This window comes from Clostridium sp. SGI.024 (assembly GCF_050315195.1).
Lineage (GTDB): Bacteria > Bacillota > Clostridia > Clostridiales > Clostridiaceae > Clostridium.
Map to the genome: position 1 here is coordinate 1 of NZ_JBNPON010000018.1, position 51,730 is coordinate 51,730.

The 51,730-nt window shown below is 26.0% G+C and carries 45 protein-coding genes; 32 read left to right on the top strand and 13 right to left on the bottom strand.

What is annotated here, in order from left to right; translation table 11 throughout:
- Positions 1 to 85: 85 nt before the first annotated feature.
- From ACQRD5_RS07205 to ACQRD5_RS07265, 13 genes are all read left to right on the top strand, one after another.
- Positions 86 to 436: a hypothetical protein gene (locus ACQRD5_RS07205; protein ID WP_427746653.1), complete on the top strand. Its 351-nt coding sequence runs from the start codon at positions 86 to 88 to the stop codon at positions 434 to 436.
- 119 nt (positions 437 to 555) lie between these two features.
- Positions 556 to 1,617, top strand: a complete 1,062-nt coding sequence (locus ACQRD5_RS07210; protein ID WP_291626921.1) for an efflux RND transporter periplasmic adaptor subunit — start codon at positions 556 to 558, stop codon at positions 1,615 to 1,617.
- A 1-nt stretch (position 1,618) separates the two neighbouring features.
- Entirely contained in the window at positions 1,619 to 2,299 is a 681-nt protein-coding gene (locus ACQRD5_RS07215; RefSeq protein WP_291626923.1) for an ABC transporter ATP-binding protein, read from the top strand.
- Positions 2,289 to 3,497 carry an ABC transporter permease gene (locus ACQRD5_RS07220; protein WP_291626926.1) on the top strand — a complete coding sequence of 403 codons (1,209 nt, stop codon included), beginning with the start codon at positions 2,289 to 2,291 and terminating at the stop codon, positions 3,495 to 3,497. Before ACQRD5_RS07215 ends, ACQRD5_RS07220 begins: the two co-directional genes overlap by 11 nt.
- Before the next feature lie 468 nt (positions 3,498 to 3,965).
- Positions 3,966 to 5,486 carry an InlB B-repeat-containing protein gene (locus ACQRD5_RS07225; RefSeq protein ID WP_291626928.1) on the top strand — a complete coding sequence of 507 codons (1,521 nt, stop codon included), beginning with the start codon at positions 3,966 to 3,968 and terminating at the stop codon, positions 5,484 to 5,486.
- A gap of 342 nt (positions 5,487 to 5,828) precedes the next feature.
- Positions 5,829 to 8,252, top strand: coding sequence for a hypothetical protein (locus ACQRD5_RS07230; RefSeq protein ID WP_291626930.1), 2,424 nt, complete (start codon positions 5,829 to 5,831; stop codon positions 8,250 to 8,252).
- A complete protein-coding gene (locus tag ACQRD5_RS07235; protein WP_291626931.1) occupies positions 8,252 to 9,175 on the top strand; it encodes an ABC transporter ATP-binding protein in 924 nt (307 codons plus the stop codon). Before ACQRD5_RS07230 ends, ACQRD5_RS07235 begins: the two co-directional genes overlap by 1 nt.
- Positions 9,176 to 9,191: 16 nt before the next feature.
- Positions 9,192 to 10,085 carry an ABC transporter permease gene (locus tag ACQRD5_RS07240; RefSeq protein WP_291626933.1) on the top strand — a complete coding sequence of 298 codons (894 nt, stop codon included), beginning with the start codon at positions 9,192 to 9,194 and terminating at the stop codon, positions 10,083 to 10,085.
- A 4-nt stretch (positions 10,086 to 10,089) separates the two neighbouring features.
- Positions 10,090 to 11,658, top strand: a complete 1,569-nt coding sequence (locus ACQRD5_RS07245) for a pectinesterase (RefSeq protein ID WP_291626935.1) — start codon at positions 10,090 to 10,092, stop codon at positions 11,656 to 11,658.
- A gap of 12 nt (positions 11,659 to 11,670) precedes the next feature.
- Positions 11,671 to 12,654, top strand: a complete 984-nt coding sequence (locus ACQRD5_RS07250; protein ID WP_291626938.1) for an AAA family ATPase — start codon at positions 11,671 to 11,673, stop codon at positions 12,652 to 12,654.
- 3 nt (positions 12,655 to 12,657) lie between these two features.
- On the top strand, positions 12,658 to 13,542 hold the full coding sequence (locus ACQRD5_RS07255) for a DUF58 domain-containing protein (RefSeq protein WP_291626940.1): 885 nt from the start codon (positions 12,658 to 12,660) through the stop codon (positions 13,540 to 13,542).
- 12 nt (positions 13,543 to 13,554) lie between these two features.
- Positions 13,555 to 15,342 carry a vWA domain-containing protein gene (locus ACQRD5_RS07260; protein WP_291626941.1) on the top strand — a complete coding sequence of 596 codons (1,788 nt, stop codon included), beginning with the start codon at positions 13,555 to 13,557 and terminating at the stop codon, positions 15,340 to 15,342.
- 12 nt (positions 15,343 to 15,354) lie between these two features.
- Positions 15,355 to 18,225, top strand: a complete 2,871-nt coding sequence (locus ACQRD5_RS07265) for a VWA domain-containing protein (protein ID WP_291626943.1) — start codon at positions 15,355 to 15,357, stop codon at positions 18,223 to 18,225.
- A gap of 170 nt (positions 18,226 to 18,395) precedes the next feature.
- Here ACQRD5_RS07265 and ACQRD5_RS07270 read toward each other — a convergent pair whose 3' ends face one another.
- Positions 18,396 to 18,743, bottom strand: a complete 348-nt coding sequence (locus tag ACQRD5_RS07270; RefSeq protein WP_291626945.1) for a four helix bundle protein — start codon at positions 18,741 to 18,743, stop codon at positions 18,396 to 18,398.
- Positions 18,744 to 18,967: 224 nt separating this feature from the next.
- Between ACQRD5_RS07270 and ACQRD5_RS07275 the strand changes: the two genes are divergently transcribed.
- The 9 genes from ACQRD5_RS07275 to ACQRD5_RS07315 all read left to right on the top strand — a co-directional run bounded on the left by ACQRD5_RS07275 (position 18,968) and on the right by ACQRD5_RS07315 (position 30,611).
- Positions 18,968 to 19,690, top strand: a complete 723-nt coding sequence (locus ACQRD5_RS07275) for a hypothetical protein (protein ID WP_291626947.1) — start codon at positions 18,968 to 18,970, stop codon at positions 19,688 to 19,690.
- 292 nt (positions 19,691 to 19,982) lie between these two features.
- Positions 19,983 to 21,368, top strand: a complete 1,386-nt coding sequence (locus ACQRD5_RS07280) for an MATE family efflux transporter (protein WP_374044433.1) — start codon at positions 19,983 to 19,985, stop codon at positions 21,366 to 21,368.
- Positions 21,369 to 21,447: 79 nt separating this feature from the next.
- Positions 21,448 to 21,897 (top strand): DUF3791 domain-containing protein, encoded by a 450-nt coding sequence (locus ACQRD5_RS07285; protein ID WP_291626949.1) that lies wholly within the window; start codon positions 21,448 to 21,450, stop codon positions 21,895 to 21,897.
- A gap of 222 nt (positions 21,898 to 22,119) precedes the next feature.
- On the top strand, positions 22,120 to 23,139 hold the full coding sequence (locus tag ACQRD5_RS07290) for a Wadjet anti-phage system protein JetD domain-containing protein (protein WP_291626951.1): 1,020 nt from the start codon (positions 22,120 to 22,122) through the stop codon (positions 23,137 to 23,139).
- Entirely contained in the window at positions 23,136 to 24,761 is a 1,626-nt protein-coding gene (locus ACQRD5_RS07295; RefSeq protein WP_291626953.1) for a hypothetical protein, read from the top strand. The genes ACQRD5_RS07290 and ACQRD5_RS07295 overlap by 4 nt, the downstream gene beginning before the upstream one ends.
- Positions 24,762 to 25,475 carry a DUF6063 family protein gene (locus tag ACQRD5_RS07300; RefSeq protein ID WP_291626955.1) on the top strand — a complete coding sequence of 238 codons (714 nt, stop codon included), beginning with the start codon at positions 24,762 to 24,764 and terminating at the stop codon, positions 25,473 to 25,475.
- Positions 25,468 to 29,853: a hypothetical protein gene (locus ACQRD5_RS07305; RefSeq protein WP_291626957.1), complete on the top strand. Its 4,386-nt coding sequence runs from the start codon at positions 25,468 to 25,470 to the stop codon at positions 29,851 to 29,853. The genes ACQRD5_RS07300 and ACQRD5_RS07305 overlap by 8 nt, the downstream gene beginning before the upstream one ends.
- Positions 29,854 to 29,947: 94 nt before the next feature.
- Positions 29,948 to 30,190, top strand: a complete 243-nt coding sequence (locus tag ACQRD5_RS07310) for a rhodanese-like domain-containing protein (protein WP_366781960.1) — start codon at positions 29,948 to 29,950, stop codon at positions 30,188 to 30,190.
- A 160-nt stretch (positions 30,191 to 30,350) separates the two neighbouring features.
- A complete protein-coding gene (locus tag ACQRD5_RS07315; protein ID WP_291626959.1) occupies positions 30,351 to 30,611 on the top strand; it encodes a hypothetical protein in 261 nt (86 codons plus the stop codon).
- 202 nt (positions 30,612 to 30,813) lie between these two features.
- Here ACQRD5_RS07315 and ACQRD5_RS07320 read toward each other — a convergent pair whose 3' ends face one another.
- Both ACQRD5_RS07320 and ACQRD5_RS07325 read right to left on the bottom strand, forming a co-directional pair.
- The gene (locus ACQRD5_RS07320; RefSeq protein WP_291626960.1) at positions 30,814 to 30,969 is read right to left on the bottom strand and encodes a hypothetical protein; all 156 of its coding nucleotides are present in this window, start codon (positions 30,967 to 30,969) and stop codon (positions 30,814 to 30,816) included.
- A gap of 97 nt (positions 30,970 to 31,066) precedes the next feature.
- Complete coding sequence (locus ACQRD5_RS07325) at positions 31,067 to 33,253, bottom strand: LPXTG cell wall anchor domain-containing protein (protein ID WP_291626961.1); 2,187 nt, start codon at positions 33,251 to 33,253, stop codon at positions 31,067 to 31,069.
- 332 nt (positions 33,254 to 33,585) lie between these two features.
- Here ACQRD5_RS07325 and ACQRD5_RS07330 point away from each other — a divergent pair, with 332 nt between their 5' ends.
- The 7 genes from ACQRD5_RS07330 to ACQRD5_RS07360 all read left to right on the top strand — a co-directional run bounded on the left by ACQRD5_RS07330 (position 33,586) and on the right by ACQRD5_RS07360 (position 41,330).
- Positions 33,586 to 34,254, top strand: coding sequence for a response regulator transcription factor (locus ACQRD5_RS07330; protein WP_291626963.1), 669 nt, complete (start codon positions 33,586 to 33,588; stop codon positions 34,252 to 34,254).
- Positions 34,254 to 35,825, top strand: coding sequence for a HAMP domain-containing sensor histidine kinase (locus ACQRD5_RS07335; RefSeq protein ID WP_291626965.1), 1,572 nt, complete (start codon positions 34,254 to 34,256; stop codon positions 35,823 to 35,825). The genes ACQRD5_RS07330 and ACQRD5_RS07335 overlap by 1 nt, the downstream gene beginning before the upstream one ends.
- Before the next feature lie 57 nt (positions 35,826 to 35,882).
- Entirely contained in the window at positions 35,883 to 36,782 is a 900-nt protein-coding gene (locus tag ACQRD5_RS07340; RefSeq protein ID WP_291626967.1) for an ATP-binding cassette domain-containing protein, read from the top strand.
- On the top strand, positions 36,754 to 37,557 hold the full coding sequence (locus ACQRD5_RS07345; protein ID WP_291626968.1) for an ABC transporter permease: 804 nt from the start codon (positions 36,754 to 36,756) through the stop codon (positions 37,555 to 37,557). The genes ACQRD5_RS07340 and ACQRD5_RS07345 overlap by 29 nt, the downstream gene beginning before the upstream one ends.
- A gap of 90 nt (positions 37,558 to 37,647) precedes the next feature.
- Positions 37,648 to 38,289 (top strand): Type 1 glutamine amidotransferase-like domain-containing protein, encoded by a 642-nt coding sequence (locus ACQRD5_RS07350; protein WP_291626970.1) that lies wholly within the window; start codon positions 37,648 to 37,650, stop codon positions 38,287 to 38,289.
- Positions 38,290 to 38,475: 186 nt separating this feature from the next.
- Positions 38,476 to 40,494 (top strand): YgiQ family radical SAM protein, encoded by a 2,019-nt coding sequence (locus ACQRD5_RS07355; RefSeq protein WP_291626973.1) that lies wholly within the window; start codon positions 38,476 to 38,478, stop codon positions 40,492 to 40,494.
- A 44-nt stretch (positions 40,495 to 40,538) separates the two neighbouring features.
- Positions 40,539 to 41,330: a RelA/SpoT domain-containing protein gene (locus tag ACQRD5_RS07360; RefSeq protein WP_291626975.1), complete on the top strand. Its 792-nt coding sequence runs from the start codon at positions 40,539 to 40,541 to the stop codon at positions 41,328 to 41,330.
- Positions 41,331 to 41,459: 129 nt separating this feature from the next.
- Here the strand turns inward: ACQRD5_RS07360 and ACQRD5_RS07365 are convergent, their stop codons facing one another.
- The 5 genes from ACQRD5_RS07365 to ACQRD5_RS07385 all read right to left on the bottom strand — a co-directional run bounded on the left by ACQRD5_RS07365 (position 41,460) and on the right by ACQRD5_RS07385 (position 43,139).
- Complete coding sequence (locus tag ACQRD5_RS07365; RefSeq protein ID WP_291626977.1) at positions 41,460 to 42,125, bottom strand: CPBP family intramembrane glutamic endopeptidase; 666 nt, start codon at positions 42,123 to 42,125, stop codon at positions 41,460 to 41,462.
- A gap of 71 nt (positions 42,126 to 42,196) precedes the next feature.
- Positions 42,197 to 42,367, bottom strand: a complete 171-nt coding sequence (locus ACQRD5_RS07370; RefSeq protein WP_291626979.1) for a bacteriocin — start codon at positions 42,365 to 42,367, stop codon at positions 42,197 to 42,199.
- A gap of 49 nt (positions 42,368 to 42,416) precedes the next feature.
- Entirely contained in the window at positions 42,417 to 42,596 is a 180-nt protein-coding gene (locus ACQRD5_RS07375; protein ID WP_291626981.1) for a hypothetical protein, read from the bottom strand.
- Between the two features lie 114 nt (positions 42,597 to 42,710).
- Positions 42,711 to 42,905, bottom strand: a complete 195-nt coding sequence (locus tag ACQRD5_RS07380; RefSeq protein WP_291626983.1) for a hypothetical protein — start codon at positions 42,903 to 42,905, stop codon at positions 42,711 to 42,713.
- Between the two features lie 15 nt (positions 42,906 to 42,920).
- Positions 42,921 to 43,139, bottom strand: a complete 219-nt coding sequence (locus ACQRD5_RS07385; protein ID WP_291626985.1) for a hypothetical protein — start codon at positions 43,137 to 43,139, stop codon at positions 42,921 to 42,923.
- 144 nt (positions 43,140 to 43,283) lie between these two features.
- On the opposite strand from ACQRD5_RS07385, the gene ACQRD5_RS07390 reads away from it, so the two are divergent.
- Both ACQRD5_RS07390 and ACQRD5_RS07395 read left to right on the top strand, forming a co-directional pair.
- The gene (locus ACQRD5_RS07390) at positions 43,284 to 45,440 is read left to right on the top strand and encodes a peptidase domain-containing ABC transporter (RefSeq protein ID WP_291626986.1); all 2,157 of its coding nucleotides are present in this window, start codon (positions 43,284 to 43,286) and stop codon (positions 45,438 to 45,440) included.
- Between the two features lie 86 nt (positions 45,441 to 45,526).
- Positions 45,527 to 46,993, top strand: a complete 1,467-nt coding sequence (locus ACQRD5_RS07395; RefSeq protein WP_291626988.1) for a biotin/lipoyl-binding protein — start codon at positions 45,527 to 45,529, stop codon at positions 46,991 to 46,993.
- 176 nt (positions 46,994 to 47,169) lie between these two features.
- On the opposite strand, the gene ACQRD5_RS07400 is transcribed toward ACQRD5_RS07395, so the two are convergent.
- The 5 genes from ACQRD5_RS07400 to ACQRD5_RS07420 all read right to left on the bottom strand — a co-directional run bounded on the left by ACQRD5_RS07400 (position 47,170) and on the right by ACQRD5_RS07420 (position 50,249).
- The gene (locus ACQRD5_RS07400; RefSeq protein ID WP_291626991.1) at positions 47,170 to 47,943 is read right to left on the bottom strand and encodes a carbon-nitrogen hydrolase family protein; all 774 of its coding nucleotides are present in this window, start codon (positions 47,941 to 47,943) and stop codon (positions 47,170 to 47,172) included.
- A 130-nt stretch (positions 47,944 to 48,073) separates the two neighbouring features.
- A complete protein-coding gene (locus ACQRD5_RS07405) occupies positions 48,074 to 48,274 on the bottom strand; it encodes a hypothetical protein (protein ID WP_291626993.1) in 201 nt (66 codons plus the stop codon).
- Positions 48,275 to 48,303: 29 nt separating this feature from the next.
- Positions 48,304 to 48,618, bottom strand: a complete 315-nt coding sequence (locus ACQRD5_RS07410; RefSeq protein ID WP_291626995.1) for a hypothetical protein — start codon at positions 48,616 to 48,618, stop codon at positions 48,304 to 48,306.
- A gap of 47 nt (positions 48,619 to 48,665) precedes the next feature.
- Complete coding sequence (locus ACQRD5_RS07415) at positions 48,666 to 49,334, bottom strand: CPBP family intramembrane glutamic endopeptidase (protein ID WP_291626996.1); 669 nt, start codon at positions 49,332 to 49,334, stop codon at positions 48,666 to 48,668.
- A 678-nt stretch (positions 49,335 to 50,012) separates the two neighbouring features.
- The gene (locus ACQRD5_RS07420) at positions 50,013 to 50,249 is read right to left on the bottom strand and encodes a hypothetical protein (protein ID WP_291626997.1); all 237 of its coding nucleotides are present in this window, start codon (positions 50,247 to 50,249) and stop codon (positions 50,013 to 50,015) included.
- Between the two features lie 212 nt (positions 50,250 to 50,461).
- Here ACQRD5_RS07420 and ACQRD5_RS07425 point away from each other — a divergent pair, with 212 nt between their 5' ends.
- On the top strand, positions 50,462 to 51,643 hold the full coding sequence (locus ACQRD5_RS07425; RefSeq protein WP_291626998.1) for an SAM-dependent methyltransferase: 1,182 nt from the start codon (positions 50,462 to 50,464) through the stop codon (positions 51,641 to 51,643).
- The last annotated feature ends 87 nt before the right edge of the window (positions 51,644 to 51,730 follow it).

Sequence of the window (51,730 nt, forward strand, 5' to 3'; positions counted from 1 at the left end):
GGGAGTATAAATGTAAAATACAGTAGAAACTAAAAAGGCAGGGGCAGGAATTATTACAATGTCCGTATTATATTTATTTGGACAATTGTTTGTCATTCTGGGATCTTTATTTATTATTTTTAGCAAAGACTCTATAATTAGTTATTATGAGAGTATAGGATTAGGTAATGTAGCAACAGGAATAAATATAGCAGAAATGTTTATAACATTGGCTATATCAGTAATTATAGCTATATCAGTAATATTACTTTTGTTTAAAAAGCCTATTGGAGCATATATGTTTATAGGAATAGAAATTTTATCATCTATATATAGAGCAATATCTTCAGGGATAGGTATAGGTTCATTTATAATATTAATTTTCCCAGCTTTAATGATTTTCTTTATTTACAAGAAGAAAGATATATATTTTCCTAAGGAAGAGCTTGAAAATTAATTTATAAAGTTAAAAAAATATATTAATTTATTTTAAATTACATTAATAATAATAAGTAAATTTATAAGTATTAAATTTGGAGCTGTTTTATTCGGCTCCTTTATTGCATGGGGGAGCATATGAAAAAAAAGAAAATAATAATAGTAAGTAGTATATTTATAGTAGCTTTAGGATTAACAATAAGTGGAGCTTTATATGTTAAAAATAAGGCAAAAGTTGTAACTAATAAAGAAAACACTGTTGAGTATTTTACAATAGAAGATACTTCAGGATTAAAATTTAAGGGAAGTAGTATTATAAGTAACGAACAAAGAATAATGTTAGATTCTTCTAAAGGTGAAGTGAATGAAGTGTTTGTTAAAGATGGGCAAATAGTTGAAAAGGATACAGTTCTTTTTAATTATTATAATGAAGTTATTCAAGAACAGGTAGATGAATTGGAGAGGCAAATAAATTCTTTAAATTCTAAAATAGAGAAGGAAAAGGAAAGAGAAAGTAAGGCAGAAGCTTTAAAGAAAGAAGCAGCAGCTATTGCTAGCAATAATGAAAATCCAGCAAATTCAGTTTCAGTAGATCAATTAAATAGTGGTAGTATAATAGAAGAATTAAAAACTAATTTAAATGATGCTATTTCAAAGAGGGATTCATTAAAAGAAAAGGTTGTTAAACCTGTAATAGCAGAAATAAGAGGGAAAGTTTATATAAATAAAGAAGATCCTACAAAGGAATATATGAGAGTAATTTCTGAGGAGCCATTAATAGCAGCACAAGCTTCAGAGTTTGATGTTGATGAACTTAAAGTAGATAGTAAAGTCGATATTAAAATTGTAAGTAACAATAGTAAGGTTACTGGTAAGATAACTAAAATTGATGATATTCCTACTGTGTCAGTTGATCAAAAATCTTCTTTATATACATTTTATGTTAAGCCTGATGAAGGTATAAAAATTGGATTTAGCGTAGAGTTAACAGTAAATCCAGGTGAAATAGTAGTTCCTAAAAGCTCTGTTATAGAAGAGTCAGGAAAATTATATGTAATGTTATCAGAGGGAGAAAATAATAAAAAGGTAGAAATAACAGCTACTCTTAAAGATGATAATTATGTACTTCAAAATGATTCTTTAAAGGTAGGAGATAAAATAATGTTAAATCCTTCAGAAAATAGTAAGGAGGAAGTTTAATATGATAAAACTGAAGGGGATAAATAAATATTATACTTCAGGAGATGAAAAATTACATGCTTTAAAGAATGTAGATTTAGAAATAGAAAAGGGAGAATTCCTAGCTATAATGGGACCATCAGGCTCTGGTAAATCTACTATGATTAAAATATTAGGGCTATTAGATAAGGAATTTGAAGGAGTCTATTTACTTAATGGAAAAGAAATAAAAACCTTAAATGATGATTTACTTAGCAAGTTAAGGAATAAGAGTATAGGCTTTGTTTTTCAAGATTTTAATTTAATAGATAGATTAACTATTAAAGAAAATATAGAGCTTCCTATGTTATATATGGGTAGTGGAATAAAGAAAACAAAGAACAGAGTTAATGAGCTTTTAGATAAAGTGAATTTAAAAGATAAGATTAATAAACATCCAAATCAATTATCAGGTGGACAGCAACAAAGAATATCAATTATTAGATCCTTAGTAAATAATCCTGAGATAATAATAGCAGATGAACCTACAGGTGCTCTAGATAGTAAAACTTCTGAAGAAATAATAGATATATTTAAAGAATTAAATAAAGAAGGAATAACTATTATTTTAATAACTCATGATATAAATGTGGCTAATAAAGCAAATAGAATAGTTAAGATTTTTGATGGAGAACTTAAGGAGGCAGAGAAAAATGCAATTTAAAGTTTTAGTTTTTGCTGCTTTAAGAAATTTAAATAGGAATAAAAAAAGATCTATTTTAACTATGTTAGGTATAATTATTGGTATAACATCAGTTATTGCAATAGTAGCTTTAGGACAAGGATATAAAAATAAAACTATTAAAGAATTCACTGGAGAAAATGATGGAGCAGTTGTACTTATGGCTAATTTCACTCCAGATGATTATATGCAAAATACATCAAATGTGGAGTTTTTCGGAAACAAACATAAAAGTAAGGTTGAAAGCTTAGATTCAGTTGAATCAGTTGAATTTCAATATAATAATAATTCCTTTGGTGAATTAATGGAATTTGAAATAAGAGGGAAAAAGATTAATTCCTTAGTTAAGGCAGTAGATGATTTTAGTACTGAAGAAGAAGCCTTTGGAAGAAATTTGAAAGAAAATGATAACTTACTTAAGAGCAGAGTAATATTTATGTCAGAGCAAGCATTAAAAAATAGTTTTGATGATGTAGAACCATTAATAGGGGGAATAGCTAGTATTAATGGAATATCCTTTGAAATAGTAGGTATAAAAAAGGCACCACCAGAAGATGAAGTAAGTTTTTTTAATATGGGTGGAGATGTAAAAATTCCTAAGGAAACTTATGATAAATATTTTTCTAGTATTAAAAAAGTAGTTGGTTTAACTATTACTTTAAAAAAAGATAAAGATGTTAAAGCTAGCATGAAAGAAATAGAAAATACATTAAATTCAATTGAAGGTAATAAAATAGAAGGTAAATATGAAATTATAGATACTAGTGGAATAGTAAATTTATTAGGTGGAGTACTTAATACTATAACTACATTTATTGCTTCTGTAGCAGGAATTTCTTTATTTATTGCAAGTATAGGTCTTATGAATATGATGTACACAGCAGTTTCTGAAAGAACTAAGGAAATAGGTATAAAAAGAGCTCTTGGAGCAAGAAAAAGAGATATAAAAAGAGAGTTTCTAATAGAAGGAATATTAATTACTATAGTAGGTGGAATAATAGGATATATTTTAGGAATAATAGTTGCTAATATAATATCAGTATTCTTAAAATTAGTAATTACACCAAACTTATTTACAGGTTTATTAGCGGTAGTAATTTCAATTGTAATAGGACTTGCCTCAAGCTTTATTCCAGCAAGAAAGGCTGCTAATGCCAATACTATAGATATATTAAAATAGAACTTATATTTGTTGCAATTGTGGATATGTAGAAGAATGGATAGATAGTAAAGAGGATATAAGGAGATTAGAAGAAAAATATAATAAATAATATATAAGAAAATAGATTTTCATTAGGGAAAATTTATTTTCTTTTTTTATATCTAAAAAAAGACATTATATTAGATATGGTACGTTATATATTTATTTATTAATACTAAGATTAGATATTTTAATTATTTTAAGGAATAGTAGGAATATAAATCAAAAATTTTGTATATTTTAGAGTAATAGTATTGTTGTATATAAAATTTTTATTATAGGAACTAGATATATAAGATTTTTAAAATAAAAACATAATAGTAAATATTATGCAACTAAATTTTAAAAAGTTCATAAAAAATTAACAAAATTATTGAATATCACACAAATAGAATATAAAATTAAATAGAAAATATTTTTAACTATTTTATTATGAGGAGGAGTTTTATGAGAAAGAAAGGTATAAGATGTTATCGTTTACCTAAATTTCTAAGTTTAATAGTCGGAATATTCTTACTATTTGGCATGCAATCTATTAAAATTCAAGCTAGTACTACTAGCACTACTATTACTAATATCTATATGGACAAAGATATTAAGATGAATATTGACGGAAAAGAGGTAACAGGAAAACTTAAGAACAAAATAATAAGATTAGTTGATGTTAAAGATAAGACAAGATATTTTACTAAGACAATAGGAAATGAAATTTCTAGAGTTTATGATGGCACATATGATATTTATGATTTAACAGAGAAGAGAATTACTTCTACATCTCATTATGGATTAAAACCAAGTGGCACTATTTCAGCAAGTAATGGAGTTGTGACTAGTGAGACTGCTAGAATGAATTATTATAATGTAACATTCTATAAAGATATTAATGATACTACTAAACTTGTAGAAAAAGAAGTTGTTGCAGGTAATAAAGTATCACAACCAACTGATCCTTCAAAAGATAAACATACTTTTATTGGTTGGGTAGATAAAGATGGAAATGCATTTAATTTTGATAAAGCAATTGAAGGAACTACAGAAGTTTATGCTAAATGGGAAAAGAAATATGCAATTTTAGTTGTTGCTGGACAATCAAATGCTGTAGGATATGATGAGTCTGATGTTATAGATGAATCTTCTAAATTATATGAAGTGAATCCAAGAGTTAATCAATTAGGCCTATATGGTGATGATAACTTAAAAATAATTCCTTTAACTGAAACAGCTCAAAATTTTCAAGATATGAGAAGGATTGAAGCAAAAGGTATTCAATTACCTTTAGGAAATCTTTTATTAAATTATATTCCTGAAGATTATAAAATCGTTATAATTCCAGCTGCTTATGGAGGTACAGGCTTTACAACAAGTGCATCATTTGGACAATATGATCCAGTTGCTAAAAAGCCTATTAGTATAGATAAGGGATTAAGATGGGGAGTAACATCAGCTTATTATGAGACAATTAAAGGTCGTATAGGACATCTATTGGACTTAAATCCAGATAATTATTATATTGGAACTGTTTGGTGTCAAGGTGAACATGATGGAGCTAATCCAAGTGGTCATAAAACAGCATTTGAAGCTATGACAAATGACTTTTTTGCATACTTTAATGCAAATTATCCTAATCGTGTAGGTATAGATGGTGGAACATGGAGTAAAGATCAATGGTTTATCTATGAATCAGTACCATACTGGACAACTGTAGGTAAACATGATAAGGCTACAGGAGTTAAACAAATATTTGAAAATTATAAAGCGTGGAGCACAAATACTTATGTTGACATTGACTTTGGTGAAGATTCTAGACTTTTCACAAACGAAACAAATGGTGCAACAAAAGGTACAATTTATAGCACATCTGGAACACCAGCAACGCATTATGGAAATGGTGCATTTGCTAAATTAGTAGCTCCTAAAGTGATAGAAAAAATGGAAGAATCAGGAGTTATATCTAAAATTCAAAAGTAAAATTACAATAGATAGTAATTTGATATAGTAAATATGATATATAATTAATTTTATAATTATAGAAATTTAATAATTATATTTATATAAAACCAAAATTATTTATATAAATATACAACATTAATCCTTTTAAATAGAAAGTATCAAAAATATTCTTTATAAGAATATAAAAATTTCTATTTAAAGGGATTTTAATTTTTATATGTAAATTGAAAATAATGAAGCTTTAACTATATTTATTTAATTTATTTAAAGAAAATAAGAAAATCTTAAGGAATTGTTAATGTAAATTTCCATTATTTAGTCTAGAATAAAATATATAATAATGCAATTTAAGGGGGTTAAATGATGAGGACATTTTTAAAAAAATGCATAGTAATTGCTATAGTAGCTTTAATAATCTTTACTTTACCTATTGGAAATTCTATAGCTAAGGCTGATGCCAATAAAAATGAAGCTTATGAAATGAAGATTTCTTCAGGGATAGAAGGGAAGTTTAGAGCATTAAAGTATATTCCTGTTACTGTTGAATTTACTAGTTCTGAAAAGGATTTTAATGGCGAAGTAGAAATAAGAACAATTTCTAACAATGTTTCTACATATGATGCTTATAGTAAGGAAATATCTGTAGCTAAAGGAGAAACAGGAAAGGTAACTATACCAATTAAGATGGCAGAAGGTTCTAGTAAGGTTACAGTTAATCTTGTGGAAAATGGAAAGGTTTTATTTGAAAAGAAGAGTCTAATTTCAAATGGTAGAGTTACAGAATCAAATTTATTTATGGGAATTTTAACAGATGACCCAACAGCTTTAAGCTATACTGGAAGCATTTTATTTGATATATCTACAACAGGGTATCAAGGAGGACAAGGAACACAAGGAACAATTGAAAAAGTTCAATTAGATGAAAAAATAATTGGAGAAAATAGTTTAAATATAGATGGGTTAGATGTAATTCTTATAAATAATTATAATATGTCAAAATTAAAAAAAGAGCAATATACAGCTTTAACTTCTTGGCTAAATAAAGGTGGTACTTTAATAATAGGTGCTGGAGCTAATGAATCAAAAACAATTAATAATATAGATAAAAACTTTTTAGATATAAAATCAAAGGGAACCAAAGCAAAAAATTTGAAAATAGTAGATGAAAGTTTAAATCTTGTTTTTTCTGATTTAGAAGTTAAAGATGGAAAAGTTAAAATTGGAGATAATACAAATCCTTTAGTATATTCTGTTAATAAAGGTAAAGGGGAAATATTAATTACAACTTTTGATTTAGGATTAGAACCATTTATATCATCAAAGGACTCTAAAAGCTTTATTAAATCTTTATTATTAGAAGCTATAAATGATATTGCTACCACAAATTTTAAAGGTGTATATAACCAAGTATATTATAGGATAAACGATTTAACAAAATCTATTCCTATTAATGAAGTAATAGGAGTTAAATCATTGATTGTTGTACTTTTAGTGTATGCAGCTGTAATTGGAATAGTAATATATATAGTTTTAAAGAAGTTAAATAAAAGAGATTTTACTTGGATTGCAATACCATTAGCATCAATATTATTTACATTAATTATTTATTTTATGGGTTATAAAACAAGAGTAAATGATATTGTATTAAATCAAAATAATGTAATTTTAGTAGATAAAGATGGAAAAGGTACAGCTAAGGGATATTTAGGAATAGGAACAAAATATAAATCAGATGTAATTATTGAAAAGCCAGAAGATTTAAGTATGAATTATTCTACCATGGATTATTATTATTATTATGGGAATAAAGAAGAAGTTAGTAATGTACTGAGAGTTAAGACTACTTATAGTGGAAATAATTCTTATTTTACATTCCATAATAGTGATGCTTTAGATATGAAATCCTTTGAAGTAACTGGAAAAGAAGAAGTAATTTCTAAAATAGAATCAGAGTTTAATCTATCTGAAGGAAATCTAAATGGAAAAGTTAAGAATACTTTAGGATACGATATTAGTAGATTAATCTTAGTGGTAGGAAGAAATGTCTGGGATATGGGATCAATAGATAAGGATGAAGAAAAAGAAATTTCAGCCTTAAAAACATCAGGTTCATCAGGATTACAGGCTTATTCAGATATATTAAATCAAAAATATAATGAAGCAAGATGGAATAATAAAGGAAAATTAAAATCTGAAGAATTTAAAAATATAATGAGAGTTTCAGCTTTAATTGGAGCAGTTTCTAATGAAATTTCAATTAATAAAGATATTAAGTTAATTGCAATAACAGATTTACCAATGGACTATAATATTAAATTTGGTAAAAAGTCAATTTCTAAGTTTGATACAACAGCTATAGTTCAAGATGCAGAATTAGAATTTAAAGATAAAAATGGAGACTATAACTTCCCAGACGGATATTTTGAAGCAACTGTGGAGTTAGCATCAAGTAATGTTCATATAGATGACTATAATGGATATATTTACGGTCAAGGAGATGTTGTGTTTAATTATAAGATAGATAGCAATATAGAGGTTAAAGATTTAATTATAAAACAAGGTGTAGATAGATATGGTAATGGAAATCAAGATTCTGCTCAAAAATATATCTATAATTATAAGACAGAAACTTACGATAAGATCACTATGTCTCAAGGATTTGAAAAAATAACTAAATTAGAAAACTACATTAATAATAATACTATTAAAATTAAATATACTGTAGATGATATGAAGGGGCAATCAATGATTCCAATAATTACTGTTACAGGGAGGGAAAGATAATGCTAGTTATAAAAAATCTTGAAAAATCTTATGGTAGTTTTAAAGCATTAAAGGGCCTAAACTTAGAAATAGAAAAAGGAGAAATTTTTGGGTTTATAGGACCAAATGGTGCAGGGAAAAGTACTACTATGAAGATAGTATCTGGACTTCTTTCCCCAGATAGTGGAGAGGTATATGTAGATGGCATAGATGCAATAAAAAATAATAAGGCTTTAAAAGATAAGATAGGGTATATGCCAGACTTCTTTGGAGTTTATGATAATTTAAAGGCAATAGAATATTTAGAATTTTATGCATCCATATATGGAATAGTTGGAGAAGAAGCAAGGAAGCTATCTATGGACTTATTAGAACTTGTGAACTTACAAGACAAATATGATGCAAATGTAGATGGATTATCTAGAGGAATGAAACAAAGACTTTGTTTAGCTAGGTGCTTAGTTCATAATCCAGAACTACTAATTTTAGATGAGCCAGCCTCAGGCATGGATCCAAGAGCTAGATTTGAAATGAAGGGAATATTAAAAAATCTTAAGGAAATGGGAAAGACTATAATAGTTTCCTCTCATATATTATCTGAGCTTGGTGAAATATGTACTAGAATAGGAATAATTAAAAATGGAGCTATAGTTTGTGAAGGAACAGTAGAAGATGTTATGTTAATGGCATCAGGTACTGCCCCTATAAATATAACTGTTATGGATAAAGTTGAAGAGACTATTGGAATTTTAAAAGAACAACCAGAAATAAAAGAAATATCTGTTGATAGTAATAAAATAACCATTAACTTAGCTGGTGGTGATAAAGAAGCTATGGATATCTTAAAAAAATTAGTATTAAAGGATATACCAGTTATAAATTACAGTAAGGCTGCAGGTAATTTAGAAGAAGTATTTATTCAAATAACAGAGGAAAATAATTAAAAGGGGGAATTTTGATATGAGAATAAATCCAGTATTAAGAAATGAAAGTAAATTATCTGTAAGAACTCCGAGATTTTCATTGATGATATTGATATATATATCAGTTTTAGCTACAGGGATTTTAATATTTTATAATAGTTATAGTAGAGACATATATGCTTCAGGAATAAATCCACAAGGAGCAGTTACCTTATATATTACAATGGCAGTGATTCAAGCTATATTACTTATGTTTATAGTACCATCTTTAACTGCAACATCTATTTGTTCTGAAAGAGAAAAGCAAACTTTAGATATTTTATTATCAACAAGATTAACTCCACTTCAAATAATATTTGGTAAGCTGTCAGCTTCATCATTAAAGGTAATTATGTTAGTAATATGTACAATACCTTTATATGCAATTTGTGGATTAATTGGTGGTGTAAAATTAAGTAATATATTAATTTTAACAGGATCTTTTATTATAAACACTATATTTGTTGGTGCCATTGGAGTATTTATTTCTACTTACTCTAAAACTTCAAAAGCAGCAACAGCCTTAACTTATGCCTTAGTTCTATTTATATTTGTTGGGACAATAGTTATAGCATTTATTATTTTAACTCTTAATGCATACAGAGGTGCGTATAATAACAATATTCCTAAAATACCTATTATTGCATACCTAAGTCCAGCTACAGGATTCTTTATTATGCTATCTAACCAAGTTGGCTTTGGAGGAAATTCTTTTTATTTCATAGGTCAAATGGGTGTTAATAAATATGCAGATTATATTAGTATAGGAATTCAATTATTATTAAGTGTTGTATTTATATATTTTGCAGCTAGGAAATTAAATCCTCTAAAAGGAAGAATAAGATTAAAAAAAATTAGAAAAGAGGGTACTAAGAAAAAAGTAAAGGAGTAGAGCTATGAATTCTTTAAATAATGAAATTTTAACCTTTATAAAAAAGGCATCAAAAAGAATTAAAGCTAACTTTATAATTAATTTAAGCATAATAGGTTTAAAATACCTATTATGCTTAGTCTTATCTTTACTTTTAATATCTTTATTTATAACTATTCCATATATAGAGGAAGTTTCTTTAATAGTTTTATTAGTAGGATTAATAGCTATAATTATTTTTGGTTTTATTAAAGCTCCTGATAATAAAAAGGTTGCTTTAATAGTAGATTCAAAGGGATTAAAAGAAAGACTTACAACTTCTTTAGAATTTATTAATGATGAAGATAGTATTTCTATAGCTCAAAAAAATGATACTTTAAAATTTATAAGAAACTTTAATATAAAAGAAAATCTTAAAATCTCTATTGATAAAAAGCAAATCCTTTTGGTAATAGCCTTAATAGGATTATGTATTTTGACTTCCTTTATAGATACAAGTGCAAAAAAGGAAGCTAATAAGATTAGGGAGTTTAATACTTATCAACAAGAGTACATTAAAAAGGTGGAAGAAGAAAAGAAGAATGTGGATAAGTTAGAAGATTTATCAGAGGAAGAAAAGGAAGCCATAAAAAAGATATTAGAAGATGCAAAGAAGGAATTAAAAGAAAGTGAAAAAAAGCTTCATGTTAATAAAACCTTAGAAAGAATGGAAAAAAAATTAGAGGATGCAAAAGATAAAGCTAAAAATGATAAGAGTAAAGAAGCTATAGAAAATATGCAGAAAAATCTATTAGATAAATTTAATAAGGAAAAAGAAGAGGGAGCTAAGAAGGATTTAAATAAGTTAGTTAATGATCTTATGAAAAAGAAAGAAAGTAAAGACTTAGCAGAGGCAATTTTATCAAAGGATAAGGAAGCTTTGGAGAAAGCCTTAGGAGATTTAAAGAAGTCAATAGGAAATATGAGTTCTAGTGAGCTAAATAATTTATCAAAATCTCTTGCAAGTGCTTCAGAAGGGGTAGATGATGAAAATTTAAAGGAAGCTTTAGAAAATGCTTCAAATTCTGTTTTAGATGGAAAGCTTGATGCTGAAAGCTTAAAAGAAGCTATTGAAAACTCTCAAAATAATAGTGAAGGCAAGAAAAAAGATGGCAATGGAGAAGGAGAGAACTCTGGAGAAGTAGAGAACTCTGGAGAAAGTGAAGGTTCAGGCGAAGGCGAAGGAAATGGCCAAGGCGAAGGCGAAGGTGAAGGTGAAGGAAATGGCCAAGGTAATGGAGGTCAAGGCGGAACAGGCTGGGATACTGGTAGCAATGAAGGTAATGAAAATGATATAGATAATAAAAAGGGAGAACAAGTTTATATTCCAGGAAGAGATATTGGAAAAGATGAAAATTTAACTGGAAATAAAAATGAAAATGGAGATTCTCAAAGTATAGAATCACAAAATGGATTTAATTTAGATGGAAGTAAAATTGATTATGATAAAGTAATTGGAGATTATACAAATAGTGCTTTAGAAGGAGCAAATAATAGCAATCTTCCAGAAAGTCTAAAGGATCTTATTAAGGATTATTTTGAAGGATTAAACTAAGGGGTGAATACAATGGAAGTAAATGAGAAAGAAATGATAGAAATATGTGAAAAGATAAGAAAATGTGAAGAAGAAATATCTAAGGGAATAATAGGGCAAAAGAATATTATTAGAGAGGTTTTAATAGCTATATTTGCTGATGGAAATGTATTGTTAGAAGGTATGCCTGGAATGGGTAAAACTCAATTAGTTAAAACCATTGGTAAGGTGCTAAATTTAAAATTTTCAAGAATTCAATTTACACCAGATTTAATGCCAGCAGATGTAGTTGGTACTAATATAGTTGTTAAAGAAGGAGATAAAACCTTATTTAAATTTGAAAAAGGCCCTGTATTTACGAATCTTTTATTAGCAGATGAAATAAATAGAGCTACGCCAAAAACACAATCTGCTTTACTTGAAGCAATGGGAGAAAAAACAGTTACTGTAGGGAAAAAGACTTATGAGATGTCAAAGCCTTTTATGGTTCTTGCAACTCAAAATCCTATTGAGCAAGAAGGAACTTATCCACTACCAGAAGCACAGTTAGATAGATTTTTATTTAAATTAAATGTGGATTTCCCTAATTTGCAAGAATTAAAATCAATAATGGATTTAACATTAACAAATGATAAAACTGAAATTAATTCAGTTCTTGAAGGTGATGAAATATTAAAAATAAGAGAATTAATAAGAGAAGTTAAGATTGCAGATTCTGTTATGGAATACGCCTTAAAATTAATACTAGCAACTCATCCAGAAATAGAAGATGGAGCTGAAATAGTTAAAAAATATGTAGAAGCAGGAGCAAGTCCAAGAGCAGCTCAAGGAATAATTAGTGGAGCAAAGGTAAGAGCTGTAATGGAAGGGCGATTAAATGTTTCTTTTGAAGATATTAAGGAGTTAGCTTATCCTGTTTTAAGACATAGAATAATTTTAAATTTTGATGCTATAACTGAAGGTTTAACTGTAGAAAGCATTATAGGAACTTTATTAGAAGATTTAAAGGTTGTGTAGAACATGGGTGAAAGGTTATTTAATGAAGACTTTTTTAAAAAACTAAATAAAATTAATATGCATATTAATTTTAAACTTTCATCTGGCACTCAAGGAGGAAGAAAATCTAAGGCAAAGGGTGTCTCTGTTGAGTTTTCTGATTATAGGGATTATGCACCAGGAGATGACTTTAGAAGAATAGATTGGAATGCCTATGGAAGATTTGATAAGTTTTTTGTTAAGGTTTTTATGGAAGAAAGAGAAGGCGTATTTAACTTTTTTATAGATAAATCTAAGTCTATGGATTATGGATTAGTAAATAAAAAAGATACTGCATTAAAGATAGTGGCTGCCTTAAGTTATATTGCTTTGAATAATTTAGATAGGGTAAATATTTCTACTATGGATAGTGGAAATATAGAAAACATTAAATCTGCAGCAGGAAATAAGGCTTTTCAAAGAATACTTAGAGAGCTTGATAGCCTAGAGTTTAAGGGAAGTACAGATTTAACAAAAAGTATTAAAAAGAGGCCTTTAACACATAGAGGAGTTTCAGTTGTAGTTTCTGATTTTTTTAATAATTATGGTCTGAAATATTTAGAAGAAGCTTTAAAATATTTAGCTTTTAAAAAACAAGAAATAATTTTAGTTCAAATTCTTTCTGAGGAAGAAATAAATCCAGAGTTTAGTAATGAAATAACATTTATAGATTCTGAAACTAATGAAGCTGTTAAGATGAGTTTAACTCCAAATGTAATAAAGGAGTATAAGAAAGCCTTAAAAGTATATAAAAAATCCTTAGAAGATTTAGTTAAAAAATATGGTGGAAAATTTATAAGTGTTAGCTCATCTATGGAAATAGAAGAAATTATTTTAGGTGAGTTTAGTAAGAAAAGAGTACTTTATTAGGGGGAAAAGGTTATGGGATTTACTAATTTATGGCCATTGTTTTTACTGATAACTATTCCTCTTTTAATATTATTATATATATTAAAAAGAAAGTATAGAGAAGAAGTTATTTCTTCAACTCTTTTGTGGAATGAAGTTTATAAGAATACAAGGGCTAATACACCCTGGGAAAAACTAAGAAAAAATATAATGTTACTTTTACAAATAATAATACTACTATTATTAATATTTAGTTTAATGAGGCCATTTTTAAATTTTGGAGGGAAAACATATAAAAATATAATTCTAGTAATAGATAATACTGCAAGTATGGCTGCAGAGTATGGAGATTGGACTAGATTAGAGGAAGCAAAAAAATTAGCAAAGGAAGTTTTATATTCTACTAAGGATGATACAAATACTTATATTATATCCTTTGATGGAAATAGTAACTTGCTTCAAAATGGAGATTTTAATAAAGATATTTCAAATGAGGTTATATCATCAATTTCTCAAAGCTATAATACTGGAGAAATAAGTGAAAGCTTATCCTTTGTAAAAGCAATAGGGGAAGGGATAGAAGAGGAGTATGAAGTAATTGCAATTACTGATAAAGATTTTTCCTTAGGAGATGTTAATGGAAAGGTAGTATCTTTAGCTAATTCAGGAGTAAATGCTTCTATAGATAATATATCTCATAAATTCTTAGAGGATAAGGTAAGGGTAATTGCAACTATTACTAACAGAGGTTCTGGAGAATATTCAGGAGACTTTTCACTATATGATGGAGAAGAACTTATATCGGTAGAAACTTTAGATCTTAAAGAAGGTGAAAATAAAACTTTAACCTTTGACTTACCATCCATTAAATCTGAATTCTTAAGAGGAGAACTTTCTAGGAAGGATATGATTTTAGAAGATAATACTTATAATCATGTTATAGGAAAGAAAAAAGTAAATAAAGTTCTTATTGTTACAGAACAAAATTTATTTTTAGAAAAGGCCTTTGCTAGTATTCAAAACACTGAAGTTTATAAGACCAATAGTGCTTCTAATTTAACTAGCGAAGATAATTATGATTTATATGTATTTGATAATGTTACACCAGATATTATGCCATCAAAGGGAAGCATATTATTTATTAATCCTTCATCAAATGAATTCTTTAATGTAATTAATGGAGGAGAAGGTGGAGAAGCTAAGGCTGTTATTGGAGAAGTTTCAAAGTATTTGGAGGAAACTACTTTTACAGCTGCTAAATATAACTCAATAGAAATACCTTACTATGGAAGAGGTTTCTTAAATATAGATGAAGACTTTATAGGCTTTAAGGGAGAAGTTGATGGAAGGAAAATAGCTGCATTATCTTTTGATCTTCATAATAGTGATTTTCCACTTAAAAAGGAATTCCCAATTTTAATGTATGAGCTTGGAGAAAATCTAATTTCAAGTGGAATGATTTATAAAAATAATTTTAAAGCTGGTGAAAAAATTATTGCTAAAGGCTTATCTTTAGAGGAAAATATTTCACTAACTTACCCAAATGGAGATACTTTGGAGATTTCTTCTGGTGATGAGATAAGAGAAGATAATAATCTTGGAATATATAAGCTTGAAGATAAAGAAGAAAAAGAATTATTTTCAGTTAACTTTCCTTCAGAGAAAGAGGGAAATACAAATGTTAACAACATTAGTGAAAGTGAAAATATAGCTAATGTAAAATCAGATTTAAAGAGAGGTTTAAATATTTCTCCTTTACTTATAATTTTAGCAATGGCAGTAGTAGCTTTTGAGTGGATAATGTATAAGAAGGGTAATTAGGAGGTAAAGAATATGAAGATAGAAATAGGAAACTTATATTTTTTAATATTTATCCCAATAGTCTTTGCCTTTATGTACTATAGTTTAAAAAAATATAAGTTATATAATAAAAATGAAATAGTTGTATTTATAAGTAGGGTGATAATATTTACCTTATTAATATTAGCTTTAGGAAATATAACCTTAAACTTAAAAGGAAGAAATATTTCTACAGTATTTTTACTAGATGTTTCAGAAAGTGCTTCTGACTTTGAAGAGTCAGGAAAGGATTTTATATCTACAGCCTTAGAAAAAATTCCAAGTGGAAATAAGGCAGGTGTAGTTTTATTTGGTGACAACTCAAAAGTTGATAAGGTGCTAAATAGAAAAAAAGAATATAAATCTATTAATGAAAAGCCTATAGCTACAGCTACAAATATTCAAGAAGCAGTTGAAAGTGCTTTAAGTTTATTTGAAAGAGGAGGCTCAAAAAGAATAGTTTTAATTACTGATGGAGAAGAAAATCAAGGTGATATATTAAAAACTATTCCACTTATTAATGAGCAAAAAATAGATTTAAAAGTATATAAGATAACTGGTGAAAAAGGAAATGAAGTTTATGTAGATGGTGTGAAGGTACCAGATAATATATCTGTAGGTGAAGAATTTTCAGTATCTATAGATATTAAATCTAATTATGCAACCAAAGCTAAATTATCATTATTTTCTGGTAGAACTAAAGTTGGGGAACAAGAAGTTCAAATACAAAAGGGGAAAAATTCCTTTGTTTTTAAAGATAAGCAAGCTTCAGGAGGCTTTAAAGGATATAGAGTATTAATTGAAGCAGAAGAAGATACAAATAAATCTAATAATGAATATAGTACTTTTACTAATGTAATAGATAGACCTACTATACTTCTTGTTAATGGAATAAAGGCAGATTCTACAGCACTAGAAGAGATATTAGTGAATTCTGGAGCAAATATAAAGAAAATATCTCCAAGTGCATCCCCAAGTACTTTAAATGAAATGCTTGAATATAAGACAATAGTTTTTAATGATGTTCATAGAGATGATTTAACTAATGGTTTTATGGATAACATTGAAAGTTATGTTAAAGATTATGGTGGTGGTTTAATTACCTTTGGTGGTGAAGATTCTTATGCACTTGGTGGTTATAAAGATACAGCCTTAGAAAAAGTTTTACCAGTGTATATGGACAAGAGAGGTAAAAATGAAGTTCCAGCAATAAGTATTAACTTAATTATAGATAAGTCTGGAAGTATGAGTGCAGAAGGAGGAGGTGTAAGTAAATTAACTTTAGCTAAAGAAGCTGCTATGAAGGCTTTAGAAAATTTAAGAGAAGTTGATGAAATATCAGTTATAGCCTTTGATGATACTTATGATGTAGTTGTACCACTTCAAAAGGTTGGAGACAAGGAATATATAAAGGAAATGATTTCAGGTATACAAATCAGAGGTGGAACCTCTATATATCCAGCTCTTGAGCAAGGTTATAATATGCAAGTTGAAAGTAATGCAAAGATAAAGCACACTATATTACTAACAGATGGTCAAGATGGGTATGGTTTTGATAATTATGCAAGTTTACTTAAAGGCTTTAATGATAATAATATAACTCTTTCAACAGTTGCAGTTGGAGAAGGTGCAAATGCAGATCTTTTAGGACAATTAGCATCCATTGGACGAGGAAGAAGTTATTATACTGATATATACACTGATATACCTAGAATATTTGCAAAGGAAGTTTTATTATCAGCAGGAACTTATATAATCAATGAAGAATTTACACCAAAAATATTAAGTAATCACGAAATACTAGCGGGTGTAAAAACATCAGATGGTATTCCAAGTCTTCTTGGATATATTGGAACATCAATAAAGGAAAATGCAGTTGAAATTTTAAGCTCAAGTCATGATGAACCAATATTAGCAGCTATGCAATATGGAATAGGTAGAACTGTAAGCTTTACTTCAGATGTTAATGGACAGTGGAGTAAAAATTATTTAGCTTGGGAATATGGACCACAGCTTATAAAAAATATGGTTTACTTTACTATTCCAAAGTATGGAGAAGAAGGATATTTAAATATTAGTCAAGAAGGTAATGAAGCAAAGATAGAATTTTACAATGATAATATTTCAAAAGATGCAAAAGTAAAGGGAATATTTAATGGAGAAAATGGCGAAGAGGGAGAATTTGAGTTAGCTCAAGTAGAACCAGGAAAATTCTCTGCAAATGTGCCACTTAATTCATTAGGATTCTATAATTTCAATATAAGAGAAGAGGAAAATGGTGAAATAACTAATAACTATAAAGGGGCTTTTGCACTTCAATATTCAGATGAATATAAATTCAATACTAATGCTGAAAAGCTAGATGTAGTGGTAAAAGAAACTAAGGGAACTTTTATTAATAAGCCAGAAGAAGTATTTGAAGGAAAGCTTGAAAGAGAATATAAGAAAATCAATTTAACTACACCTCTTTTAATTATAAGTATCTTATTATTTATGCTTGATATAGCTTATAGAAGATTAAACTTAGACTTTATTAAGATATTTAATAAAAACAAGAATAAGCTTAAAAAGGAAAAGAAACAAAAAGAAAATTCAAATATTATAATGAAGGAAAAAACTAAAAATATAAATTCAGTTAAAGAAGACACTGCTATTTTAAATAAAGAAAACAAAAATAAGGATAAAATAATATCAACAGAAAAGAATGATATTAAAGATAATGTACAAGAAGATATAAGAGAAGAAATAGAAAAAACTAAGAAAGTTAAAAAGACTAAAAAACAAGAAACTAAGAAGGATAATAAACAAGGTTCTCTTGATACTAGTGCATTACTAAAAAAGAAAAGTGATAGAAAGAAAATATAAAGAAAATATAAGGGAGATGTTGACAGCATCTCCCTTATATTTTCTTTAGGTAAGAGGTAAGAGGTAAGAAGTAAGAGGTAATAACTCAGAGGCCCCCTCATAATGTTGGAGAATTTATCTCAATACAATTAGAAAGTTAAAAAGTAGTAAGGGGGAATATTAAAGTTTTATCAATTTCCTTTTATCGTGTTTAGTGATGAAATTAGCATCTTTTTTAGAGATAGGCATTTTACTTTTAAAATATCATGCTCATTAGATAAATAGCCTGTTTTTTCTAATATAATTAACCAATATTCTGTTTCTGAGGCCTCTTTTAAGGAAATATGTATTTTATTTATAAAATCAGCTTTACTAATAGAGTATTGTGCTTCATGAATATTAGCACCTATACTAGTTGCACTTTTAAGAATTTGTTTTGACATTATAAATTCTTTTTTATATGAAACAAGCCACTTGTAGTATTCAATAATTAATACAGAGAACTCTATGGATTGTTTAAGTAACTCACTATCTTTCATTATTAACCTCATATTACATAAAATTTCACAAGATATATTTTAAATATATCCTATTTTAAATTACCTATTCACTTTTATTTATAAATTAATTTTTGCGAAGCAAAAGAACCATAACTCTTACTTCTTACTTATTCACTATTACTTATTAATTAATTTTTTTGTAGCAAAAGTGCTTGGATATAAATACATATATAGTAATAGTAATATAATAGGAGAGTAACCATATGCAAATGATGGATATGCTTTTTAGAGGTCTAATGGGTGGAATGGGAGGAGGAATGCCTAATATGGGAGGTGGAATGCCTAACATGGGAGGAAGCCCTCTTGGAGGAATGGGTGGAGGTAATCCCCTTATGAATATGCTCATGGGCTCAATGATGGGTGGAATGGGTGGACAAAGACAAGGTCAAGGGACTCAAGGACAAATGAATAATCCACTGTCTATGCTTATGAATGGAATGGGAGGTGGAATGCCTCAGGGAAATAATATGAATCAAGGGAATGGCATGAATCAATTACTAAGCATGTTAATGGGTGGAAATAATATGAATATGCCTAATCAGAATAGAAATATGAACAATATGAATAACATGAACAATCCTTTGGCAAATTTCATGAATAGCTTAAATATGCAGCAACCAAGTCAAACAAGCCAACAAAGCCAACAAAATAATCAAGGTGGAAATAGAAGCAATGGAATAGATATGAATGAATTAATGAGTATGCTAATGGGAGGAAGTCAAGGAACACAAAATAATATGAATAATGGAAGTATTAATAGTGGAAGTGCTATGAATAATCAAGGAAACTCTCAAATGGATCCATTATCAATGTTGTTTGGTGGAATGAATGGTGGAAATATCAATGGAAATAATATGAATGGAAATACGAATTCTAATTCAGATAGAAGTAGAGATTCTTCTAGTAGACACAGGAGAAGAAGATAGGGTTAATAATGCATAATAGATAATGGATAATGCATAATTAATGAAAAAATAAAGGATTGAATTCCTTTAGAATTTATAACTTTCATAATTCAGCTTGTATTAATTCTTTCAATAATTCTACATTTTAAATTTTACATTTTTCATTTACAACTTTAAGCTGCTTAGGCAGCTTATAAGTTTAGTTAACATAATGTAATATATTTCATTTGAAAAATTTTAAGTAACTGTTTATTATTTTAAAGAAAAATGTTATTCTATATTATCGAAAATAATTATAGGAGATAATAGACTTATGACAAAAACTATGAAGAATGAATTAACAAAAGATATGACAAGTGGTAATCCAATTAAATTGATATTATTATTTTCAATTCCATTATTAATTGGAAATGTATTTCAACAGTTTTATAGTATGGTTGATACTATAATAGTTGGAAGATTTGTTGGAGTAGACGCTTTAGCAGCAGTTGGTGCAACAGGATCTATGTCTTTTTTAATAAATGGATTCGTTGTTGGACTAACTAGTGGATTTGCAGTTTTAGTTTCACAAAAGTTTGGAGCTAAAGATGAAAATGGACTTAAAAAAGCAGCTTCTAGCTCTTTAGTTTTATGTTTAATAGCAACAGTTATTGTTACTATAGTAAGTATGGCCTTAGCTAAACCATTACTTAACTTAATGAATACTCCAGATAATATAATGAAAGATGCTCATAGCTATATTAGTGTTATTTATGCTGGAACTATAGCAACAGTTTCATATAATATGTTTGCAAGTTTATTAAGAGCATTAGGAGATAGTAAAACGCCTCTATACTTCCTTATAATAGCCTCTGTTTTAAATATAGTTTTAGATATAGTATTTATAGTTAATTTTAATATGGGAGTAGCAGGTGCTGCTTATGCTACAGTTATTTCACAAGGCGTATCAAGTGCTTTATGTTTTATATATACATATAAGAAATATGAAATATTAAGACTTAAAAAAGAAGATTTTAAAGTTAAAAAAAGATTTTATGTAAAACACTTAAAAATAGGAATTCCTATGGCACTTCAATTTTCAATAACTGCTCTTGGAATAATGACAGTACAAGGAGCTTTAAATGTATTTGGATCTACAGTAATTGCATCATATACAGCAGCTTCTAAGGTATTACAAATTGTAATGCAACCTGCTATTACCTTTGGAGTTACTATGGCAACATATTGTGGACAAAACTTAGGCGCTAAAAATTATGCTAGAATCAAAGAGGGAGTAAAAAGATGTACTGAAATATCTATAATTACTAGTATTCTTGCAGGTCTAATATTAGTATTTGGTGGAAAGTACTTTGTAGGTTTATTTATAGAAAATCCAGATGCAAGCATTTTAGCATATGCACAAGAATGTTTAAATTATTCAGCAATATTCTTTATTCCTTTAGGATTAATATTTATATATAGAAATGCTCTTCAAGGTATGGGAGAATCCTTTGTTCCTATGATGGCAGGAGCATATGAGCTTATAGCTAGAGCAATTGTTGCCTTTACATTACCTAAATTTATTGGATATACAGGAATATGTTTAGCAGATCCAGTTGCATGGCTTGCAGCAGCTATTCCATTAGGAATTTATTATTATAAAAAAATGAAATCAATAGATAGTAATGAAACAATTACTGGCGATAAAATATTAAGTTAGAGGTAATATGATTTATTTTAAAATAAATCGAAATAGGGTATAATTAAAGTAATTATTATATTGTGAAGAGGTGGGTATATTGATTAATATAAGTGATATAACAGATGAACAGTTATATTTTTCTATATATTGTATAACTGCATTAAGTCGAAACTTAAATATGTCACCATCAGATTTATATAAATTACTTACTGAAAAAACAAAAATATTAGAGGAATATATTATAAAACATTATGATACACTTCATACTCAAGGAGAAGATTATATTGTTAATGAAATAGTTAATTTATTAAAAAATAAGGGGATAAGCTTTGATAATATGAAAATGACAGAGTATGACGAAATTTTAGTAATGCTTATAGATGATATAATATTAAATATAAGTGATTTAAAATCAATAAGTAAGTATGATGCAATGAAATTATTTTATTCATCTCCAATAAGCAAATTACTAGATAGAAAAGAAACTGGATTATTTACTCAAAGTGCAGCAAGCTTAGCATATAGATGTATTAACATGAAAAACTAATATAATTTTTATTAAGACTCATCATTTAGATGAGTTTTTTATTTATCTACTTAAGTGTAGCTGGATATAGATATTATATTTTAGTGTCTTGGAGTTTGTTAGATAGAAAATAATATATCTTTTTTTCTTTTATTAGAAAGTCCTATATAATATTTAGAAAGTAAATATTATGATATAATTAAATTTATAGAAATAATATTTTTAAGTTAATAAAGAGGAATTATGAAGTTAAAAGATAAGTTTAATAAAAAGAAGATTACCATAGAAGAAATAGAAAAGCTATATAAAGTAAGTACATATAATGATTTATATATTTTAGTACTAAAACTTATAGAAAATAATGAAATAGAGCCAATTAAAAGTAGTGGTGGTAATGGTAAAAAGCCAGCTTTATTTACAGGATATAGAATAGTTGAGGAAGAAGAGGATAATTCATTTTATTTTGAAGAACTCGACTATAGAATATCAAGTAAATTTGATATTAGTTATTATAAGAAAAATATAAATAAGTATAAAGAGCATAGAGAATATATTTTAGCATTAAATACATTTATTAAAGAAAATGAAGAATTATTAAAAGTACCTTTATCCATGAATGAAAGATCATTTCAAATATGGGGAAGAGAAAAATTTCTACAAAAAGAAGAAGGAAAATTAATATTAAAAAATCTTGGCTTGAGCTTAGATTATTTAAATTATTATGACACATCTGAACCATTAGCATATTATTCAAAATCTAAAAAAACTCCTCAAAATATTTTAATATTAGAAAACAAAGATACATATTACACCATGAGAAAATATTTAATAAATTACAATAATACTATTTTAGGTAAAGAAATAGATACAGTAATATATGGAGCTGGTAAAGGTGTAATAAAAGCTTTTAAGGATTATGATGTATCTGTTGAAGATTATTTAGCTAACAAAGAAAATAAGATATATTATTTTGGGGACCTTGATTATGAAGGTATTATTATATATGAGAATTTTTATAGTAAATATAAAGATAAATATGCTATTAACATTTTTATAGAAGGCTATAAAAAAATGATTGATAAAAGTAGAAATATAAACAGTTTACCCAAAACAAAAGAAGGACAGAATAGGAATATTAATGAATATTTTTTACAACAATTTTCCTCAGAATATAAAGAAAAGATTGAAGAAATATTGAAAAATGATTTGTATATTCCTCAGGAAATAATAAATATTATCGATTTACAAATGGAGGAGAAATGAAATTAGATTTTTTAAATCAACATCATATTAGAATGAAGAAAATAGGTGCATATTCTCTGTTATTTAGAAATAGTATTTCCAAAAGAACTTGGGATAAATATGGTTTTTTAGAAGGATATGAACAAGATAATTTAGTATTTTCAGTACTATTGTATATAATGGAGCAATCCTTAAAAGAAGAATTATGCACCATTGATGATATTGGTGAATTTATAGATGAAATAAACTCAATATATTATAAAAAAAGCATTTCCTATGAAGAGTGTAAAGAACTTGCTGAATTTATTGTTAATGTAATTCTTTGTGATGAAGGAAAAGCTATGTATTTTAAAGCTTTGAACTATAAAAAAGCAGAATATAAGGAAATAAATATAAGTTTTTTGAAAAACTCTATGGAGTATATAGAAGGGGTTAGACGTGTATCTTATTCCTTAACTGATGAAGGATATGAGTTAATTTTATCAACACTAGAAGTAGAAGAAAGTCTTAAATTAACCATTCAAGAAATAATATTTAAACTTCATTTAGAGAAAGCTTCTTATGATAAGGCTTTAGATGATATGAAAAATATCTTTAATAATATGAGAAGAAGAGTTCAAAAAATGGAAGATGATATAAGAAGAATAAAGGAATCTCCATTAACTTATTCTGTAGAGGAATATAAGTTAATGATGGAAGGAAATATTGGAATTCTTAATGATAATAAAAAGAAGTTTTTAGCACATAAGATAGCAATTGAAGAAAAAATTTTAATGTTTGAAGAAAAGGATATTCATATTAAGGATTTAAATGAAGAAGAAATGGAAAGTTTAATGAATTTAAGAACTATAAATGAATATCTTGGAAGAACAATAGATGAAGAACAAAGAATATTAAAAAGTCATTTTGATTTAAAAAGAATTTATGGAGAAGAATTAGAAAATATATCTAAAATGGCTCTTATTGAAAGATTTGATATTAAAAAAGAACTGTTTAATAAAATATTAGAAGATTCAAATAAATTGGAAAATATTCATTTATTCTTTTCTTCTCTTTTTACTAGAAATCCAGATAAAAATTATAATATAAACAAAGCATTTGTATTTCAACAACCAGTAAGAGCTAAAGAGAATGAAAATGATGAGGAGATTTTATCCTTTAATGAAGAAGATATAATTGAAGCAGAAAATAAAAGAAAACTTCAACGTATTGAAAAATGTAACAAGATAATTGAATTAATATTAGAATTTGCATATGAAAAAGGTAAAGTAACCTTAAGTGAAATTAATAATATGATTAAGGAAAGTGAAGTATTAAGAGATTTACTTATACCAACTGTAGAAATTTTTAGAGAAGTTATTATTGAAATGTTAAAAATAAAAGATATAAATATTGATGAATTAAAAGAAGAAAGAAAGACTTTAATTGATAATAACGAAATAGAATTTCAGCTTAACAAAAGTATATTAGATATTATTGATAGAAATAATTTATTATCAAATATTTTAGAAGTTAGAATAAATAAAATTGAGTTTGGTGAAGATATTAAGCTTGAACATGTAAAAGATGAAAATGGAGATTATAAGAATTTTATTTGTTCTGACATAGTTTTTGAAGTTTATGATAGAAGGAGTTTAATATAAATGGATTATTCAATGGATGAAATAAAAATAAGTAATAAGATTTTATATTATTTATTGAAAAATAAAGAGTTAAAAGAAAATGAAGAAGAGTTATATAAAGCTTATTCTGAAAATGAGAATATAGCAGAACTTGTAAAAGTTGCTGGAGAAGAAGTAGAATGTGTAGTTAAAAAGTTTGGAGCTACGATATACTTAATTCCTAAAGAAGATAATGATTTTTTAGGCTATTCCAAAGGAGAATTAAAGAAGGAACTATGTAAATCAGGAGCCAATGATAAGGATTATTATTTATCACAATTTATTATTTTAACATTAATAGTTTCTTTTTATGGATCAACTGGTCTTAGTAGTAAGTCTAGAGATTTTATTAAGGTTGGAGAATTTCTAAATATTATAACTGAAAAATTAAGAGAAGGCGTTGAAAGATCTACTGAAGATGATGAAGATAAGAATGGTATAGCTTATACTAATATATTAGAAAGATTTGAATCATTAAAGGCAAGTGATAAAAAGAGTACATCTAAAACAACAAAAGAAGGATTTGTACATACTATATTAAGCTTTTTAGATAAACAAGGATTAATTTATTATATTCAAAGTGATGATATGATAAAGACTACACAGAAATTAGATAATTTTATGGATTGGCATTTATTAAATAAAAATAATTATAATAGAGTTCTTAGAGCATTAGGAGAGGAAGTATATGAGTAATATAAATAATATTAGAATTGTAAATTTAAATTACAATAATAATACTATGAAAATAGATGATGAAACTTTCTATTTTCATGGGGAGAATACTATGCTGAATTTAAGAAATGGTGGAGGAAAATCTGTTTTAGTTCAGATGATGATAGCACCTTTTGTTAATAGAAGGCATAGAGATTTAGGAGATAGACCTTTTGAAAGTTACTTTACTAGTAAAACTCCTACATACATATTAGTTGAATGGAAATTAGAAGATAATGCTGGATATTTATTAACAGGAATGATGGTTAGAAAAAAGGAATCAGCCTCAGATGAAAATTCAAAGGATAAATTGGATATAATTAATTTTATTTATGAATATAAGAATAAAAATGAATATGATATAAAAAGATTTCCTATAATAGAAGAAAATGAAGGTAGTAGAAAAATAAAAAGTTTTCTTAATGCCAAAAAGCTATTTGAAGATTTAAAGAAGAATATTAATTATAATTTTAATTATTATGATATGAGCAATTATACCACATCTAAAGCATATTTTAATAAGCTTCAGGAATACGGTATTGATAATAAAGAATGGGAAAATATTATTAGAAAAATTAATTTAAAAGAATCAGGACTATCAGAATTATTTAAGGAAGCAAAAAATTCTGAAGGATTAATAAAAAATTGGTTTTTGCCAACTATAGAAAAAAAGTTAAATAAAGATGAAGATAGAATAAAAAATTATAAGGAAATAATAACTAGATATATTATTCAATATAAAACAAATAAAAGTAATATAGATAGAAGAAATAAAATAGAGATATTTAATGAAAAATCTATAGAAGTTTTAGAGATAGCCAATAACTTTAAAGAAATGATTTTAATTAAGGAAGCTCATGAAAATAAAATAGCTAATTCAAAAAAATACTTTTATGATGAAATACTATCACAAGAAAATATTCTAAAGGATATAGAAGGATTAATAGAAAATGTACTTAACGAAAAAAGAGAAATTCAATATGAAGAACTTTCTATGAAAATATACAATTTTTTAGATCAACTAGAAGATATCAATGAGGAAATAAAAAGTAAAAATAATGAAAAAATTAATTATGAAGATAAATTAAAGCTAGCAGTTAAAGAAAAAAATATATTAAGATGTGCAGAAATTTATGGGAATTACAAATATATATCTGAAGAATTATTAAAGGTAGAAAATAAAATAAAGGTTTTAAAGGATGAACAAGGAGATAAAGAGCCTAGGATAAATGATTTAGGATTTTCTATATTAAATTTATTAAATATAGAAATAAATAAGTTAAAGGAAGAGTTAGAGTTATTAGAAAAGGAAAATAGTAATTTAAATAGTAAAGAAATAAATTTAAGTACTTCCTTAAAGAAAAATAGAACTTTTGAAAATGATCTTAATAAGAAGCTTGGTTCATTAAAAGCAATAGTTAATTCTTATAATAAAATTGAAGAGAGATTTAATAAAAAATATAATGAGAATTTATCAAGAAATATTACAGGTTATTATAATGATGAAGATTTATTAAGGTTGTCTAAAGAAATTATTAACTCTATAGAGAGCATTAATAAGAATAGAATTACAGAAGAAAAAAGATATTTTGATTTAAATGAAGAAATTAAGGCTAAAAAATCCTTAAGAGAAATTAAAAATAATGAAATAAGTCAATTAGAATTAGAAGAAAATTATCAAAATAAAAAATTAGAAGAATATGATGAAGAGCTTGAAAAGAGAAAAGATATATTAAAATATTTAGATGAAGATGAAAGGATAATTTTCAAAAAGGATATTATTATTGAAAAGTTAGATAAAAAAATTCAAATATTAAATAATGATATAAAAGAATTTAATAAAAATTATGATAAACAATTAAAAGAATTAAATATGTTGAAAAGTGGTAAAGTATTAGAATTACCAAAAGAACTTGAAATAGAGTTAAATAAAAGAGATATAGACATTATTTATGGAATGAAGTGGTTAAAAAATAATGGATATTCAAAAGAGAAAAATGAAGCTATTGTAAAAGTAAATCCATTTATTCCATATTCATTAATTATGGATAGAAATAAAATAGAAGCTTTAAAAAGAGAAAAGCTAGAATCTTTTACATCAAGCCCTATTGCAATTGTAGATAGAGAAAAACTTGAAGAAAACTTAATTGATGAAAATTATAATATTATAGAAGGTGATAAAGTTAATTTCTATATTTCTTTTAATAATAAACTTTTAGATGAAGTTGAGCTAAATAGATTAATAAAAGAGCATGAAGAAGATATTAATATATTAGAGAAAAAAATAACAGAAAAAGAAGAGGCAAAGGAATTTTATATAGATAAGAAGTCTTTTATAAAAGAATCATCTTTAACTAAGCTGCTATATACTCAATTAGAAGATAAAATATCAGAAATTAAAGAAAAGATTCAAACTAATAAAAAAGATATAATATTATTAGGAAGTAAAATAGGGGAATTAGAAAATGAAATAAAAAGGTGCTCAGATAAAATTGATGATTTAAAGCATAAAATAATTGTGGTTAATAATAAAAATGATGATTATATAGAGTTATGTAAAGATTATGATGAATATAAGAATAATAAAAAATCTCAGGAAGAAAATGAAGAAAAGTTAAAAGTAGTCATAGAATGTATTAAAAATGAAGAAATATTATTAGAAGAAAATTTAAAGGAAATAAAAAGAAAAGAAGAATCTATTAGAAGTTGTAATAATTCACTAAATAAAATTAATATTGATGTTAAAAAATATTCATCTTATGATAGTGGAAATATTATAAAAAAAGATTTGGAAGATTTAAAGTCTGAATATGATGCATTAGTTTCAGAAATAAAAAATTCTTATGAAGAGTTAATAGAAAACCAAAAGAATCTTAATGAAAGATATTTAGAAGTTCAAAATAAATTAACTAATAGTGCTTCATATTATAATTTAGTAGATGAAGATTATATTAATATTATTTATAATCATGAAAGAAGTAATGAAGTAGAAAATGAAATAAATAAATACAATAGAGAGATAAGCAATTTAGGTAATAAAATAAGTAAATTAGAAATAGAAAGTACAAGAATAAAAACTAAGATTGATCATTTAAAAGAAGAAGTTAAAAAGCTAATAAATACTTCACAGCCAAAAGATAGAAATCTTATTTTCAATAAAAATTTTGATGAAGAATTAGCAAAACTATCATTAAAAGAGAAAGAATTATATTCTAAAAGAGAAGAAAAAAATAAAATCCTTAATGAATTTAAATTATATGCAGCTTCTTTAGATGAGTTTGAATTTGAAATAACGGAAGCTATTGAATTAAACCTAGAAGATATTAATTTAAAAGATTATACTGGAAAGTTAAAAAGAGATAATAGAATAAATAATGAAAATGTTAATAAAGCCAATAAGAGCTTAGAAAGAATTGTAGAAAAACTAAGCAAAGAAGAGATATTTATAAATGACTCTTTATTTAAAGAATCAATTAATGGTTTATTAACCTTTGTAAATAATCCAGAAAAGTTTATTTCTCAATTAAATGTAGTATTACAATCCTACAATACAATTATAGAAAAGTTAAAAGAAGATATAGAATTAATAAATAAAGAAAGAAATAATATCATTGATAATATAATGGAATATATATCAATTGTTAATAATAATATCAGTCAATTAGATAATAATTCCTCTATAGAAATTAACGGAAAAAGAGTAAAGATGCTAAATATTATTCAACCTGACTGGGAGGAAAGCAAGGAAGTTTATAAATTAAGAGTAAAAAGCTTTGTTGAAACCTTAAGAAATCAATGTATTGACTTATTAGAGAAAAATGAAAATATTAGTGAGTTAATAGATAACAGAGTAAGTATAATTAAGTTATATGATGAAATAGTTAGTATCAGTAGCATAAATATTAAATTATATAAAATAGAAGAAAATAAGCAAAAACAAATTAGTTGGGATGATGTTTCTAAAAATTCAGGGGGCGAAGGGTTTTTATCTGCCTTTGTAATTTTATCAAGCTTATTATCATATATGAGAAAAGAAGATAAAGATATTTTTACTAGAAAAGAAGAAAGTAAAGTATTAATTATGGATAATCCTTTTGCTCAGACCAATGCAGCACATCTTTTAATACCTTTAATGGATATTGCTAAAAGAAGCAATACTCAACTTATATGCTTAACTGGATTAGGTGGAGACTCAATTTACAGTAGATTTGATAATATATATGTATTAAATTTAGTTAATTCAAAATTAAAAAATGGACTTAGATTATTAAAATCAAGTCATATAGTTGGGGATGAAGAAAAAGAAGTTTTAGTATCAACATACACAAAAATAGAAGATGAACAATTAAAGTTATTTTAAAAAAATATTTAATTTATTAATGGAGCTGCTTGGACAGCTCCATTAACTTTTGAAGAAATAAGATATATTTAAAGAGCAGAACTACAATGCTTTAATATTAGATGTTAGAACTCCAGGAGAATTTAAAGGCGGTCATATTCCTAAAGAAAAAAATATACCAGTTCAACAAATAAGCTCACAAATAAATAATTTAGATGCTTATAAAGAGAATGATATTATAGTATATTGTGCATCTGGAGCTAGAAGTTCTAATGCGGCAAATATTTTATCCAGGAATGGATTCAATAAAGTATATAACTTAGGCGGTATTGGTAACTATAAAGGGCAATTAAAATAAATTCATAGAAAATAAAAACTCATCTTACTGGTGAGTTTTTTATTTTCTATGAATTTATAAAAATATTATTACTTGGGATACTTTTAATAATTGGAATAACGGAAATATAAATGAAAAAGAGATAGTAATAGATGATAATATAAATAAGTTTATAGATGCTATGTATAAAGGAGTACCATATTCTCTTGAAGATAAAGAGTTAAGAGATAGTTTATTCTGTAAAGAAAGTAATTATTCAAGCATTGAAGATTATTCAGAAGCAAATAATGAAAATCAAAAATTTATGTTTTTTAAAATGAAGGATGGAACTAAAGCAGAGATAAGACTATTTAAAGATGGATATGTCTATTATCAAGGATTGAACTTCGCTTTTAAATTAGATGAAGAAGCCTTTAATAATATTTGGAATGAATTAAAATAGTATTAAGAATAATTAGTATATATCAAAAATAATCAAGAGTTCTATTAAGATTGCAAAAAGTAGTTAGTTTTGTATAAAAACAAAACTAACTACTTTTTTAAAATTCATAATGAAATGAAAAAATAAAAATATTTTTTCAATTTAGAACAAATTACTTCAATAATTCTATTCTACATTATACATTCTTCATTGTGCACCAGCACTAAAATCCTCTTTTCTTTGCTTCAACTCCACTTTCATTTATACCTGGTTCTTCTGTACTAAAGTTGTAGTGATTATTAGCATGTTGATTTTGAGTTTTTGAGCCATTTTTCAAGTAGTTTTCTTTAGAATGCTTTTTGCTATTTTGATTTTTCATATGTTACCTCCTAAAATATTTATCAGTTATATTATTAGAAGTTTATATAAAAATATGAGATTTTTTTTAATATCTTTGATGTATGTAGTATTTAAATTTATTTTCTTTTCTTTAAGAAAAGCCCTATTAGTGCTATATTATTTGTTATAAAGCCCATAATTAATGGTATAACCCTTGTAGAATCTCCTGTTTTTGGTAATGAGTTATTTGTATAAGTAATATTATCATGTTTAATAGGCTCTTCATTTTTTGTTGAAAAATCTTTATCCGATTCCTTTGTATTTGGTTGAATTACACTATTATTTTTATCTTTATCATTTTCAGTCATATCATCTTTTGTAGAATTATCTTCAACTATTTCAATAGATGATGCTAATGGTATTTCAATAGTTTTTGTAGAAGTGATATTTGTTAATAAAGTATCATCAAACCCATCAGCTAGTTTAAAGGATTCAATATTAGACATTATTAAATCTAAGTCTATTGATTTTCCTTCTTCAACTTCAAAAGTATATGTTTTAATAGTCTCTCCTTGGTATGTATAGCTAATTGTTATGTTGTATTTATTTTTAATAGAAGGAGTAAGTATAGTAGCATCAATAACGTGTACTAATGGTACTTGAATTGTCTTTGACTGATTTATATTATTAAGTGAAGACATATCAAAAGTATCTGATACTTTATATACACCATTATCAGCCTTAGGTAAAGCTAGTGTAACTGAATTACCAGCTTCAACTTCAAAATTATCAGTTTTAATAATTTTTCCTTGATGTGTATAATTAATTGTTACGTTGTATTTATTTTTAATAGAAGGAGTAAGTACAGCAGCATCAATAACATGTACTAATGGTACTTCAATAGTTTTTGATGATGTGATATTTTTTAATTGATTTTCATCAAAGGTGTCTTTAATCTTATATTCTCCTTCAGCAGGTTTTGGTAAGGTAAGGGTCACGTTACCACCATTTTCAATTTTAAAACTTTCATTTTTTATAACATTATTATTATGTTTATAAACTATAGTAACATCATGTTTAGTAGTTCCTGAATTCTCTTTCATAGTGTAAGTGTTAGTATTAGTATCTTTTTCAAAAAAATAATCAGATGAAGGTCTTACTAGTGAAATAGTTGGCTCATTAGCTATACTGCCATTAACAGTTAAATAACTTTTTCCAATATAGTCTTGCATATTTTCTCCAAAATCATTGATTTTAAGAGATAATGTACCTTCTAGGTTTTTCTTTATTAATAAATCAGTATCTCTTGAAATTGTTATTTCGCCAGTACCTTTTAGATTTTGTATATCTATAGTTGGAACAAGTGCTTCAGTTAAAAATAATTTGCTATTTTCTTCTAAAGATAGATCACCAATTATATACTCAAAGTTATCTTTTACACTAACTGATGAATTTTTCAAAGATAAGTTTTGTATATTATCAAAAGTTGCATTATACATATTTACATTTTCAAGTTTTATAGTATGATTTTCGCTATCAGCTCCATAGAAAGTATTAACATATCTTGAATTAGAAGTTATATTTACTTCTCCATTCATTGGCATACCTTCCCCACCTAAGTCAATTCCTTCTGTAACTTGTGCACTTGATGACATTATACTAATTGTAGTTGGAGTAGTTTTAATTTCATCTTCATCACCTGCTAAAATTTTATGAAATCTTGTTTCTTCAGTTCCACCAGAGATTATAATTTCTGAATGATCTCCACCTTCTTTAGCACCATAGGTTCCAGCTATTAACATAGGTCTAGTATTAGGTTGTGCAATACTAATAAGTGTACTTACATTATTAAATTCTACTTTGTGCCCAGATACATAGATTTTAGGAATAGAAATACCTTCTGGTATCATATTAAGTACTAAATCTTTAAATTTTACATCTTTGCTTAACTCTACATCCATTCCTCTAAAATTCAATCTATGTCCACCATTACCATCGATAGTAACAGCTTTATCGATATTGAAAGGAACTCCTTCATCTGTAATGTAAATAATATTTTCTAATAGTTTAATAACATCTCCATCTTTTGCTTGTCTTATTGCATATGAAAAGCTTTGATATGGACTGTTTTCAGTACCAAATCCAGCAGTTGAATAGTCATCACCTCTAGTTACATATATTATTCTAGAAGTAACACTATTATTTTCGGATGTTGTTTGAGCATAGGTTGTTTTGGTGGGTAGTATAAAATTTGTTGTGACAAAACTTACAATTACCATCCCACATAATCCTAATTGACGTACTTTCTTTTTAGAATTTTTCAAATTTTATCCTCCTAACATATGAATTTTTTGATATTTGTATTTTATGATTACAAAGATTTTCTAAAAACTTAAATGAATTTCTTAAATTCTTTGTTTTTTTATTTAAGAAAGCAACAATAATCAATAGATATTAAAAAAAAAGTTATATTTATTATAAACATTTTACTGAGGAAAGTGTATATTTTTTCCTAGATTTACTATTTAAAATACAAATTTATTCAAAAAATACAAAAATAATACTTCAAGAAAACACTTTAGTTATATATGACAATTATATTATTTGATTGTATAATTATGGTAGAAAGCCCTTGGATAAATATATGGAGGAAAATATGATTAAAATATTGTTTTTAGAAGATGAGCCTAATATATTAGAGGTTACAACTGAATATATGAAGATGCATGGTTATGAAGTCACTTGTGTATGTAATGGAGAAGAAGCAATAGAAAAATTAAAAAATGAAGATTTTAATTTAGCTATATTAGATATAATGGTTCCTAAGATTTCAGGATTAGAAGTTCTACAATACATAAATAAAAACAAAAAGGAAATGTCTACAATTATGTTAACTGCTTTAGGTGATGAGCAAACTCAACTTAAAGCTTTTAATTTGAAAACTGATGACTTTGTAATTAAGCCTTTTTCACCTATATTACTATTAAAGAGGATAGAAGCAGTTTTAAGAAGAAGCTTAAAAGAAGAAAATGATAATTACACTAATAATGAGCTTTATATAGATGATAAAACCTATCAGGCTTATTATAATAATAAAAGTTTAAATTTAACTTTAAGTGAGTTTTTATTATTACAAACATTAATGAAGGAACCAAATAGAGTTTTTAATAGAGAACAATTAATTATAAGAATATTTAATGAAGATTATATATCAAATGACAGAATTATAGATGCACATGTTAAGAACTTAAGAAAAAAGCTACCTAATAATTATATTAAAACTGTAATTGGAGTTGGGTATCAGTTTAATAAGGAGGGTATCTGATGAATTTATCAAAGAAAACCTTTATGTATAGTGCTTTGCTTTCTGGAATGATTCTATCCCTTATACTAATTTATTTTATAGTTATGTTACCTTCCTTATATACAGATTATTTAAGTAAAAGTCATTACCAATCTATAAAGAAAATACAAGAAGAGTATATTAAGAATGAAGATTACAGTAATATATATTCGCCTAATCCATCGGGAACTATAAGTGTTAAAATTCCTTCAAGTGGTAAAGATATTTATGCATCAAATACCTTTGGTACAGCTAAGATTACAATAAAAGATGATGAAATAGATTTAATAAATTTATTAGATAAAGTTAGATATTATGCAAATAATACTGAGGAGTTAAAAGAACTTGAAGATTATGATATTAAGTTTTTTGAAACTTTAAAGAATAGTTTCTATAAAGATAATTTTATTGATGAATTACCAATAAACTTTGAGTTTGTTAGAAGTAACAATAAAAATCCATTTACTGATGGTTCAAGTAAAATGAATATAGTTGGAGATGATACTATAATTTTTGAACTTAATAACTTTGATGGAATAAATTATTATACAATTTTTTCTGCAGTTACTATTAATGATGGAAATATAATTATTACATTATTATCAGTAATGACACCTAAAATAGAAGAAATAAGATTTATTGTATTTCAAAGCTTACCAATGATAATAGCAGTAATTATTTTAATTATATTAATATCTACTTATTACTTTTCAAGAAAGATTATTATTCCAGTAAAGAAGCTTGCCAACCATGCTGAATTTATTAAAAATAATAATATAAATGAAGTTTATCCTATAGAAATAACAGGAGAAGATGAAATATCTTATTTAGGAAATACATTAAATGAACTTTATAGTAAGTTAAATGAAAGCTTTAAGGCTTTAGAAGAAAAGAATAAATTATTAATTGCTGAAAATAAGAGGCAGGAGGTATTTTTAAGGGCATCTTCACATCAATTAAAAACACCAGTTGCATCAGCACTTTTACTTGTGGAAGGTATGATTGATGAAGTTGGTAAGTATAAAAATACAAAAGAATATTTACCAAAAGTAAAGGAGCAAATTCAAGCTATTAGAAAAATTATAGATGAAATATTAAATCTTAATAATAAAGCTGTAAATAAGAAAATGGTTAATATAAAAGATTTAATTTATGAAATAATATGTAGTCATGAAATTGAAATAAAAGAAAAGCAAATTTTATTAGATGAAGAATTAGAAAATATTATAGAAGAAACGGATTATCACTTAATATATAAAATTATTGATAACTTAATTACAAATGCAATAACTTATACAGACAAAAATAACAATATAAAAATAACCTTAGTAAAAAATAAGTTAGAAATTATAAACTATGGAGCACATATAGATGAAGAGATTTTACCTAATATATTTGATGCTTTTGTATCAAGTAATAGTGAAAGCAGGGGGAGTGGTCTAGGACTTTATATAGCATATTATTATTCTAATTTATTAGGTTATAAGATAGAAGTTAATAATATTGTAAGTGGAGTAAAAGCTACATTAGATTTGCATAGAATCTTCATATGAAATTCATATGGACATACTATAATAAATTTATAGAAGATAGAAAGAGGAGAGGTTAAAATGCTTACTATAAATAATTTAGAAGTTAAGTATGGAAAAGAAGTAGCTTTAGTAATTAAATCTCCAATTGTATTTGAAGAAGGAGATAGAATAGGAATAATAGGATCCAACGGAGCTGGAAAAACTACTTTAGTAAAATCAATTTTAGGATTAATTATTTATAATGGCTCTATTAATACATCTGTAAAAAGCGAAGAAATTGCTGCACATATGCAATTTAATAATTATGTAGATACTATGGCAGTTAAGTATATTATTGAAGCTATATTAGATACAAAGATTAAAGATAATAAGAAGTTACAAGAATTAATTGATTTCTTTGATTTTAGAGATTGTTTAAAGAAAAAGTATAGTGCACTTTCAGGAGGACAAAAACAAAGATTAACTATAATACTTGTATTGATTCAAGATTCACCTTTAACCTTCTTTGATGAAGTTACATCTGGACTTGATTTTGAGACAAGGCAACAATTAATGAGTAAGATTGAAGAGTGGTACAAAAATAAGAAAACAACAATTTGTTTAGTTTCTCATTATTATGAGGAGTTAGAGCAATTAACTAATAAAATATTAATATTAGAAAAAGGAAGAGTTATTGATTTTGGTAAAAAGGAAGAGTTGTTCAAAAAGTATTGTGGTAAATCAATAATAATATTAAATAATACAAAGGAAAATATAGAAGTAACAAAAGCTTTTAGAAAGATAAAATCTCCACAACATTTAATAGCTATTTCTTGTTTAAATACAGATGAAGAATTAGAAGTATGTAGTCTTTTAATTGAAAAAGATATAAGTTTTAAAAGAAGTAATTGTGATATAGAAATTATGAGTATTAATGCAAAATTAAATAATGAAGTAGGTAGTGAGGAGGGTGAGGAGCTTGAAAGTAAAATTAGTTAGAAGCAATTTAGTTAAATATGAACTTAGAAATTTATTAGGAAATATATTTATGTTAATATTTGGACTTATTTTTCCAATATTTATGTCAATATTTTTAGGAAATTTAATTGGAGCACAGGTTCCATCTGAAACAAAAGATACAGTAGTTACTACCATATTTATAAGTAATAGTTTAATGCTTCCTTTGGCTACTGTATTCATTGGATATTCTGCAACTTTTTCACAAGAGCTTGAAAAAAATATACCACTTCGTTTTAGATTATTTGGCTATAGTGAGAAAACTTTAGTTTTATCAAAGATAGTTGCTTATTTAATATTTATGACAGTGGCAATGGTTATATATACAATAGTAGTATCCTTAGGTCTAAGAATATTGGTGCCATCCTTTGCTTCAGTTATTATTTTGATTGGTTCATTATATTTACTTTCTATTATATTTTTTGTGTTAGCTCATGGTATTGCATTATTTATAAAGAAATTTGGGCCAACCTATGCTATAACGATGATACTTTATTTTTTAATAATGATATTAAGTGGAATGTTTGGAGTGCAAGCAAAAGATTTTCCAGAACCTCTTATGAAAATAGCGTATCTTTTCCCTACAACTTATATATCTAGTGAGTTTGCTGATTTCTGGCAAGGTGGTAGCTATAATTTTATGCCTTATATACAATCTTTAATTTTATTTATAGCAGTATCAGCAATAGTTTTATTCTTAGCTATAAATAAAGATTCAAGATATAACCATAGAGAGAAGGTATCTGCTGCAAAGTAGAATGTAAAATAAAAATATATTTTATTAGGTAATTGTATTGTATTACTAATAAAGATTATAATTATTTTGATGGTATGAAAAGGAGTATATATGATGGTTAAAATACTAACAAGTGGCTTTCCTAATGGCTTTCCTGATGATTTTAGCAGGCTGTTGAAGATATATATAAAAGAAGCAGATATGAACTTTGTTTTTGTAGCTTCTGAATTTGAAAATATATATGAAAAGACGGATTGGTATTGTAATTACTTTTTAAAGATGTTTTCTGATTGTGGAATAACTTTTAAAAGTGTCAAGGTTATAGATGGTAGAGTTTCAAAAGAAGCTGCACAAGATATGGTTAGAAATGCAGATATTTTATGGCTAGCAGGTGGAGATACACCTAAACAGTTTACTTACTTGGAATCTTATGGACTAATAGCATGTATCAGAGAACAAAAAGGCGTGATTATAGGAATGAGTGCAGGTTCAATAAATATGACAAAAACGGCTGTGTGTACATTAACTTGCGAACATGATGAACTGAAAATATATGAAGCATTGGGATTAGTTGAATTTTCGGTTGAACCTCATTTTGATAAAGATAATATAACTGAGGAGTTACTTATGATTTCCGAAAAATATCCATTGTATGGAATATGTGATGATGGTGCTATCATATGCACGGATGATAACACATCATTTATAGGTGATGTATTCTTGATAAATAAGGGATATGTAACTCAACTTTAATATACTCTATTAATTTGGAGCAAATTGTATCAATAATTTTATATTGAAAAGAATAAGGGGCTAATATTACAGCTCCTTATTTTTTAAATTTATGCTAGTAACTTTCTGTAAATTTAAAAAAATAAATGATTTAATTCTTTTATAATGTTATAATCAATTAGCGAAAATAAAAAAGTAGGTGGTTAAATGTCAAATAATAGATTTCTACCAATAAGTAAAGAAGACATGAAAGAACGTGGCTGGGAACAATGTGACTTTATAATAGTTACAGGGGATGCCTATATTGATCATCATAGCTTTGGAACAGCAATTATTTCTAGAGTCTTAGAGGATGCAGGGTATAAGGTTGGTATTATTCCACAACCAGATTGGCATAGTACTGATGATTTTATGAAGCTTGGTAGACCAAGACTTGCTTTCTTAGTTAATGGAGGAAACATGGATTCCATGGTTAACCATTATACTGTAAGTAAAAGACCTAGAGAAAAGGATCTTTATACTCCAGGTGGGAAAATGGGAGCAAGACCAGATAGAGCAACTATAGTTTATTGTAATAAAATAAGAGAAGCTTATAAAAATATAGATATTGTTATAGGTGGAGTAGAAGCAAGTTTAAGAAGAATGGCTCACTATGACTATTGGGGAAATAACGTAAGAAATTCAATACTTATAGATAGTGGTGCAGATCTTTTAATTTATGGAATGAGTGAAAAGCAAATTGTTGAAGTGGCAAATGCTTTAAATGATGGATTTGAAGCTAAATACATAAGACACGTTAATGGTACTACATATACTATAGATTCATTAGATGAAATTTATGGTGATTATAAATTATTACCTTCTAAAGAAGAAGTTACAAAAGATAAGATGAAATATGCTGAAGCTTTTAAGATTCAATATGAAGAGCAAGATCCTGTAAGAGGAAAGGTATTAGTTCAAAAGCATGGTAATAAATATGTAGTTTGTAATACACCAGAAATGCCTTTAACAAGAGAAGAATTAGATAAGGTTTATGCACTTCCATATACTAAAGAATCTCATCCAATATATGATGAATTTGGTGGAATAGCAGCTTTAGAAGAAGTTAAGTTTAGTATAGTAAGTTCAAGAGGATGTTTTGGTAACTGTTCATTCTGTGCTATTACCTTCCATCAAGGAAGAGCAGTTCAAAGTAGAAGTGAAGCATCTATATTAGAAGAAGCTGTTGAAATAACTAATCTTAAGGACTTTAAGGGATATATACATGATGTTGGAGGTCCAACTGCTAACTTTAGAAAGCCAGCTTGTAAAACTCAGCTTACTATAGGAGCTTGTAAAACTAAGCAATGTTTAACTCCAAAACCATGTAAAAACTTAATAGTTGACCATAGCGAGTTCTTAGGTATATTAAGAAAAATAAGAAAGCTACCTAAAGTAAAGAAAGCTTTTGTTCGTTCAGGCTTAAGATATGATTATATAATGGCAGATAAGAATGATACATTCTTTAGAGAGCTTATAGAACATCATGTAAGTGGACAATTAAAGGTTGCACCAGAACACGTAGCAGCTAATACATTAAAGTATATGGGTAAGCCATCTGGTGATACTTATGATAGATTTAGAGAAAAATTCTTTAAGATAAATAAACAATTAGGTAAGGAGCAATATTTAATTCCATACTTAATGTCAAGCCATCCAGGAAGTGGATTAAATGAAGCCATAGAATTAGCTGAATATTTAAGAGATACAAAGTATCAACCAGAGCAGGTTCAAGACTTTTATCCAACACCAGGAACATTATCAACAGCTATGTTCTATACAGGAATTAACCCAATAACAGGAGAAGAGGTTTATATTCCAAAAACAAGAGAAGAAAAGGCTATGCAAAGAGCACTTCTTCAATTTAAAAATCCTAAGAACTATAATTTAGTTCATGATGCTTTAGTTAAGGCTGGAAGAGAAGACTTAATTGGTAATGGACCTAAGTGCTTAATTAAATCTAAGGCTGATAGATATATGGCTAAGATTAAGAAAGAAGAAGCTATAGCAAGAGGAAATTCTAAATCAAGAAAATCAAACTCAAAGCCAGGCTCTAAGTCAAATTCAAAGTCTACAAATAGTAAAAACTCATCAAAAGGAAAATTTGGAGAAACTAAAGGAAAAAACTCAAGAGCAAAGAATAGTAAAAGTAATAATAGAAATAGTACTAGAAGACAAGGAAGATAATAAACTATTATTAGTTTAATTCTATGTCCAAAGGGGAGCGTTAAGTGAAGAAGAGTTTTAAAATAGATGAATTTTTATTAAAATATCCATATGTAGAGAAAATTATCGAAGAGAAGAATATAGATGTTGAGGTTTTAAAGGATATTTACAATGATTTTGTAGATTATAAAGTATCTTATGAAAATCAAGCTAATTTTATAGCCAATATTCTACGTTCACAGTCAATGGTGCATACAGTAAAATCTAGAATTAAAGAACCAGATAGATTAATCGAAAAAATAATAAGAAAAACAGAAGATAGAAGATTAAAATATGGTGATGATTTTCAATTTACTGTGGATAATTATAAGAATGAGATAAATGACTTAATTGGAATTAGAGTTATTCATATATTTAAGGATCAATGGCAAGCTATTCATGAATTTATAATGAAGACTTGGAATGTTATAGAAGTTACTGCAAATGTTAGAGATGGAGATAATACTAAGATATTTGAAGAACTAGATATAGAAGTTAGATCAAGAGTATCAGGATACAGATCAGTTCATTACTTAGTAGAATTTTATCCAACTAATGAAAAAGTTATAGCAGAAATCCAAGTTAGAACAATATTTGAAGAAGGATATGGTGAAATAGACCACAGACTAAGATATTCACATGTAGAGATACCAGAAATCCTAAAATCAAATCTTCTTTTATTTAATAGGATAGTTGGCTCAGCAGATGAAATGGCCTCCCTCATTAACGAATTAAGTAAAGAATGGTCTAGCAAAGAAAATGAACTTTTAAAAATAATTGAAGAACAAAAAGAAGAAATTGAAAGATTAAAAAAATAAAAAAATAAAAAAGATATAAGGTGATATGGACTGATTTTTTCTATATAGATCCTTATATCTTTTAATTTACATATTAAAAAGAAGATAAATAAAGTGTATAGCATATACTTTTTGAATATATTTTTAGAATTAAAGGCTTGGAAATAATAAATTTAAGATAACTAAAATAGAGTTATGAAAACTATGTAGTAAAATTGAATCAGTTAAGTTATTTTTATATTTATAGATTAAAGAGTATACTACACCTGAAAGTCCTGAAGTTATACTTTGTATAATATGCCCAGAAAATGCTCCATGTATGATACCAAATATAAAACTTTGAATAATAATAGATAAAAATGAGGGCATTAATTCTGTAAGTTTTTGAAGTAATATGCCTCTAAAACATATTTCTTCACATATTGGAGCAATAACAACTAAAGAAAGTATGCTCCAGAAATATAATTGAGTTTCACTTGTAACATTATTGGGTATATATTTTATTAATATATTTGCCATTGTTAATTTAAAACCTACAAGGATAAAGGCAAATAATATTAATAATAAAGTATTTTTTAATGTTATCTTATGTATTTTTAAATATTCTATAGGGGACTTATTTTCTTTTTTTAATAAAAGAATAAAGAGAGAAATAGAAAGTATTAATGCTAAAGAGAATCCAATATCATCATTAAATTCAAAATTATCTTGTAGGAAAAATACAAAGAAAAAACTTATAATAAACGTAATAATATATTTACATATATTCATGAAAAAGTTAAAAATATCTTTTATTTTATAATAAATACTTGTCAATATTAATCCTCCTCAATTAAGTATAAAGGATATAATATACCAATATCCTTTATACAATTTTTAAAATTTAATTAATTTGCATTAAAACCATCATAAAAACCATTAAAAAAGTCTCCAATACCATCCCAACCACCGTCTCTAAGGTCAGTATAAATCTTTTTAGCTCCATCCCAAGTATCTAGTAACCAATTACCACCAGAAATATTATTTAATTCTTTATTTTCTAATTGTATAAAATTCATAAAAATTCCTCCTAAATATAACAATTTTATAATTAATTTGATTTTAAATTTAGTAAACTGGTATACCGTAAATCATATCATGAACTTCGTTTTTGAACCAGCTCCATGCGCTACCAACTGCTTTACCTACTTTGTAACCAAAATCATAATCAGCTGGGCTACCGGCATTTATTGTGATTAACTCATTAGAATCAATTAACTCAAAATTTAAATTTAGTTTAATTTCCATAATAAAAACCTCCATTTATATATTTATAATAAACCCCTTAATTCTGGCGCCTTCTATAAGGAGAGTATTAACTAATTAAAGAATATTAGAACTTATAGATACATAAGCATCAGTTTAGAAATTTTCCATTTCTTCTGGAGTTTTTGCTTCTTTAATATTTACTGTATATAAAGAACTTATTGGTATTAGTTTATTATTTTCAATATGCTTTTGTAGATTTCTAATTGTATTTTGAAAAGTCATAGGATTACCTTTATGACTTACTTTTAAGCAGTTTATAAGTTTGAATTCCTTTCTTAGCTTGTACATATCAGTTCCATTGAATTACTTATCTACTGGTATTAGAATTTCAATATCCATAGTTGGTGTCATAGATTGTGTAACTGAATATGTAGTAGAAATTTTAGGACCAACTACTGTTAAGTTATTATCTTTAATAAAAGATTCTATACTGTTCATTTCTTTTTGAACTTCAGTTTGGGTAAGTTGTTTTCTAAATGACAATAAATTAGTTAAATATAGTTCTTGACCAGTTTCTATCATAAGATTTCTCCTTAATTTCTAATAAGTATTTTAAATATAAAACATTACAAAAGTTATGATAACATATTTACAAAAAAAGTAAATAGTTTACACTTTAAATATATTATACAAATTATCACAAAAAAGGAAGAGGGATTTATTTAAATGGGTATACTAAAAAAATATAATTGTATAAAACAACATGATATAAAAGATTGTGGTGCAGCTTGTCTTGCCACTATTTCTAAACAATATGGATTAAAGACGCCAATATCAAAAATTAGGGAAGTCGCTGGAACAGATTTAAATGGAACATCAGCTTATGGAGTAATTAAAGCAGCTGAAGTATTAGGTTTTATTGCAAAGGGAGTAAAAGCGTCAAAGCCAGAGGATATTTTCTCTGAATTTCCGAAACCTGCGATAGCACATGTAATTATGGATGGAATTCTTTTACATTATGTCGTAATACATAAGGTAACAAAAGAAGAAATATTAATTGCAGATCCAGGTAAGGGAATAGTTAAATATACTCCAGAAGAATTCTTTAAAATATGGACTGGAGTATTAATAATTATGGTTCCTGCACCAACTTTTGAAAAAGGTGATGAAACAAAAGGATTGTTTCAAAGGTTTTGGGGACTTATTAAAGTTCAAAAAAATTTATTAGTAAATATATTTATATCATCTATATTAATAACACTTATAGGTATAATGGGATCATTTTATTTTAAATTTTTATTAGATGATATATTACCAAATAATTTAAATAAAAGTTTATTAGTAATATCCTTGGCAATGATTGGACTATCTATATTTAAGATAATAACAGAATTTTTTAGAAGTCTTTTATTAATTCATATGTCACAAAATATAGATATACCATTATTACTTGGATATTATAACCATGTAATTGATCTCCCAATGAACTTTTTTGGAACTAGAAAAGTTGGAGAAATAATATCGAGATTTAATGATGCAGGGAAGATAAGAGATGCAATATCATCAGCTACACTTACTTTAATGATAGATACATTAATGGCTGTTGTTGGTGGAGTTATTCTTTATATGCAAAGCTCAAAATTATTTTGGTTTTGCTTTATTCCAATAGTATTGTATTTAGCTTTAGTATTTATATTTAAAAAGTCTTTAGAAGATGTAAATAGAAATTTAATGGAAGATAATGCTAGACTAACCTCATACTTAGTTGAATCAATAGAAGGTATAGAAACAGTTAAAGCATTTAATGGAGAAAGAAAAGTAAATTTAGAAACTGAAAAGAAATTTATTAAATTTATAAAATCGGTATTTAAGTATGGATATGTAAATAATATTCAAGGATCGCTTAAGAATACTGTAAAAAGTATATTTGGAATATGTATATTGTGGATTGGTGCTTATTTAGCCTTAAAGGGTGATATAACAGTAGGTACATTAATAAGTTTTAATTCTTTACTTGCATATTTTATTGAACCAGTAGAAAGAATGATAAATTTACAACCTCAATTACAAAGTGCTATGGTAGCAGCTGATAGATTAGGAGAAATTCTAGATCTAGAATTGGAAAAATCTAAAGATGAAGATAAGAAGATAAATCCTAATACTTTATTAGGTAACATAAACTTTAAAAGTATTGATTTTAGATATGGAACAAGACAATTAGTTTTAAAAAATATAAATATGGATATAAAACCAGGAGAAAAAATAGCGTTAGTAGGGGAAAGTGGATCTGGGAAAACAACTATTGCAAAGCTTTTAATGAGTTTTTATAATACTGAAAAAGGTGAAATAATTATAAATAATTATAATATTAAAGATATAAATAAAGAAGCATTAAGAGATAAGATGTCATATATATCTCAAGATTCATTTTTCTTTTCGGGTAGTATAAAGGAAAACTTACAATTTGCAAATGAAGATGCAACTTATGAGGAAATAATAGAAGTTTGCAAACAAGCTCAAATACATGATTTTATAAATTCATTACCATTAAGGTATGAAACTCCTTTGGAAGAAAAGGGGACAAACCTTTCAGGAGGACAAAGACAAAGACTTGCAATAGCTAGAGCATTAATTAAAAAGCCAGAAATATTAATTATGGATGAAGCAACTTCAAATTTAGATTCAATAACTGAAAAAGTAATAGAAAAAACAATTGAAGAATGTACAAAAAATGTTACAACTATTATTATTGCACATAGACTTAGTACAATAATGAGATGTGACAGAATATATGTTATGGATAAGGGAGAGGTAATAGAAGAAGGCAATCATGAAGATTTACTAAAGAAACAAGGATATTATTATAGATTGTGGTCTGGATAAACTTTAGAGGAATTTAATGAAGTTGCAGCTACAAGTAAGGTTGAACAAACACTTATTGCAAATCCGTTTTTAGGAGGTGTAAATTAATGAAATATAAAATAGAAGAACTTAAGGATATAACTGATTCAAGAGAGATAATGCAGAGTAAACCAAATGGATTTTCTAAATATATGACATATATAATAATTGTATTATTAGCAAGTGTTATAGTATGGTCTATACTAGCTAATAAAGAAATAACAGTAAAAGCATCAGGCGTTGTTAGACCATCAATAGAAGTTACTAAATTATCTAGTGGAGTTAATGGAACAGTGACAGAGATAAATATTAGTGAAGGGATGACAGTTAAAAAGGGAGATGTTCTATTAGTCATAAATGGTGAAGAATATGAAGTCCAAAAAAAATCTTTAGAAGAATCATTAAAGAATAGGGAAAATGATCTTGAAGCTAATAAGAAATTAAAAAAATCTATTTTAGATGAAGTTAATTACTTAGATTCTGAAGATACTATTGAGAAAATTTATTATAAAAAGTATCAGTTGTATTTGGAAAATTTAAAAAATGGAAATTCTCAGGTTGACTCCCTTGAAAGTCAAAAAGAAAATATTAAAGAAACAATAAATGATTTAAATTTACTTTTAAAATCAATGGAGGAAGAAAAAAATGAATTTGATTCAAATCATTATTTATACTATCAATATAAAGATTATGAAATGACATTACAAAATTATAGGATACAAATATCAGATTATACTAATCAAATTAATGATTTAGAAAAGGGCAAAGTTAAAGCAGATAAAGAAAGTAAAGAAGAGAATCTACAAATTAAAAACAATAATGAAATTATTGATAAACAAATTAAGGAAATAGAAAATAATATTAAAAATATAGAAAAAGAAATAGAAAAGTATAAGAATAATCAAAAAATGAATATATCTAATACAATTGCACAAAATGAATTTAAATTAAAGGAAGGAGTTGCAACTTCTAGCAATGGTAGTTATAAGGAACAGTATATTACACAGTTAGATAGCACCATAATGTCTTTAGAATCAACAATTTCAGAAATAAAAATGAATTTAGATGTTGCAAATAATAAGATTCAATCAACTAGTATAAAAGCAGATAGTGATGGTATAGTAAATTTAATTAATGATATTAAAGTAGGAGATTTTATTCAAGCTGGTACACAGATAGCCTCTATAATACCAAATGATAATGATGAATATAAGGCAGAAATATATATAGAAAATCAAAAGTTTGGTGAAATAAAAGATGGAGAAGATGTTATATTAGAATTTGTATCATTACCACAAAGAGAATATGGTATTGTAAGGACTAATCTTAGTGATATAAGCGTAGACGCTAAAGTTAGTGAAAAAGAAAAGACTAGTTATTATACTGGAATATGTGATATACCAGTTAAAACAATGACAAATAAGAAGGGAAATAGTATAGATATTAAAAATGGAATGTTAATTGAAGCTAGAATTATAAATAGAGAAGTATCATATTTTAGATATTTCTTAGAGAAGATTAATATTTTAGATTAAAAGAATTTGATTTCCATATTAAATTATATACAGCTAAAATTTATAAATTCATTCCATTTTTCATTGCTAAGATTTCTGCTCATAAAATAAACCCTTTTTGATAAAATTACTACTATAATTTTATCAAAAAGGGTATTCCTTGACTATTTTGACGCTTACCTATAAATTAATAAATTTTACTTTATAAGATTATCAGATATGATTTTTCTACCTTGCTGTGCAAAACTTAAAGTTGTAGATTCAAAATTATATACTAACAAATTTTCAGTATTACGTGGTAATTCAATAATGACTTTTCCAGAACTATCAAAAACAGCTGTAGGTGCTGTTTGATATGGAGATATAGCATTTACAGATACTATTGTAGAAACATTTTCAACAGCTCTTGTCTTAAGATGTGATTTTATTAATTCATATCTTTCAATATCATCATTATTAGATACATCATAGAAGATTACTACATTAAAATCTGTTTCTGATTTATATAGTTCCCTAAAATACTCTGGAAATCTAATTTCAAAACATATTCTAATACCTATTTTAAAAGTATCTATTTCAAAAATGCCTTTATTATTATGAGCAGTGAAATTTTCTTTATCATATCCCCATAAGGCACGTTTATTATAAGGTGCAATTTTATGTTCTTCTGGTGAAAATATCATAGCACTATTAAAGTATTTTTTATTATACATTGTTACAGATCCAATAATAATGAACATATTATATTTTATAGATAGTTGTTGTAATTCATAAAAACATTGTTCAACATGAATAAAGTCAATATTATCACATGATTGTATAGTAAGGGGATGGTAGCCTGTTAAAGAACATTCTGGAAATACAAGTAATCTTATTTCTTTATCAGCAGCTAATGATATAGCTTTTTTTATTGTATTCATATTATCATTTATATTACCAGTTACTGAAAATTGATATGCTCCTACTCTCAATATAGCTCACCTCAAAAAAGATTAGTAATAAATAATTAAAATAATTATTTCTCTTAATTTATTAAGTATATATAATTTGTATATTTTAACATGAATAAAAATAAAAGATAAATTATTAAATAAATACTAATTACTTATTATTCAGCTTTTTTTCATCTAGATATGATTTCCAAAGATAAATACATGATATAAAACTTATTGATAAAAAAATGTAAGTATATATTGTAAATTCATCTAAGATACTTAAAATTAGTAAAAAAATTAAAGTGAACAATAAAATATAAGTTGATGTTATTGAAACTATTTTAAGTGCTCTAGCTCTATCACTCATACTTTTCCTCCTTTGAAATAAATTTTCAGTTATTTTCTCTTTTTCATAATAACTTCAATTATGTACGCAATGAATAAAGATGTACCAATTAGTAAGAGTAAACCTATAAAACTATAAGTAACTCTATGCTTTCTAAAGCTAATAAAATTAAGAATATCTGTTTTGAAAATATGACCTATAATGTAATATAGGAAGATAACAGATAATACAATAAGTATTGCAAGTTTTTTATCTTTTGGGCTTATATTATTAATATTTTTATACTTTTTTAAATTCTTTCTATCTTTAGCTAACAAAAAACAAGTTAGTACTATTAATAAAATATAAATTAATCCAATATACATTTGTACCTCCTTAATATTTATTATATTTTTAGAATGAACTTTTAACTTTAAAAATTTGGGAATAATAAATTCAATATAACTAAAAATGAATTGTAAAATGAATGTAGTAAAATTGGAATAGTTAAATTTTTTTTATAGTTATATACTAAAGCATATAATATCCCTGAAAGACCTGCTACTATGCTTTGTATAAGATGACATGAAAGTGCTCCATGAGATATACCAAATATAAACCCTTGAATAATCAAAGATAAAAATAATGGCATTATTTCTTTGAGTTTTTGAAATAATATACCTCTAAAAAATATTTCTTCAGATATAGGAGCTAAAATAACTAGATGAAGTACACTCCAAAAATATAGTTGAGTTTCAGTTGAAACATTTGTAGTGATAGTTTGTCTTAACAGAGCTATTATTCCTAAATCTACAGGTACAAGGATAATAGTAAAACATATTAGTTGTAATATGGTTTTTAAATTTACCTTATGTATTTTTAAATATTTAAAAGGAGATTTCTTTTCTCTTTTTAACAATAAAAGAAAAAGAGAGGTAGCCATAATTAATGCTAGAGAGAATCCAATATCATCGTTAAATTTAAAAATATCTTGTAAAAAAAATACAAAGATAAAACTTATAATAAAAGTAATAATATATTTAAAAATATTTAAAATGAATATTAATATTTCTTTTGTTTTATAGTAAATTTTGGTAAACATAAATCCTCCCTATCAAGATAAGTTAATTGTGTAAAGTTATCTTCTTTTCTTTAAACAAAATAATCCTGATATTAAAAATAATAATCCTGAAAATAAAATATAAAATTCATGTCCTATAAAATAAATTACAACATATGTGATTCCAAGAATAGTAAATATAAAGTAAAAAGGGATATTACTAATTTTTTTTATACTCATTTTAAATCACTCCATATATAGTTGATAATTATGAATACATTAATTATCTTTATTTAATTTTTTAATAAGGTTAATGATGTTTGGTATTTGAGCAAATAAAGAGAATAGACTCATAGGTATAACATAATATTGTTTTGAGTATATTCCCCAATATATAAGCAAAATAGTTACAATAATAAGTAAACATGAACATAGCAATAAAAATTTATTTTTATTAAAAGATAATTTCATTACAACCTCCAATTTAAATTATTTGGCTTTATATAGACGTATTAAACTTATAATATTTAGAATAATTGAAGTAAAGAATATTATCATAAAATCAATTTTTTTATTAAAACATTCATATATAAACATTAAAACAGAAAAAATAATTAATATTATAAAGGCAATATAAAATAAAATCTTTTTACGTTTAGACATAGTTAATATAGTCACTCCTTATATGGTTATTTAAAATGAGTATTATAGCGTATTAAATCAAAACCATTTTAAAATGAAATTTAATAAGTTAGAAATTATAAGTAAAGATGATGCAATTAGCATTGTTATAACAATTTTTAATGATTCTTTTCTAATATGTTCTGGAGTTATGTCATTGGGATTCATTTTCTTTAATTCTTTTTGCATTTTTATTATTTTAATAAATGGTGGAACACCTACAAATAATGCTATTACAATACATATAATGGAAATTACTTTAAGCAAATTTATCATTTCGTATCCTCATGAAGCTTGTAGAAATATTAAAGTGTATTTATTTAGAAAATATAGAATTATAAGTTAATAATAACATATTTACAAAAAAAGTAAATAATAGATGCTTTCAATATATTAAATAACACTATTTAATAATACTAAGAATATTTTAGTCACTTAGGGAAAAAATACTAAGTATGATTTAAAATATTGAAAGAAGGTGTGCCACTATGTCATTAGAAAGTATGATTATTAAAAAGTATTTTAAAAACAATAATGCAGTACCTTTTAAGGTTATATTTAAAGATGGTAAAGAGTTAAATATAGATAAAGGAGATCCTAAGTTTGTTATTAAAGTAAATGGAAGTATAGATAAAAAATTATTATTTACTAGTACATCTTTAGCTTTAGGGGAAGCCTACATGGATAAGGTATTAGATATGGAAGCTGGAGATTTATATGATGCATTAGATATTGTAATGGGAAGCTTAGAAGAATTTAATGTTAATGAAGGTATATTAAGTAAATTAATGCATTCATCAACATCTAAAAAGAATCAAAAGAAAGAAGTAAGTTCACATTATGATATAGGAAATGATTTTTATGAGCTTTGGCTAGATGAAACTATGAGCTATTCTTGTGCATATTTTAAAAATGAAGATGACACATTATATGAAGCACAAAAAAATAAAGTTGACTATATATTAAAGAAATTACAACTTAAAGAAGGTATGAGTTTGCTTGATATAGGCTGTGGCTGGGGATATTTATTAATTGAAGCAGCTAAGAAATATAAGATACATGGAGTTGGAATAACTTTAAGTGAACAACAATATTTAAAGTTTAAGCAAAGAATTAAAGAAGAAAATTTAGAGGACTATTTAAGTGTTCAATTAATGGATTATAGAGATTTGGAAAAGAGCAATTTAGAGTTTGATAGAGTTGTAAGTGTAGGAATGCTGGAGCATGTTAGTCGTGAAAATTATGAGCTTTTCTTTAAGAATGTAGATGCAGTATTAAAGGACAAAGGGCTATTTTTATTGCATTATATTAGTGGTAGAAAAGAAAGTTCAGGAGATCCATGGATTAAAAAATACATATTTCCAGGGGGAGTTATACCTAGTCTAAGAGAAATAATAAATATAGGAAGTGAACTTAATTACTATACCTTAGATGTAGAGAGCTTAAGAAGACATTATACTAAAACACTACTTTGTTGGTATGAAAATTATAAAAATAATATAGATAAGATTTCAAATATGTTTGATGAAAGATTTGTTAGAATGTGGGAATTGTATTTATCTTCTTGTGCTGCATCCTTTAATAATGGAATGATAGATTTACATCAAATATTATTTTCAAAAGGAAATAATAACAATTTAGAAATGACTAGGGATTATTTATATAGATAATTTAATAAAAGTAAATATATAAATATTTGAATTATTAAGCTTACTGTTTATATAAATGGTAAGTTTTATTTTATATTGCAAAAAAAT

Excerpts from the sequence above, each read along its gene's own strand:
- ACQRD5_RS07210 (WP_291626921.1), top strand. The coding sequence starts at position 556 with ATGAAAAAAAAGAAAATAATAATAGTAAGTAGTATATTTATAGTAGCT.
- ACQRD5_RS07215 (WP_291626923.1), top strand. The coding sequence starts at position 1,619 with ATGATAAAACTGAAGGGGATAAATAAATATTATACTTCAGGAGATGAA.
- ACQRD5_RS07220 (WP_291626926.1), top strand. The coding sequence starts at position 2,289 with ATGCAATTTAAAGTTTTAGTTTTTGCTGCTTTAAGAAATTTAAATAGG.
- ACQRD5_RS07225 (WP_291626928.1), top strand. The coding sequence starts at position 3,966 with ATGAGAAAGAAAGGTATAAGATGTTATCGTTTACCTAAATTTCTAAGT.
- ACQRD5_RS07230 (WP_291626930.1), top strand. The coding sequence starts at position 5,829 with ATGATGAGGACATTTTTAAAAAAATGCATAGTAATTGCTATAGTAGCT.
- ACQRD5_RS07235 (WP_291626931.1), top strand. The coding sequence starts at position 8,252 with ATGCTAGTTATAAAAAATCTTGAAAAATCTTATGGTAGTTTTAAAGCA.
- ACQRD5_RS07240 (WP_291626933.1), top strand. The coding sequence starts at position 9,192 with ATGAGAATAAATCCAGTATTAAGAAATGAAAGTAAATTATCTGTAAGA.
- ACQRD5_RS07245 (WP_291626935.1), top strand. The coding sequence starts at position 10,090 with ATGAATTCTTTAAATAATGAAATTTTAACCTTTATAAAAAAGGCATCA.
- ACQRD5_RS07250 (WP_291626938.1), top strand. The coding sequence starts at position 11,671 with ATGGAAGTAAATGAGAAAGAAATGATAGAAATATGTGAAAAGATAAGA.
- ACQRD5_RS07255 (WP_291626940.1), top strand. The coding sequence starts at position 12,658 with ATGGGTGAAAGGTTATTTAATGAAGACTTTTTTAAAAAACTAAATAAA.
- ACQRD5_RS07260 (WP_291626941.1), top strand. The coding sequence starts at position 13,555 with ATGGGATTTACTAATTTATGGCCATTGTTTTTACTGATAACTATTCCT.
- ACQRD5_RS07265 (WP_291626943.1), top strand. The coding sequence starts at position 15,355 with ATGAAGATAGAAATAGGAAACTTATATTTTTTAATATTTATCCCAATA.
- ACQRD5_RS07270 (WP_291626945.1), bottom strand. The coding sequence starts at position 18,743 with ATGAAAGATAGTGAGTTACTTAAACAATCCATAGAGTTCTCTGTATTA.
- ACQRD5_RS07275 (WP_291626947.1), top strand. The coding sequence starts at position 18,968 with ATGCAAATGATGGATATGCTTTTTAGAGGTCTAATGGGTGGAATGGGA.
- ACQRD5_RS07280 (WP_374044433.1), top strand. The coding sequence starts at position 19,983 with ATGACAAAAACTATGAAGAATGAATTAACAAAAGATATGACAAGTGGT.
- ACQRD5_RS07290 (WP_291626951.1), top strand. The coding sequence starts at position 22,120 with ATGAAGTTAAAAGATAAGTTTAATAAAAAGAAGATTACCATAGAAGAA.
- ACQRD5_RS07295 (WP_291626953.1), top strand. The coding sequence starts at position 23,136 with ATGAAATTAGATTTTTTAAATCAACATCATATTAGAATGAAGAAAATA.
- ACQRD5_RS07300 (WP_291626955.1), top strand. The coding sequence starts at position 24,762 with ATGGATTATTCAATGGATGAAATAAAAATAAGTAATAAGATTTTATAT.
- ACQRD5_RS07305 (WP_291626957.1), top strand. The coding sequence starts at position 25,468 with ATGAGTAATATAAATAATATTAGAATTGTAAATTTAAATTACAATAAT.
- ACQRD5_RS07315 (WP_291626959.1), top strand. The coding sequence starts at position 30,351 with ATGTATAAAGGAGTACCATATTCTCTTGAAGATAAAGAGTTAAGAGAT.
- ACQRD5_RS07320 (WP_291626960.1), bottom strand. The coding sequence starts at position 30,969 with ATGAAAAATCAAAATAGCAAAAAGCATTCTAAAGAAAACTACTTGAAA.
- ACQRD5_RS07330 (WP_291626963.1), top strand. The coding sequence starts at position 33,586 with ATGATTAAAATATTGTTTTTAGAAGATGAGCCTAATATATTAGAGGTT.
- ACQRD5_RS07335 (WP_291626965.1), top strand. The coding sequence starts at position 34,254 with ATGAATTTATCAAAGAAAACCTTTATGTATAGTGCTTTGCTTTCTGGA.
- ACQRD5_RS07340 (WP_291626967.1), top strand. The coding sequence starts at position 35,883 with ATGCTTACTATAAATAATTTAGAAGTTAAGTATGGAAAAGAAGTAGCT.
- ACQRD5_RS07350 (WP_291626970.1), top strand. The coding sequence starts at position 37,648 with ATGATGGTTAAAATACTAACAAGTGGCTTTCCTAATGGCTTTCCTGAT.
- ACQRD5_RS07355 (WP_291626973.1), top strand. The coding sequence starts at position 38,476 with ATGTCAAATAATAGATTTCTACCAATAAGTAAAGAAGACATGAAAGAA.
- ACQRD5_RS07370 (WP_291626979.1), bottom strand. The coding sequence starts at position 42,367 with ATGAATTTTATACAATTAGAAAATAAAGAATTAAATAATATTTCTGGT.
- ACQRD5_RS07375 (WP_291626981.1), bottom strand. The coding sequence starts at position 42,596 with ATGGAAATTAAACTAAATTTAAATTTTGAGTTAATTGATTCTAATGAG.
- ACQRD5_RS07380 (WP_291626983.1), bottom strand. The coding sequence starts at position 42,905 with ATGTACAAGCTAAGAAAGGAATTCAAACTTATAAACTGCTTAAAAGTA.
- ACQRD5_RS07385 (WP_291626985.1), bottom strand. The coding sequence starts at position 43,139 with ATGATAGAAACTGGTCAAGAACTATATTTAACTAATTTATTGTCATTT.
- ACQRD5_RS07390 (WP_291626986.1), top strand. The coding sequence starts at position 43,284 with ATGGGTATACTAAAAAAATATAATTGTATAAAACAACATGATATAAAA.
- ACQRD5_RS07395 (WP_291626988.1), top strand. The coding sequence starts at position 45,527 with ATGAAATATAAAATAGAAGAACTTAAGGATATAACTGATTCAAGAGAG.
- ACQRD5_RS07405 (WP_291626993.1), bottom strand. The coding sequence starts at position 48,274 with ATGAGTGATAGAGCTAGAGCACTTAAAATAGTTTCAATAACATCAACT.
- ACQRD5_RS07410 (WP_291626995.1), bottom strand. The coding sequence starts at position 48,618 with ATGTATATTGGATTAATTTATATTTTATTAATAGTACTAACTTGTTTT.
- ACQRD5_RS07415 (WP_291626996.1), bottom strand. The coding sequence starts at position 49,334 with ATGTTTACCAAAATTTACTATAAAACAAAAGAAATATTAATATTCATT.
- ACQRD5_RS07420 (WP_291626997.1), bottom strand. The coding sequence starts at position 50,249 with ATGATAAATTTGCTTAAAGTAATTTCCATTATATGTATTGTAATAGCA.
- ACQRD5_RS07425 (WP_291626998.1), top strand. The coding sequence starts at position 50,462 with ATGTCATTAGAAAGTATGATTATTAAAAAGTATTTTAAAAACAATAAT.